Below are 53,636 nucleotides of genomic sequence, written 5' to 3' on the forward strand. Positions count from 1 at the left end.
GCAGCGTCGCCGCCCTCGTTGTGGCGCTATATAGGCCCCCAACTCTCAAACTGTCAACGCCTAGATCAATAAAAATCCAGTTTTCTTTTCCACAGCCAATATGGTGTCTTTTAACGTAAAATCAACCGACGAAACCTGTCGATTCGAACAGTTGCGACAAACATATGACAATCAAGCACATACCGTATCGCATTGCCGTTGACGGCGGTGGAACCGGATGCAGGGCAATCCTGACGGACGGAGCCGGGAACATTCTGGGCCGCGCCACCGGCGGGCCAGCCAATATCGGCGCTGATACGCCGACTGCACTCGCGCATATAATAGAAGCCGCAGAACGGGCCGCCGTGAATGCCGGGCTCGACATTGCAGTATTAAGTGAAGCGCGGGCAGTGCTGGGTCTCGCCGGAGCCAACTCGCTGGCCAACCGCGAAGCGCATTATAATGCACTACCTTTCGGGAAGGTCAGGATCGTGTCGGATGCGGTCACCGCGCTGCAAGGCGCGCTCGGCGATGGCGACGGCGTAATGATCATTGTCGGAACCGGCTCGGCCTTTATCAAGCGAACGGGCGAGACCATTGAGATTGTCGGCGGGCGCGGCTTTATGCTCAGCGACCATGCGGGCGGCGCGCGGTTGGGGCGCGAGCTATTGGAAGAGGCGCTGCTCGTTGCGGATGGCATGGCTGCGCGCAGTGAGCTGATCGACGCTGCACTGGCACAGTTTAATAGTGATGCACGTGAGATCACCGCCTTTTCACGCAACGCGACCGCCGCCGACTATGCCGCCTTTGCTCCGTTGGTGTTCGAATGGGCGATGGAAGGTGATCCTGTCGGCCTTTCGATCACAGAGCGGGCCTGCGATTCCATCCGTCGCGGACTGGACCGCTTAGGCGTCGAGGCGCTTGGACGCTTCAGCATGACTGGCGGGCTGGCGAATACCTATGCCGCGCTGCCCTGTTTGCCACACCGCGCACTTTATAAGCCGCCACTTGGCGATGCCTTGCAAGGCGCGTTGGCGCTAGCCTTGCGGGACGGCCAATAAGATGAGCCGGCTGGGCGAAAAGACTTGTCGCAGCTCGGTTTAGCCGCTACGCTTTTTATCTGAAAGTCTCGCAGGGGTGGCATGCTTACCAAGAAAGGCAAATACGGCCTGAAAGCCATGGTTCATCTGGCCGGAATAGCCGATGGACAACTGGCCTCAGCCAGTGAGATCGCCGAAAAGCATCATATTCCGCGAAAGTTCCTCGACAATATTTTCACCGAGCTACGCAATGCCGGTTTCGTCGTCAGCCGCAAAGGCAAGGGCGGCGGATTTTGTCTGGCGCGTCCGGCCAATGAAATTGCCATCGGCAATATCATTCGTGCGCTTGATGGCGCGCTGGCTCCCATCGCCTGCGCAAGCAAGACCGACTATCACCCTTGCGACGACTGCGACGAAGAAGAATGCGAAGTGCGCCTGATGATGCTGGATGTGCGTGAGGCCATTGCCAATGTGCTCGACCACCGCACGCTTGCCGACAGCAAGGCGCTCGCCTCGCTGTCGGAATAGCATTTTAATTCAAGCCGCGACCGACCAGTTCGGGAACGGATCGGTCAGGTCCGACCAGCGTTCCGGCGCAAATGTCTCATCTTCGATCAGACATGTATCCAGTTCGGCTGTCAGCGCTTCCTCGCACATCGGATCGACGCCGATGAAGACGATCTCCTGACGACGATCGCCCCAGACCTTGTGGAAGTACGGCTCCATCGCGCTCGTCCAGCCCGGCTCGGTTGGCCAATAGTTCTTCGGCACCGCCGACCACCAGCGCCCGCGCTTGTTTGTACGCACCAATGCGCCGGCCTGACTGATCTCGCCGACATAATCCGGCTGGGTCGCCAGCCAGAAGAAGCCCTTGGCCCGCACCACGCCCGGCCAGCTCTTATCGAGAAACGACTGGAACTTTGTTGGGTCAAAAGGCCGACGTGCACGGTAGACAAAGGAGCGAACACCATATTCCTCGCTTTCCGGCACATGATCGTTGAAGCCGTAAAGCTCCTTGTACCAAAGCGGATGTTCGTGTGCCTTGTTGAAGTCGAACAGGCGCGTATCCAATATGGCATCCAGCGGAACCTGCCCGAAATCAACCTCTTCGATACGCGCATCGGGGTTCAGCGAATGAATGACCTTGCGGGCCAGATCCCGTTCTTCGGGCGACGCGGTCGAAACCTTGTTCAGCACCACCACATCGGCAAACTCGATCTGCTCGACCAGAAGATCGACGAGGGTCCGCTCATCTTCATCGCCCAGCGACTCACCCCGGTCGCGCAGAAAATCGTTCGACGCATAGTCTTTCAGCAGATTGGCCGCATCCACGACCGTCACCATCGTGTCGAGCCGCGCCACATCGGCCAGGCTCTTGTCCTGCTCGTCGCGAAACTCGAAGGTCGCCGCCACAGGCAGCGGCTCCGAAATGCCGGTCGATTCGATCAGGAGATAATCGAAGCGCCCTTGCTCAGCCAGTTGCGAAACTTCCTTCAAAAGATCGTCGCGCAGCGTGCAGCAGATGCAGCCATTGGTCATTTCCACCAGCTGCTCTTCGGTGCGTGAGAGATTGGCACCCCCTTCGCGCACCAGCGAGGCATCGATATTGATCTCGCTCATATCGTTGACGATAACCGCTACACGGCGATTCTCACGATTGTTGAGCACGTGATTGAGAAGCGTCGTCTTGCCAGCGCCAAGGAAACCGGAGAGGACTGTGACTGGGAGCCGTTTTCTCATAACATCGTCCTTTTAATGTTATATCATTACATTTGAAGTGTAAAAAATTGGCGGCAGCGCCGCCATTGACGGATTATCTTGCGCCGGGCCACCCGAGGGATGGCCCGGCGCCGTTGCGGTTGCAAACGCTTTAGGAAGGGGCAGCAACCGCAGCTATTACGAGGACAGGCAAGTTTTCAGCGAATCCGCCAGATTGTGGATCAGCTGCGGATAAAGATCGGGGCCGTCCTTCAATTCTGCACCGAGCGGATCCAGAACGCCGGTCTTGGCATCCGTTCCATCGATAACCGTATTGACGAGCTTCGGTTCGAACTGCGGTTCGGAGAACACGCAGGCCACATTGAGCGACTTGATCTTGTCGTGGATCTCCTGAATGCGGGCAGCACCTGGAGCCTTTTCCGGGCTGACTGTGATGGAACCGGCAGCGTTCACACCGAAGCGATTTTCAAAATACTGATAGGCATCGTGGAACACGACAAATGGCTTGTCCTTCACCGGCTGCAATTCCGTCACGATGTCCTTGGTCAGCGCGTCCAGCTTTTCGGCATAGGTCTTCGCGTTCTGCTCATATTGTGCGGCATGGGCCGGATCACTCTCGCTCAGCACCTTGGCAATGTTGGTGACCAGCACCTTACCGTTTTCCGGATCGAGCCAGAAATGCAGATCATATTCGCCGTGGTGATGGTGGTGTTCGTGCGCGCCTTCGCCCGCTTCGGCAGCGTGATCGTGACCAGCTTCCGCCTCCTTCTTGTCGCCGTCATCATGCCCATGGGCATGGTCGTGGCCTTCATGGGAGTGGCCTTCGCCCGCTTCCGAATGACCTTCGCCCTCATGGCCATGATCATGCGCCTCGAACGGACCACCTTCGCGGAATTTCAGCCGGGTGAGCCCTTCTGATTCACCGAGCGCGACAACCTTGGCGCCTTCGCCCAACGTATCAATGGGCTTGTCGAGGAAGGTTTCCATCGACGGCCCAGCCCAGAAGATCACCTTGGCATGTTCGATGGCCTCGGCATCCGAAGGCTTGAGGCTATAAACATGTTCCGAACCCGCGCCCTGCACGATCAGCTTCGGCTCGCCGACGCCCTGCATGACAGCAGAAACAAGCGAATGGAGCGGCTTGATCGAAACGACGACGCCGTCTCGTTCTGCGGCAAAGGCGCTGCCGCCAAGACCGGTGAGAAATGCGGAGGCGAGCAGCAGGGAACGCAAATGTTTCATGTTATCTCTCTTGAATGAGCGGGGATGAGCATCATATTCGATGATATGTTATTTTATTACGTCAGTTGCGTTATGCTATAACGTCTGCCATAAGGTCAAGCAACCCTTTTTTGGAGAAATTCACCCCGGCTTTTTTTGGCGATATCGCATTCATCCTGAAATTGCTGTCCTGTGCGACAGCATGGGCGGGTGGATTTCATAATCGGGATATGGCGTGTCGCACCGCCCGAAAAAGACGCTGGGAAAAAGTCCGAACGGTGGACGATCCTTTGGAATGCGCTTTAAGCGAAATGAAGATGCAGGCAGCGAAAGCCCCGATTGCAATGGCCAGAAAGAATACAATCCCCGCCAGCCAGGCCTCCGGTCAGGCGCGGGAAACGCTCATTGAACTGAAAAACGCGGGTGTTTATCGCGACGGGCGCTGGCTTGTGCGCAATGTCGATCTAAAGGTCGAGCGCGGCGAGATCGTCACGCTCATTGGGCCGAATGGCGCGGGCAAAAGCACCGCGGCCAAGATGGCGCTGCGCATTCTCAAGCCCGACGAAGGCGAAATCATCCACAAGTCCGGCCTGCGCATCGGCTATGTCCCGCAGAAGATCAATATCGACCGCACCCTGCCGCTTTCGGTGGAACGTCTGCTGACGCTGACTGGCCCATTGAGCAAGCAGGAAATCGCTGCGGCGCTTGAGGTGGTCGGCATCCCGCATCTTCTGAAAGCGGAGACGGCCCATCTTTCCGGCGGGGAATTCCAGCGCGCCTTGATGGCGCGGGCACTGGCGCGAAAGCCGGATATCATGGTGCTAGACGAACCTGTGCAGGGCGTGGATTTTTCCGGCGAGGCCGCGCTTTATGAACTGATTGCGCGGCTCCGCGACGAGACCGGCTGCGGCGTGCTGCTGATTTCGCATGATCTGCATCTCGTCATGGCGGCGACCGACCGGGTCATCTGCCTCAACGGTCATGTCTGTTGCAGCGGAACCCCGCGCGACGTAACAGCAAGCCCGGAATATATGCGCCTGTTCGGCAGTCGCGCCGTTGGACCGCTCGCCGTTTATGAGCATCACCATGATCATACGCATCTGCCTGACGGGCGCGTGCTGCACAGCGACGGTTCGGTGACGGATCATTGCCATGCAGAGGATGGCCATCATCACGAGCACGAGCACGAGCACGAGCACGAGCACGAGCACGAGCATCACCAACATCATCATGGGGAAGGTGTACACCGTGCTTGACGATTTTTTCACCCGCGCCTTGATTGCCGGTATCGGCCTGGCGCTGACGACCGGGCCTCTCGGCTGCTTCATCGTCTGGCGGCGGATGGCTTATTTCGGTGACACCATGGCCCATTCCGCCTTGCTTGGTGTGGCGCTGGCGCTCATTTTCGATATCAATCTGATGATCGGCGTCTTCGCTGTGTCGGTTGCGATTTCCGCGATTCTGCTGCTTTTGCAGCGCCGCCACACATTGTCGGCGGATTCGCTGCTCGGCATCCTGTCCCATGCCACCCTGTCGCTCGGTCTGGTGATCGTTGCCTTCATGACATGGGTTCGCGTCGATCTGCTTTCCTTCCTGTTCGGCGATCTTCTGGCCGTTTCGCGCATGGATATCGTCTATATCTATGCCGGCGGCGCATTCGTGCTCGCTGTGCTGGCCTGGTTGTGGCGGCCCATGCTGGCCGCGACCGTTAGCGAAGATATCGCACGGGCCGAAGGCATGAACCCCGCCGTCTCGCGCGTCATTTTCATGCTGCTTCTGGCAATCGTCATTGCCATTGCGATGAAGATTGTCGGCATTCTGCTGATCACGTCGCTGCTGATCATACCGGCTGCGACATCCCGCCGTTTCGCGTCCACGCCTGAGCAAATGGCGGTGCTTTCATCGCTGATCGGCGCGGCAGGCGTTGTCGGCGGGCTTTATGGCTCCATCCATTTCGACACGCCGTCGGGCCCTTCCATCGTGGTCGCGGCGCTTGCCATTTTCATTTTCAGCCTTCTGCCCTTACATAAGAGAGCTGAGGCCACACCTGAACGGACTGCTGAACAATGAGCACGCATCACCATCATCACACGCAACAGGATCTGACCCGCAACCAGACCCTCGTTTTCGATGTTCTGTCCAAGGCGGAAGGGCCGCTCAGCGCCTATACTATACTCGACCAGCTGCGGGATGACGGCTTTCGCGCGCCGCTTCAGGTCTATCGTGCACTGGAAAAGCTGCTCGATTACGGGCTCATTCATCGGCTCGAAAGCCTGAACGCTTTCGTCGCCTGCGCGCATCCGCAATGCCATCAGCAGGGTCTCGTCGCCTTTGCGATCTGCGAGAAGTGCGGTCAGGTGACTGAGTTTTCCGATGCGGCGATTGAAAATCTCGTCAGCGCCTGGAGCCTGCAAAACGGTTTCAAGTCGCGCAAAACGACGCTCGAACTGCGCGGCCTGTGCCAGGCCTGCGGCGATCACTGAAGCTAAGGAACTCCTAGTTCAAGGATAATATCCCCCGAAATGCCCGATATTCAAGGAGAAACGCGAACAAGGAGGAGTATCCAGTGGCGTGATAACGCGAAGTTGCCTTTGGTTTGGGATTGCTGACTTTTCTGAATGATTCCAAGCGCTCGTCCGAACTGCGACGCAGCAGGGGTAAAGACGTTTCGTAGCGGTCATGTCGGCTTTCGAAGCCTTTCGGGTCACTCGCGGGAGATGTAGTCCCTCTAACCCGCCAGACGGGCCTCGTGACTGGGCGGCGGGTGTCGCGATGACGATCGCAATAAAGTCGCGCAATTGTAAATTCTGTCTAGTTTTCGAGGAACGAATGCCAGATGTCATTCAACTTGAAGAGGGCCGAAGCGCGTTTGGTTTGAATAGCCAAGGCTACGACAATGCACGGCCCGACTATCCGCCGCGGATATATGAGATTTTGCGTGAGCACTGTCCAGCCTTGCCATCTGCTAGAATTTTCGAGATTGGTGCGGGGACGGGACAGGCTACAGCACCCTTGCTTGCCTTGGGCTCCACAATGACGGCTATCGAACCTGACGCTCGACTAGCTGCCGTTCTGGGCGCACGGCTGAGGCACTACAACCAATCATTCACCATCCTACAAACTTCATTCGAAGAATGCTCGCTTCCTTCCGGCGGATTCGATCTCGGCGTCGCCGCCACGGCTTTTCACTGGTTCCGGCAGGATAGCGCACTCGCAAAGGTCTTCCGGCTTTTGCGAGCAGGGGGAATGTGGGCCATGTGGTGGACGGTCTTTGGTGACCCTGCCGATATGGACCCATTCCAGCGTCGAACCCAGACGCTTTTCCGAGGGTTAAGCCGCAGCCCTTCTCACGCGGTGGGTTCGAGTCGGCCATTTGCGCTCAATAGAGATGTGCGGATAGCCGAGTTGCAAGCGGCAGGTTTCAATAATGTCACGTATGAAGAAATCAGATGGAGCACCACGCTAACGACCCGACAGGTCGTTGACCTAACGGCGACTTTCTCGCCGGTTTCTCGGCTGCCTGAAGCGGAGCGCACGCGCTTCTTAAATGATATTCAACGCATCGCGGACGCGGAATTCAGTGGAATGGTGCCCCGCAACTTTGTGACGGCGATCTACCTAGGGCGCAAACCTGAAACATTGTCGGAAGTATCCTGACTTTTGCGCCAGTGCGGCGTTGATGCCTAAACGGATAGCCTTCCACCCTTTTCATCAAATTTCCACGTTGAGCCTTAGCCATAGGACGTATGGAATTCCGCCAGTGAAACTTTAAAAGTAACGCTTCGGAAATCGAAATCTGCTAAAAATACCTAGTTCAGGGGATTAGTGGGTAAGATTTTCATATGGCGCGCATGAAGTCGCCGCAGGAGCGGCGCAGGGAAGAAAGACAAAGGACGAGGTTACGTTCGGGGAAACTGATAGATCTGGACGGGCAGTTTATCGTTGAGTGCCAGTTCAGCGACTTGTCCCCCCATGGCGCCAAGCTGAGAACCATGGAAACCCCGACCTTGCCCGACAGATTCTGGCTGTTCGACGATTATTACAAGCGCGCCCTTCTGGCCCGCATCGCCTGGCGCAACGGCCGGGAAATCGGCGTCGAGCTGATCACCGATCCGACCGTCACACCGCTGGACAGCGAACGGCTGGCGCAGCTTGGCGGAAAATACTATTCGCTGTGAGCCGTCTGCCCATCATTGATATTGGCATTGGCCTGCTTTCCGGGCGTCTGATTGGCCGGGGCGGTTGATGTCGGCTCGCCGCGCATGTTCATTGCGCGGATTTCTTCAGCAGAAATATAGTTGAACTGCTCGACCAGCAGGTCCTTGATCACCGGCTCCGGGAAACGCGCATTCAGATCTGAGATGATCGAGGCGCGAACATCCTCAAACTGCACTTTCTCAACCTCTTTCGTATCCGAATAGCTGCCGTAGAACTTGCGGAAAATCTCGTCGCTGATGAACAGCTCCAGCGGCACGCTCAGCTTCTTGCGGATATTCGAATCGACCGTATAGACGAGTTGCGCCACGACATAGCCCGCGACACCGCCATTGGAGATGATCGGCACGCTCATCACGTCCGTCTTGACGTAATCCACGCCGCCGAAGCCGCCAACGGCGGCCTGCGCCTCACCGGACGATGCCGCGTTCTGACGGGTCGCCATGAACAGCGACCCGAAAGCGACAGCGCAAATCCACAAGCCAATGACGAAAATGCGGATCATCGCGCGTGACCGAGCCTCGCGCTCTGCATGGAATAGGTGCCGTCGGCTTCCTGTGTTTCCAATGCGCCGCGGATCACATCGGCAAGCTCGCCGACCGCGCGCAGATGCAGCTGCAACGCTTCGCAGTTCTTCTCAAGCTTCTGCTTCAGGCTGTCGAGCAGGGGCTGCAAGCCTTTCAGCGATGCAGGCTCGGCCAGACCGGCAGCCTTCTTGATAGCCTTGTTGAAATCATAGAGACCACGGCTTTTGCGCGAATTGATTTCAGCGAGATCGGGATTGCCGCCTTCCATGAGAAGGCGCGTTTCGGTCTCGATGACGTCCTCAAGACGCTGGATGGCGCGAACAACCGGCTTCAAAGTCGGGTTTTGCACCGGTTCCATCGCCAGTTCCTGGTGGGCCAGATCATGCACCTGTTCGCTCGCCTGGGCGAGAACCAGCGATTCTTCCGGCGGCAGGCTGGTTTCAGAGCTTGTCTCGGTCATTTCAAGGTTCCTCAATTTCGGGGGACGTCGCGTTGCGCTCTGCGGCATTTATCGTTCAGCCGCGCGCACTATCCGCGTCGTCGTTTTTCTCAAGCTGCTTTTGGATGAGCGTGCGTTCGAACCCGTGTATCAGATCGTTCGAAACCGCATTGTTGCTCATAGTCTCTCCCAGATTGTTGATCACATCTCCTAATGCTGCAGTGGTCGGCGCATCTGCCCGCCCTTTGCGCGCCGCCTGCTCCTCAAGCAGTCTGGCAATGCCGACACCGCCGACATCCGCCATCTTGTTCGCCATGGCTTCCGCCATCATCGACTTCCAGTAATCGCCCGCTATGCCCTTGCCGAAGGTCGCTGTCGTGTCACTGGTGAACATCGACTGCACAAAGGATTGCAGCATGAAGGCCTCGAATTTCCGATAGGCCGGATTGATCGTATTCTGTGCGTCGGGTCGCATGGTCACGCCCGCCGAAAGACTGTCGGAAAAGCTGGCGAAATTATCCCGTGTCAGTCCTGTCACGGAAGACGCCGTCGCCTGCATGGTGCCGGAGACCGACTTCAACCGTTCCGCCGCCATGCGATAGGCCTGCGGATCGGCCGCGCGGGCTACATCCATCACCAGATCTGACGGCGGGTTGATCGCCATGCAAAGTTTCCTTCTTCATCCTATGAGTGCACCATAATGGGTCAAACTTGACTGAAACTTGTGGGTGAGTTCAGCGTGGCCCGGACGGCGTTTTCGTGGTTTTCCGGCTAACAAATTCTTCGATCAGACTGGCCAATTCATGCCGATCCAGCTCGTTTTTGGCCTCTACCAGCCGGTCTTCCAGCAATTCAACCCGCCGTTGTTCCTTCAAAAGCGCGCTGCGTTCCGATTCGAGCTTTGATTCGAGCGCCATCGATTCGACTGCGTTTGCGCCAAGACGCCTGATGAGCAGCGACGGATCGATATCGAAGACGGCGCCGTCATAGCGCCGGTCCTGCATGGCGATGAGCGCCAGACGCTCTTCTTCCAGCGCGAGCTTGCGGGCATTGGAAACGGCAAGCGCCGATTCGAGCCGGGCGCTGCCCAGCTTCTGCAAATCGATCAGCTTTTTCAGATTGCGTGTGTTGGTCTGGGCCATGGCCACCTCAAAACAAAGCGCGCATTTGCGTGGCGGTTTCGTTCGTGAAGAAGCGCAGGAGTTCCGGTAGGATGAAATAGATCACCAGCAACCCGCCCCCCAGCACGAAAGGCATCGACACGAAGTAAATCGGGATCGACGGCGTCAGCTTGTTGACCAGACCGACCGCGAAATTGACCAGAATCGCAAAGACGATGAATGGCGCTGCGATTCGCAACGTCGCCATGAAGGCCGACGACAGCGCATCGGTAAAATCGATCATCGCCGCATCAGGCCGGAATCGCCCGTCCACCGGAATGGCCGTATAGGAATTGAGCAACGCGCGCAGAATTTCCAGATGCATGTCGGTGACGAAGAACAGCAGCAGCGCACTGAATGTCACGATGGTCGCAAGCGTTGCCTGCGGCTCCGATTCGGTAATCGCATCGGCGGGTGAGCCGCTAAAGCCAATGGCCATCGCCATGGTGTTGGCCATGAATTGCAGCGCCCAGAAATAGATATGCGCCAGAATGCCAATCACCGCGCCGACAAACATCTCGCTCGCCATCAGGCGAAACAGCGTCCACGGCGCGCCGCCATCAACGGCGGTGACAATGCGCGACAAAACCAGCGGCAGCACCGCGAAAGAGCACGCCAGCGCGATGAAGAGCCGGACCTGCAAGGGAATACGCGCGCTCGAAATCCCCGGCATCAGCATCAGGCATGCGCCGACCCGGCAGAACGCCAGAACGGCTGCCAGAATGATATCGTTGAGCGGCAGTTGCGCGATCGGCACTCAGGCCCCTTTCCGCGTATCAATCAATAACTATCCCCTCGTCCTTCAATCCTGTGATCCTTCGATCCTTCGAGACGGTTCCCTTCGCTGCGCTCAGGGCACCTCCTCAGGATGAGGGGGAAGTCTGGCTCCCCTCCCCCTCATCCTGAGGAGCCCCTCCGAGCTTGGCGAAGGAGGGGCATCTCGAAGGATCGAGGGGTCGAGGGAATCGAAAAACCTAACCTATGAGATCGCGCCGAGCGATTTCACTTCCACACCACGCGCGATTTCGACATGCGACAGCACCGGCAAGGTTGCGAACAGGCGCTCGATGATCATCCGGATATAGGGCCGCGCTTCCGGCGACGACACGAGGACGAATCGCTCGCCATTGTCGAAATGCTTGCGAATGACGGTCGATGCTTCCGTGCCAAACTGTTCCAGCAGGCGTGGGTCGATATCGAACTCGACGATTTCACCCTTGGCGTCACGCTTGAGGCTCTGGTGGAACACCAGATCCCAGCGATTGCCGAGACGCAGCACATTGAGCACACCATTATCGGAAAGATCGCCGCAGATTTGCTGCGCCATACGCATGCGTACATGTTCGACAATCATTTCCGGACGGCGCACCAACGGTGCGATTTCCGCAATGGCTTCGAGAATGAGATGCAGGTTGCGGATCGACACGCGCTCGGCCAGCAGAAGCTTCAGCACAGCCTGCAAACCGGAGTAGGAGATATGCGCCGGGCTGATATCCTCGACCAGCTTGCGATATTCCGGCCCCAGACGATCCAGCAGAATGCGCATATCCTTGTAGGACAGGAGCTGGGCCAGATTGTTGCGCACAATTTCGCTGAGATGGGTGAGCAGGACGGACAGATTATCAACCGTCATATAGCCGTCCCGGCGCAAATCCGAAGCGAAGGTTTCCGGCACCGAATAGGCGCGCATACCGAAGGCCGGCTCGCGCGTTTCCTCGCCGGGGATCGACGGTATCGGACGCTCGCCCAGCACCACCAGAATTTCACCAACGCGCAGTTCATGGCTGGCCACCGAGGTGCCATGAATCTTGATCCGGTAGCTTTTGGGCGGCAGGGCAAGATCGTCGGTGACCTTGATCTCGGGAATGACGAAGCCGTATTCCTGCGCGAATTTGCGGCGCATCTTGTTAACGCGATGCGCCAACTCCTGCTGCGAAGCCATCAGGCGTGCGGAAAGCTGCTTGCCGAGGCAAAGTTCAATCTGGCTGGTTTCCAGCGATGCCTTGACGGAATTGCGTTCCTGATCCTCGGCCTCGCGCTGCTTCTTGCCCGCTTCGGCGGCTTCCGCCTCGCGCTGGCGTGCCTGACGGCGGGGCACGGCAATGCCGACAAAAGCCATCGCGCCGCCCAGCATGAAGAATGGAAACGCCGGAAGGCCCGGCATGATGCCCAGAACGAACAGCAGCATCGACGCTACCAGAAGCGCCTTTGGATAAGCGCCAAGCTGGCCGAAAATCGCCTGATCGGCAGAGCCGCGCGTGCCGCCCTTCGACACCAGAAGACCGGCGGCGAGCGAAACGATAAGGGCAGGAATCTGCGTGACGAGACCGTCACCGACCGACAGCTTGGTGAAGACGTCAGCCGCGTGGGAAATGTTCATGTCATGGCGGGTAACGCCGATGATGATACCGCCGAAAATATTGACGGCAGTGATGATCAGACCGGCAATGGCATCGCCGCGCACGAATTTCGAGGCACCGTCCATCGAACCGAAGAACGAGCTTTCTTCTTCCAGTTCGCGGCGGCGGCGCTGCGCTTCCTTTTCATCGATCAGGCCCGACGAAAGATCGGCATCGATGGCCATCTGCTTGCCGGGAATGGCGTCGAGGGTGAAGCGTGCGCCCACTTCTGCGATACGCGTCGCACCCTTGGTGATGACGAGGAAGTTGACGATAATCAGGATACAGAAAACAACGAGACCAATGACGAAATCGCCGCCCATCACGAATTGCGAGAAGCCGTGAATCACATGGCCCGCGGCGAGATAGCCTTCGTTGCCGTGAGTGAGAATCACACGCGTCGTCGCAATATTGAGCGAGAGGCGCATCATGGTCGCGATCAGCAGGACGGTCGGAAAGGCCGAGAAATCGAGCGGCCGCTGAATCCACAGCGCCACCATCAGAATCAACACCGAAAAAGCGATGGAAAAGGCCAGACCGATATCCAGCACCATCGCTGGAACGGGCAGGAAAAGCACCGTCAGGATGATGATCATGCCTGCCGCCAGGCCCATATCGCTGCCGGTCAGAAATCCGCTTTTTATGAAGGGTTTAGCCGTTGCCTGCTGCACGTCCGTCTCCTGTTACGAAGCGGACCTTAGCTTGCGAAGCTTGCGCGAAACCTGAAAGGAGGAGAGTTAGAGCATTTCCAGCAAAAGTGCGTAGCGGTTTTGCGTAGGATAATGCGTAAAAACAAATAGATAGAGCGGTTCCCCGATTCCATTTTAACCGGAACCGCTCTAGAATCCCTTTTCGATGCGCGAATAGACGAGCAGCGTAAAGGAATTGATCTGCGCGCCGACAAAAGGCGCGGTTACCGCCAGCACGACGAAAATGACGACGATCTTCGGAACGAAGGTCAGGGTCATTTCCTGCACCTGCGTCAGAGCCTGAAAAAGCGCGATGCTGATACCGACAAGCATGGCGGCAAGAACCGCCGGGCCGCTGGCCATCAGCACGGTCCACACCGCCGAGTTGACGATATCCAGCGCATCAGCTTCGTTCACCAGGATCGTCCTTAGCTAACTTTGACGCCCTGGCCGATGGTGACGGTCTGCCCGTCTTCCAGCTCGGCGAGCATGCCCGACTGCTGGATCGTGACCGATTTCACCACGCCCGAGATTTTGCCATCGGCACTGGTCACCGTGCGACCGATCCAGCCTTCGGCCTGTGTCAGCGACGAGTTGGCGATCAGCGTTTCCAGCTTGGAATTCATCTGCACGGACTGCTCGACGCCGGAAAAGGTCGCGAGCTGCGAGACATATTGCGTCGCGTCCATCGGCTGGGTCGGGTCCTGATTCTTCATCTGGGCCACGAGCAGCTTGAGAAACGAGTTGTAATCGACGTCCGCCTTCGCAGCCGAGCTGGCGCTCGACGAATTATTGGTGTTGTTCGTCGTATTGGTGACCGGCGTTGTCGTGGTCATAGGCTTGTCTCCCTAGCCTGTGCTGCATTCTCAACTGGCGGCATGACGCTCTGTTCCGGCATCAGCTCCGCCTCGCGCGGATATTGCGCGCGGATCGTTTTCAATGCTTCGAAAACGCGCCCGTTATGCACCAGCTCATCAACGATCTTCAGCGCGTTCAGGATTTCCGGATCGGAGAACGCTTTGAACATGCCTTTCAGCATTTGCGCAAAAGTCTGGCGCGCCTGATCGCGCAGGGATGGCTCGATGAGCATCATCTGCGCCGCGAAATAAAGCTGGCGCAGCGGCGTCGTCGTCTGGTCCGGCTGGAGCACATGGTTTTCCAGAAGGAACGTCGCATCGTTGAGCAGTTCCAGCGATACCTTGCGGTCGGCTTTCAGCACAGCGCCGTTAATATAGATTTTCTCACCCGCCCGAAGCGACAGGCGGATTGCCGATTTGCCATTGACTGCCATCTCAGAGACCGTCCCGGATCGACCGCGTGATCTCGATCAGCGTATCGAAATCGTTGCTTTCACCCTGGCGGATGCGCTCGATTTCCTTGAGCACGAAAATGCCGACGGAGATGATTGCGGCCTTCAGCTCTTTCGGCAGCGCGTTTTCTTCCGATCCCAGATCATCGATGATCGTGGTCCAGAGACGCATTGTGAAATAACCGGCGTCGATGGCTTCGCGCGAACCGGCGCCATTGGCCTTGGCTGCTGCGAGCATGTCGATCGAACGGTCGAAAAGCATCCGTTCGCGTTCCTTGGCGCTCGCCATATCGTCATTCATGACATCTTCGTAGCGCAACTGATACATGTCGTCTCCGCTTTTGAGCATCATCTGCGCGGGTCGCCTCATGCTACCGCCGTTATGATGTTGCCCGCTTTATTTCAAATAGTTGAGCAGGCTCATGTTCTGGAGCTGAACCGTCAGCTGATACGAGGTTTCAATCTGCGTCTTCAGATTGTTGACGCGGGTTGCCGCCTCATAAGGGTCGACTTCCTCAAGATTGAGAACCGACTGGTTCAGGATCTTCTGCTGCGCTGTGATACGCGTCACCGCCTGCGAGGTGCGCGACTGTGCAAGGCCAAGCGACGTCTGCTCGGATGTGGTCTCGGCAATGGCCTGCGTCGTCGTCTGCATGGCGTGGCCGGTCAGCGCCTGAAAGGCCGAATTGTTGAGACCTATGGTCGAAAACTCGGCCATCATCGTCAGCGACATGATGGTCTTGCGGAAACCGTCGGCATTGGCGCTGATCGAGGTATCGGCGGTCTCGGTCGGCGAAATGCGGCTCTTGATCACCGTATCCGATGCGTCGGACCAGTTGGCAGCCCAATTGGCATCGTTGAACTGGTCGGCAAAATCGCCTTCCAGAAACGCGGACATCTGGTCGGCAGTGATATTGGCGACCTGTGGATCGTCGACGCCGAAACCGAAATGCGCCTGGAAGGCGTCGCGGATAGCGGTCTGCGCTGTGCCGCCATCAGTATAGTCGGCAATCGGCTTCACATCGGTATTGACGCCGGAATAGATATATTCGCCGTTATAGCTCGTATTGAGCAGGCCGGTGACGCTGTTGAGGATCGAACGCGCCGATGCGGCAATCGTCGCGCCGCTTTCGCTGGTGCTGGTTGCGCCGGTCAGGTTGGCGAGGAAGTCCTGCGTGTTCCCGATGATCGAGCTTGTTGCGGTCTGCGTCGTCGTCATCCGCTGCTGCACGAGATTGTTCATGTCCAGCAAAACGGTCAGCCGGTCATATTCCTTGCGCAAGGAAACGCTCTGGCCGGATTTCGTGCCAAGCGAAAGCCCGACATCGAAGACGGTTCCCGTCGTCGCTTCCTGCTGGGCCTTGACCAGATCAGCCTTGCCCTTGCTGACAAGCGCCCGAAGGGCGGAAGCTGCACCGTAGTTGGAAACTGATTGCGCTTTCATGAGCCTCACACCGCCGCGAGCAAATCGTCGAGCATCGAACTGACCGTCGTCAGCACGCGGCTCGATGCCTGATAGGAATGTTCCAGATCGAGGAGCAGCGCCATTTCGGTATCGATATTGACACCATTGGCGTTGGACATGGCCTGATCGGCCTGCGTCGCTACAGTCTGGTTGTAGGTATATTCGTTGTTGGCCGTCTTGCGCTTGCCTTCAAGCCAGCTGACCGAAGACGATCCGTAGTCGATCAGGCCCGTATTGGACTTGAGACCGGCCGCAGCGTCGAAGCTGAATGGCGTCGAAAACGCTTCATTGAGCGCGAGCAGACGGCCTGTGAAACCGGCGGCGTTTTCCGCATTATAGACGTAGTCGGCGCCATTTGCGCCGCCGTCGCGCAGATAATTCGGGCTGCCGCCCTGCGAGGTGACGAATGCGGACGATACCTTGATCGACCCTGCAATCCCCGACGTCAGGCTTGCGCCCGGTGCCGCTGGCGAACCGGACCAGCTGAAGAGGCCGGTCTTATCCGCGCCGCCATTACCGGACTGATCCGATTCGGAAAACATGGAGACGAGGCCGCGCGCAATCTCATCGAGCTGCATCTGATATTGCGACGCAACCTGATCACGCAATTGCAGAAGCCCGCTGAGACGGCCCGTGCCATAGGGCTGGTCGAACGTATCGTGGCTGAGTGGCACGCCATCCACCAGCACGGCATTGCCAGCCGTACCGGCAGTCAGGCTGCCTGACGGTGCGAAGGTCACCGTGCGCGCCGTGGTTTCAAACAGCGTCACGCCATTATCGGCGAAGATCACCATGTCGTTGTCGCCGCGCGTCATGGTGGTGATGCCGAGTTCGCCCGAGATCTGCTTCAGGAGCGCATCGCGCTGATCCAGTGCGTCCGACACGTCGCGCCCGGCGCGCGTGCCGCTGATGACATCCTTGTTGACCTGTTCGAACTTGGATAGAAGATCGTTGATATTGGCGACCGACACCGCGATTTCGCTATCAGCATCCTCACGCAGTGACTGCACCTGCTTGGTGCCGTCGTTCAGCGCATTGGCGAGAGCCTGCGCCGTGGACACAACGCTGTCGCCGAGCGACGAATTGGACGGCGAGGCCGAATAGGTCTGGAGAGCATCGCGCAGATCGCCCATCAGAGCCGATGGCGAGCCCGAATAATTGTCTGCCGAATAAATCGACGAAAGGCGGTCGAGACCGCTTGCGAGAGCCGACGAAGAGGCCGCCGTGCTGTTGGACTGGATGAAGCGATTGAACAGCGCCTCGTCCGCCGAGCGGGTGACATTCACATAAAGAGAGCCGTAAGGCCCTGAAACGAGGGAAGCGGTGCGCCGCGAATAGTCGGGATCGTTCACGCCTGCAATATTGCGCGAAACGACCGAGGTCTGCTTGGACGTCGCCGCAAGCGAGCTTTTGGCCGTCGATAGAGCAGAACTGAGTGACATCCTTTTCCCCTCATAAACAAAACAGAGCGTTTGCGGGAAGGTTGGGCTTCCCGCAAACGCTTAACTTATCTCTTCAGATTGACCAGAACATCCATCAGTTCTGAGCCGGTCTGGAAGACTTTCGAATTGGCCGTATAGCTGCGCTGGGCTTCGATCATATCGGTCAGCTCCTGCGCGATATCGGCGTTTGATTCCTCAAGCGAACCGGACATGATCTTGCCCATGCCATCGCTCTGCGGATAACCGGTCGTGACCGCACCCGATGCGGCGCTTGGCGAAAACACGTTACCGCTCACCACCGTCATGCGGTCGGGGCTTGCCACGGTTGCCAGCGGCAAACGATAGAGCACCTGCTGCGAGCCGTTTTCGTAAATCGCGACGACCGAACCGTCCGCGCCCACGTCGACGCTTTGCAGCGAAGACGGTGCCTGACCGTTGATGGTGGCCTGCGAGATCGTGTAGCTGCCTGTACGTGCCGTCGATGCGCCGAGATTGAGGTCCAGCGTACCGCCATTGTAGCCGGTCAGATCGACCGAAACGTTGCCGCCGGAAACCACTGCACCCGTTACTGGATCAAAGGTCAGCGTGCCGGTGCCGATTTCGACATTGTCGGCAGCGTTCTTGACCGAGACCGACCAGGTGTCATCCGCATTCTTGGTGAAATAGACGTCGAGCTTAACCGCCTCACCGGCATTGTTGTAGGAGATCAGCGAGGTCTTGTGGTTATAGTCGCCAGCCGTTGCAGGCGGCGTATCAGTCGTCGGCAGGTTGACCGTGAACGTACCGTCCGTGCTGCCGATTGCCGTCAGATCGGGCGCATTGACATTGACGATCGAAAGGCCGTTGAGGTCCGGCGCGACATTGCCGTCAGCCGAACCGAGCAGGTAATAACCAGCCGTATTGACCAGATTGCCATCCTTGTCGGGCACGAACGATCCCGCGCGCGTCAGATAGGTCGCGCCGTCCGCGCCCTGCACGAGGAAGTAGCCGTTGCCGTCAATGGCAAGGTCGGTCGTCGACGATGTGGAACGGATGCCGCCCTGATCCGAAATACCATAACGCACCGAGGTCAGCACGCTGCCGGAATTGTACTGGCCGCCACTGCTCGGCAGAACAAGCGACGAAAACTGCGTTTCAGCGCGCTTGTACCCGATCGTGCTCGCATTCGCGATATTGTCCGCGACAGCCGAGAGACGGTTTGCCTGAGCATTCATGCCCGAAACACCCGTCCGCATCATACCGTAGAGACTCATTGCCAGCTCCTGACATTTCTAGCCGAGAATTTTAGAACTTGTTACGATTCTAACGTGCCATGCTTGCGTGAAGCTGTAGCGTCGCGAGATTTTTGTTTTTTACTGGGACGCTGCCCAGCTTTTGAGAGACCGGAATCTGGCTCTAAACTGCGGCTCGGACACTGACCGGGAACGGGGAACTCAAAACCTGGAACAAGCAAACCATTCAAAGAACGAATGGGGCACTACTCGATGCTGATGCAGTAGCCGAGGAAGCGCTTGGAATCGATCGGATCGAAGCCAAGCTGCTCGCGCAACTTCTTGCGCAGCTTGCTGATGTGGCTTTCCACGACGTTTTCTTCGACTTCACTGTCGAAGATGCCGTAGATCGCGCCGAAAATCTGCGCCTTGTTGATGCGGCGACCGCGATTGGCAATCAGATATTCCAGAATGCGGCGCTCGCGGCGTGGCAGCGGAAAATCGACGCCGTTGATCTGCGGATCACGTCCATCGGAGAAAACACGGATGGGGCCAAGATCAGTGCCGGTTTCCGCAACGCTCTGCGCGCCAGCCGCGCGGCGGCGGATCGCATTGATGCGGGCAAGAATTTCGCGCACATGGATCGGCTTGCGCACAACATCGTCAACCCCGGATTGAAAAAGCTCCAGCGTATGCTCGAGCGAGGGACGATCGTTGAGGGCGATGACGGGGGCCTTGCAGCGTTCACGAATTCGGGCGGGAAGACGATGCTGGGTTGCGCATTCGCCAATGAGGAACGCTTCGACGGCCATAATATCCTGCCGCGGAACGGTCTCTACCCATTCGTCGAAATCCGCCGGTGTGAAGCCCGTCGTCGTGATGCCTTCACGGCCAAACCATGAGGCATAGCCTTCAGTGACAATATCTCTGTCATCCACGACGACAATCATCGGCCCGCCTTCCGAATCAATATGTTAGCCCAAGCAAGACAGAGGTAACTGGCGGAGTGACTCGGCGACAATGGCAAGAAATTGCCCGCAATAAATTGGGAGGCATTTTAGCATTATCTAATTTATGAAGAATCGTGCAGATTGCATTGCACCTGGGGAGGATAGCGAGCCGACCCTTAACGACGCGTTAACGGCTCACGATCTTTTACGATTCATTACAAGGGCTTAATTATTACTAACCTAAATTAGTCCCCAATCTGAAAGACAATCCCTGATTGTACAGTTGTAAACGGCGTGTATGCACCGTCGCTTTACAACCGTTAAAAATTTAATGATTCAGTAATGGTTCGGGGACGACGCCGATCACGCTCCGCAAAATATTTTTGCGTCTGGCGTCCAGTTTCCGAAGCCTGTCGCGACCATATTTGCCATGACCCGGCAGACATATCGCTTCTGTGCCGGGTTGTTGTTCGGGCCTGCGTGGTAGCGTGCGACAGCCATCGTCCAGTTGCCTTCACGGGTATGAAGCTGCTTCAAAAACCGGGCCGCATAATCGACATTCAGGCTCGGTATCAGCATGGACGCGACCGATGGAAATTCCTGCCCGTGATAGTAGTAGTTGATCTGCATGCAACCGAGATCAATCAGCTTTGCGCCCCCGGCGCGCACCTCGGTAAAGCGCTTCAGGGCAGCACTTTGCGACGGGAGAAACTCCGCCCGGCCCTCGATATTCATCGCATAGGGTTGCAATGAATTCTTGCGCCCGGTCTCTGTCAGGCCGACAGCGTAGAGGATGCCGAGCGGCACATCATAACGCGCCGAAGCGCGGTGCATTTCGCGTTCGCAGACATTCTCGGCCGCGGCGATGCTCGTGCTACACAACCAGACCGCGACTGCGGCCACCAGTGCCTGCAACAGTGTCGCGCGCCGCAGTTTCGGAACCTGTCTGCTTGCCGGACCGGTCATGTCCCGTTTGGCTGGAATCGCCATTCTGCCTGCCCTCGCCGCTTGCAAACTGTGCCTGTGCCTGAGATTGCGCGCCATTGCGGCCATCGAAACCGCCTTGCATGTTGAAGGCCTGCTGCTGACCGGATGATTGCTGTTGTGCGCCCGCCTGTTGCTGGCCAGCATTCTGGCTTGCTGCGGCGTGCTGCACCGCGCTTGGCGCGCTGCGGTCAGCAACTGTCACGGTGATACGCGCATCGTCACCGATACCTGCACTTTTCAGCGCTTTTTCAATCACCGAGCGGTCAGCGGAAAGCGCTTCGGCAGCCTGCGCCTTATCCGCCACAAGGTGCACTTCCACCCCATCCGGCACAACGCGGATACGCGCCGTCACTTGCCCCAGATCGACCGGGTCAAGCCGGATTTGCAAAGTCTTCACCGAACCAAAGCTGCGCTCTGAAACCACCTGCACATCCGCCACCCGCACAGCCTGCTGGCTAGCGGCGGTTGACTTGCCTTCTGCCGGACCAGCAGACTTGCTGGCAGCCTGCTGCGGCTGGAGGACACTTCGATCGGCAGCATCGGAATTAGCCGGCTGACTACCGGCTGGCTTATCGCCTTTCAGAATATCAGCGAGATCGGCTTCAGGTTTCTCCGCAGCTGTGTCCTGTTGCGTGGCAGTTGCCTCGCTTGACGCGGCCTGAGCGGATTTGGAAGACGGCTTTGTGTTTGCAGCAGGCGCGAGATTTTGGGTTGCTTCACCCTTGCGCTTCACGTCGTTCGCGGTGTCTGCCCCGACCTGCGCTTCCTTGCCTTCGACAGTGTCCGCATCCACGCCCTCAGCTTGCGAAAGCGCAGCCTTTTCAGCCTTTTTCGCCAGATTTTCTGTGGCAGAATTGTGGCTTTCGCCGTTCAAATTAGGCATATTTGCGGCCAAAGAAAGGACATTCTGCGACACCGCCCAGGATGAAGCCTGCGTTGAGGCATCCGATTTCTGCTCGTCCTGCTCTTCGGTCTGCGCTGTGTCGGCATCTTCGCCCTTGGCGACGGGCTTGTCATGCGGCTTCTCCAGAAGCGCACCAAACAGCTGCGACGGGTCGGAATTTTCCTGCCCGTCCACGGCCGCCTTGCCTTGTCCGTTGGCCTGCTGGGGCGCCAGACTGCGGGTCGGCGAAGCCATCCGTCCAGCCTGACCGAGCAAAATATCCACGCTCATCGAATGGTCTCCCCTAGCAAAGCGTCGATCTCGGCAAGCTTGCGCCGGGCATCGTCCATGGTCTTCTGCAAATCGTCTGTCGGCTGCGCCGGTGTCGGCTTCCAACCCGCAACCGGCGACGAAACCGGTGCCGCCACAGGCGTCGCAACCGGCGTTGTGACAGGTGCTGCGACGGGCGCATCCGCTACCGCCATGGGCGGTACCTGGCGGTCATCCACAGCGGGTTCTGGCGCTGCTTTGGCTGGCGGCAGGGCGTCCGGCGCGCGGGTCACGACCGAGCCCACCGTCTCGGCGGCCTTCAACAGCTTGCGGTCCGGTTCCTGTAGGCGATCAGGCGAAATCTGCGACAGTTCACGCAAGGCGCTTCCCGCCGAATCGGAAGCGACACCGCTCGCCGCTGCATAAAGATTGGCGCGAGTCGGATCGGCTTTGAGATGGTCGGCGAGTTTGCGCGCCTCGGCAGACATGAAACGCGCCCGCTCGGTCTGGCCGTCCACCAGAGCGCCGCGCGCGATCTGGAGATAGAGCGAATATTGCATCACCGGATCAGCGGCTGCGATCAGCTTCACCAGTTCGGCATTGCCAATACGGTCATTGAGCTTGAGCGCTGCGCTGACGAATTGTCCCATAAAATCGCGCATATAGGGCGAGCGGGGGAAACGCTGCAGATAGTTGCGCGCCAGCATTCTTATCTTTTCGGCATCGCCCAGCTTGGCGGCAATCGGCATCGAACGGCGGATCGCCGCTTCCTCGAACAGCGTGCCCGGTGCTTCGAGCCGCACCTGATCGAGCCGCAGCAGCGCCGTAGCCGGATCAAAGGCTGTCATCTGGCTGGCAGTCACGAGCACGATGGAAGCTTTCAGTTCCGAAGGCACATCGGGCGACAGCGGAACGGAGAACAGCTTTACCACTTCGATCATCTGCCCGGAGGCATAAGCCAACGCGCCCTTGACCAGCTCCTGAGGCACGACATCCGAATTAAGATCGACCAGAACCTTGCGCACCGCGTCGGGATTACCGCCATTGAAGAGGTAGATAATCGCCGCATAGATGTTTTCGGGATTGTCCCAGGCTTCCTTCGGCGCGCGCGCCATATCGGCGCTGATGAAAGCCAGAAGCTTGTTCAGCATGACCACGGCTTCCGGCTTTCCGGCCACCACCTGATCCTGCAACATGCGCAGCGAACGCACGAGCTTGTAAGGTTCCAGCACCGGCAGGGTAGCGCCCGTGCTGCCGCCCTGCTGCGCCTGCGCAAAGACATGCATGGGCGTTCCCGCCAGAGGCAGGCTCACGGTCAGAGCAATCATCAGGGAGCGCTGAACGAGCCGCTTCATGGGGCGGACTTGAGGAAGATATCGATGCGGCGATTCTCTGCCGCATTCGGATCATTGGCGATTTTCGGCTGGCGGTCAGCATAGCCTTCGACGCGCAGCACCCGCTTTTCATCCAGCCCGCCGCGTACCAGCATGTAATAGGCCATCTGCGCACGCGCCGAAGACAGACGCCAGTTGTCATAGCTCGCGCTCTTGAACGGGCGCGAATCGGTGTGACCACTGATGATGACCTCGCCCGGCTGGCGGGAAATCACATGCGCTATCCGTTCGAGCATCTGGACCACGCGTGCATCGGGTTTGGCAGAGCCGATAGTGAACATGCCATAATCGATCTTGTCGGTGAGCTGGATCATCACACCGCCATCAACCGGCACAACCGTCACATCCGGCATCGGTTCAGCCTTGCTGCCCTGCTTGGCCGCAGTGGAATTTTCGCCTTCCGCAGCCTTTTTCAGTTCCGCGATGAGCTGATCCTGATCTTTTGCAGGCGCCTCGGCTGGCTTTGCAGCCTCTTCCGGCTTCGCCTCTGCCGTTTCCGGCTTGGGCGGTGTGGATGGAGCGGCATTTGGCGGCGTCAGCTCGTCAGCAGCCTTGCTCGACCAGTAATCCGGGCTGAACGGATCGCGATAGGCATCGCCGCCATCGGCACCGGTGGCAGGGCCGGATTGCGACGTGCCGCCATCACCCTTGGCGGACTGGTTCTGCAACACGCCGGTTTCATGCGCCAGTTCCGACAAAACCGCGTAAGGCTCGCGGAAAAGCTGACGCTCCTCCTGCTCGCTTGGCGGTGCGGTCATGGTGTCGTTGATAACCTTGGTGCTGTTTTCGACCTTCTGGTCGCTTTCATAGCGAACCTTGCCGTCTTTCTCGTCTATGTCCTGCACGCCCTTCGGGCTGGAATGCCGGTCCATCAGCTTGACGGGATTGAAATAGCTGGCGACAGCCGCCTTGGTTTCCTCATTGGCGGCATTGATTAGCCACATGACGAGAAAGAACGCCATCATGGCGGTCATGAAGTCGGCATAGGCGATTTTCCACACGCCGCCATGGTGGCCGTCATGGTCGTCATGCCCGCCACGGCGAACGATGATGATTTCGCGCTTGGTTTCGGGATCGATGCTCATTGGACCGCAGCCTTTAATTCTTCAATAAGCGGCGCGATGCGCGTTTCCAGCACCCGTTCGCCAAAGGAAAAGGACAATTCATCCGACGCGTTTTCGGTAAACCGGCAGCCGGATGGCAGCAAAGCCGCATGATCGCGCAGCGGAGCCAGCAGCCTTGCCGGGCCGGCGATTTCCGGCGCTTCACCTTCCAGCGCCAGTGCTGCAATACGATGGGCAAATTCCACAACCGCGTCGTGTTCAAGCTTCCCGACGAGAAGCGGCGCCAATATCTCGGCAATCTGGGCGGAACAGTTCTGTTCCAGCGCGGTCAGCGCTTCCGTCAGGCTGCGCGCCAGCAACAGCGCCTGCTCACGCGAAAAGGCGGCGCGAAGATTTTCGATTTCCGTCTCATGCTCACGCAAAAGCCGGGCTTTCTCGGCTTCGTAAAGCGCCTCGGCCTCTTTATGACCTTCCTCGCGGCCAAGCGTATGGCCCTGCGCGTGACCGGTCTCGAAGGCCGTGCGCTTTTCTTCCTCGAGCGCGATTATCGCCGCCACTTCCGCCTGTTCAGCAGCGTCCAGCTTGTCGGCGAAATGGGGAGCCTTGGTCTCCTTGGCCCGTTCAGCTGAACGCGCACGCTGGACCGGCTCCTGCTTTAACGGCTGTGGCTGCACCGGGGCGGCGATGATCTCTACCGCCTCATCGGCAATGCGATGGGTCGAGAAATCAGGAAGATAACGGCTGAGAGGGAGCGCGCTCATTATCAGGCAGCCTCAAGCTCCGGTGCGTTGACCCGTTCGGCATGGACAGGTTGCTTCGCGGCGTTTCCGCCGATCCACTGCTTGAGAACCGCGGCGACGCGTTCTTCATCCATCTCGATCATCTGCTCCAGACGAAGCTTGGCAGGCATACGCATACGCTGGCGCAGATCGCTGAGGCTCGTCTTCATCTGATCGGCATAGGCTTCCGGCCCACCGATAACGGCCTGATGGCCTTCCGTGCCTGCCTGCGTGCCGACGAAATTCGGCGCAGCGATTTCACCGGCTTCGCGCACGGCGACTTCCGTGCCCGCTGGCTTGGCCGTCTGGTCACGCAGCAGCGGACGCAGGCCAAACCAGATCAGGAGACCGACGGCGGCGAGGATGGCCAGCGCATTGACGTAGCTTCCGCTCTGGCGCAGCAGCGTATCGGTCCATGGTGCCGAAACCGGCTCCATATCGGCGCCTGCCGGATCGAGGAAGTTGACGGCCGTTACGTTGATGACATCGCCGCGGTCTGCATTGAGTCCAGCGGCAGTCGCAACGAGATCGCGGATTTTGGTGATCTGCTGATCGACGAAATTGGCAGGTGGCGGCGTGGTTCCGGCGGTTTGCAGCAGGCGGGCCTGGTCGATGACAACGGCAATCGACAGGCGCTTGACGGAATAGCCGTCGCTGACGGTCGCAATCGTCTTGCTGTTCATTTCGTAATTGGTCAGTTCCTCACGGCGATCGGTCTTTTCGGACGAGGTCTCGCCATTGCGGTTCTGAATTTCTTCCTGAGGAATATTCTGTTCCACACCGGTCGCGTTGTTATCGCGATTGTTGCGGGAATCGCCGCTTTCGCGCACCACGCGGACCGAACGTTCGACTCGCGATTCGGGATCGAAGGTCGTTTCGTTGATCTGGCGGCGATCAGTATCGAGCGTTGCCTGCACGCTGGTCTGGAAATGGCCGAGACCGAGATAGGGCGACAGCGCCTTGCGGATGCTGTCATCGACATTACCGGCAACCTGCTGTTCCAGCGAAGCGGTCAGAAGGGCAGCGCCATTGGCGGCCTCGCCTGCGGAGGCCAGCAGACGGCCATTGGTATCAAGAACGGTGACAGACGATGCATCGAGCGATGGCACGGCGGCGGCCACGAGCTGGCGGATTGACTGCGCCGATTCGGCTGCAAAGCCGCCTTCCGCGCGGATGACCACCGAAGCGGACGGCTTCTGGTCGCCACGGCGGAACGAGCCTTTTTCGGCCAGAACGATATGCACACGGGCAGCCTTCACGCCGCGAATCGCCTGAATGGTACGGGCGATTTCGCCTTCCAGCGCGCGAACACGGGTGATTTCCTGCATGAATGAGGTGAGGCCCAGCGAGCCCATATTGTCGAACAGCTCATAACCGGCATTGTTCGAGGTCGGCAGACCCTTTTCAGCCAGATACATGCGCGCGGTTTCGGCCTTGCCGATCGGCACCAGAATGGACGACCCGTCCGACTTCACATCGAAGGGAATACCGGCTTCGCCGAGCGCCAGGCCCATGCGGTTCACGTCATCGCGCGACAGACCGACGTAAAGCGTCTCATAGGATGGGCGGCTGAGATAGAAGCTCGTGTAGAGGATCGCGCCCATCAGGGCGGCACCCACAAGCCCGAGCGCAACCAGTTTGCGCACGCCAAGCTTGCCAAGCGTTCGCTTAAGTTGTTCGATCAATTGCTGGAAATTCTGCTGCATCGACACCACCGCCATCATGATGGATACAAACTAGACCGCGAAGCTTGCGCGAAAGTGGCGGCTGATAAGACAAGTGCCTTTCGGTGTGAGAAGGCCCAACAACGAAGCGGGGCGCGGAATAAATCCCGCGCCCCTTTTCCGCCCAAAGGCATCCGGTCCGATCAGGTCGGTCCGGATGCGAACCCCTGATTTGCCTGAGAACTCGTGAGCGCCGGTGACCCGGCGCCCCGTATTATTTACTCAGTTATCGATTAGCCGCGGAACAGCGACAGGATGTTCTGGTTCGACGAGTTGGCGATCGACAGAGCCTGTACGCCGAGCTGCTGCTGAACCTGGAGAGCCGACAGACGTGCCGATTCCTTGTTCATGTCAGCGTCGACGAGCGTGCCAACGCCCTTTTCGATGGAGTCCTGAAGACCCGACAGGAAGCTCTTCTGGCTGTCGATCTGCGACTTCGCTGCACCGAGCGTTGCTGCGCCGGTTGCGAGGCTTGCGAGAGCCGTTTCAACCGTGCCCAGAGCCGTCGTGATTGCAGTGTCGTCCGAACCGGACGTGAAGAAGGCTGCGCCAACGATCGTGGCAACCATGGTCTTCGCATCGGTGTCAGCAGAAGCAACAGTGATCTTGTCGACCGTAACGGTGGTGCCGGAACGGTTGTACGAAGCAACAACTTCGAGATCGTCCGTCGGGCCGTTCAGCAGGTTGGAACCAGCGTAGTTGGCGTTGCTGAGAGCCGAGTTGATGTTGGCAACCAGCGACTTCACTTCGGTTTCGATTTTGCCCTTGTCTTCGGTGCTTGCACCGAGAGCCGAAACGAGCTTGGTCTTGATGTCGTCAACAGCTTCACGGATCTTGTTGATCGCGGAGTAAGCGGTGTCGACCTTGCCAGCGCCGAGGCCGAGAGCGTCCTGAACAGCCGAGTTGGCCTTGTTGTCGGACTTCATCGACGTTGCGATGGACCAGTACGAAGCGTTGTCGGAAGCTTCACCGATACGCAGACCGGTCGAAATACGGTTCTGCGTGGTTTCCAGCGACTTGTTGGTCGAGGAAAGGGTCTGAAGAGCGGTCAGAGCTGCCGAATTTGTAAGAATGCTAGCCATTATTTTGCCCCTTGGGAAAAATCAAACTGAGGGACAGGCCGGACTTACCGGCATAGTGGAGCGGCATCATGCCTGTCTCCGCTTGAACGCGGAAACCCACCATGTGCCGACGTTTAAAACCCAAATATTAAAGAAACGCTAATTTATTCGGTCGAATTTTAACGAACACGCGGATTCTGACGCCGAATTTTACCGGACGCTTTCGCAGCTGTACCAAATCGGGTCAGGAGAACGAGCGAATCAGGCTTCCGACCAGAATATTCCAGCCGTCGATCAGCACGAAGAACAGAATCTTGAACGGCAGAGAGATCACTGTTGGCGGCAACATCATCATGCCCATGGACATGGTGAGCGTCGCCACGACCAGATCGATCACCAGAAACGGCAGCACGATCAGGAAGCCGATTTCAAAGCCGCGGCGCAATTCCGAAATCATGAAGGCCGGAACCAGCACGCGGAAATCCACGATTCCGTCCTCGCCGGTGCGGAAAGACGGATCGGCAAGGTCTTCGAACAGGCGCAGATCCTTGTCGCGCACCTGGCCCATCATGAATTCGCGAAATGGCTGCGAAATCTCGGTCAAGGCGGCCTGTTGCGTTATCTCGTTACGCATCAGGGGCTGCACACCATTGTTCCACGCGCGATCAAAGGCGGGCGCCATGACATAGAAAGTCATGAACAACGCAAGCGAGATCATCACCATGCTGGCAGGCGCGGTCTGGAGACCGAGCCCCGAACGCAGAAGCGAGAAGGCGATGGCGAAACGCGTGAAGCTCGTCACCATGATCAAAATGCCCGGCGCGATGGACAGCACCGTCAGAAGGCCGAAAAGCTGGACGATCTGCCCGCTGGCGGCACCACTACCGGCAGGCAGCAGATTTTCCAGCGTCAGCGCAGGCTGGGCCTGCTGCGCGTGAGCAGCAACAGTGAATGCAAGCGTCAAGAGAACGCCAAGACCAAGGAGTTTTTTCATTCTACGACCAGTGCCGAAATAAAGACCCGGTCCACCGCGCCTTCCGAGCGCAGGCGGGCGCGTTCTTCGAGATCGGCGCGCAGATAGGCAAGTCCTGCCGCGCCTTGCAATTGCATGAGATTGACGCTGCGCAGGAAGCTCAGGAAATCATCGCCGACATTGGCTGCCATGGCCGCCGGGATTTCATGACCGGGCTTGGCGACCAACGAGGCCTCCAGCCGTACCCAGGTGTTCTGCGGAATGCCGAGATTGGTGACAATTGGCTTCAACGGCACGACCGCGCCGATGGAACGCGATTCGAAATCGCCCGGCTTCGGCTTGTCTTCCTTACCCGTAGTCTTGGCGGTTGCCTGCTGGTCGGCGGAAATCATCCCGCCCAGATACCAGCCGCCACCGGCGGCGATAGCTGTAAGAGCAACGACAGCCGCCAGCAGCCCCATCATGGAGCCCTTCGCCTTGCCGTCATTCTTGTCCAGTGCCGTGTCGCTCATCGATGCTCAACTTTGAAGCACATCCCGAAAATTGGGATATGCATGGAAACAAAAGGTCAGAAAGGCGAAACCTGATCGAGGATCTGCTGGCCGTAAGGCGGCTGCTGCACCTCGCTCAACCGTCCGCGACCGCCATAGGAAATGCGGGCCTCGGCGATCTTGTCGTAGGAAATGGTGTTGGAGCCGGAAATGTCGCGCGGACGCACAACACCCGTGACATTCAGCACACGCAGCTCGTTGTTGACGCGCACTTCCTGCGAACCGCGAATGATCATGTTGCCATTGGGCAAGGTGTCGGTGACGATAGCCGCAACCTGAAGACTGATATCCTCACTGCGCTTGATTGTGCCCTTGCCCTTGGCCGAGGTGTCCGAATGGGTGTTGATGGAGCCGTCCATGTCGCCGCCAGCACCGGCGCCGGTGCTGCTGCTGGTCGCGAACGAACCGCCAGCACCATAAATGCCCTTCGACACACGCTCGCGGTCGGTCTTGTTGTCGAGATTGGCGCGATCATTGATGGAGATGATGACGGTCAGGACATCGCCGGGCTCGGCAGCGCGAGGATCTTTGAAGAAATTGGTCGAGCGCTGGTTCCACAGCGAATAATCCGGCTTGGCCGGACGCGATGGATAACCGTTATATTGCGGATTGTTCTGCATGCCGAGATTGGCGGCGACCGGCGACAGGTCCGGCGCACGACCGATTTCTTCCGGCTTCATGGCGCAACCGGCCAGAAGCGCCAGAACGGTGGCGGCGAAAATGGTCTTGTTCATGCTTCCTGTCATTGCACCGTATTCCCGGTTTGCGCCTGGGCGCGCTGGTCCTTCGCCGCTGGCGGCGGGGTCGTTGTGCGCTGCGAGCCGACGATAATGCGCGCAAGCTTCGCCGCCTTGTCTGGCGGCATTTCATTGAGGATGATGCTCGAAACGCGCGGATTGAGCTTGAGGATCAAGGCAGCTGCGGCCTCATCGCCGATCATCGCCATCTGGGCTGCCGCCGCGTCGGGCTTCATCTTGGAGATGATGTCGACCAGCGAATCCTGCGCCTTGCTGACGAAGTCGTCGCGGCGCTTCAGCCACATCTCGTATTCCTTGCGCTTTTCTTCCAGCGCCTGCATCCGCTCGTCGACCTCGGCCTTGAGGTCGGTGAGCTGCTTGGCCTGCAACGAATAGCGGGCATCGGCCGCCTGATTGTCGATATTGCCGCAATATTTGCGGATTTCATCCAGATTGCCGAGATTTGCAGGCGGCATGGAGGTTGGCGTCGCAGAAGGCTGCGCATTTGCCTGCACGGCTGGCTGCGCGGCAGTTTGTGCCGCTTCCTGGGCCAACGCCGGCAAGGCGCTCGCAAAAAGGAGCGCCAGAGCCGAACCGCAGCGGATTGCCTGTTTCACCATCATGCCCGCTCTCATCCCCGGCTTCATCATTGCACCACCAGTTCCGCGTGAAGCGCGCCGGACGACTTGATCGCCTGAAGGATGGCGATGATGCCCGTCGGCTTCACGCCCATCTGGTTGAGACCCTTGACCAGATTTTCCAGATTGGCGCCGGTCAGAATCCCGATCTTGGCATTCGGCTGGTTGACGGCGATATCGGTGTTCGGCTCCATCGCCGTCACGCCGTCGCTGAACGGTTCAGGCTGCACAACCATCGGCGTTTCCGTCACGCGCACCGTCAGGCTGCCATGGCTGATCGCCACTTTGGAAATGCGCACCTTCGAACCGATGACGACGGTGCCGGTCCGTTCGTCAACGACCACACGCGCCACTTCATCCGTGGTGATCGGCAGGCCTTCCAGCTCCGCGAGGAAGCGCGCGGCTGGCACATTTTTCGGACGCGACAGGCGGATCGTCTTGGCATCGCGCGCCAGCGCCACGCCGCGACCATAGCGACGCTTGGCAAAAATATTGATCGTGTCGGCAGTGCGCACGGCAGTCGTGAAATCGGGATCGCGCAGCTCGACGATCATCTCACTGTCCTTGCCGAAGTTTCCGGCAACCTCGCGCTCGACGAGCGCGCCGTTTGGAATGCGGCCCGATGTCGGTACGCCCTGCGTGACGGAAGCTGCATCACCTTCGGCGGTAAAGCCGGAGACAATCATATTGCCCTGCGCGACAGCGTAGATCTGATTGTCCGCGCCCATCAGCTGCGTCATGACCAGCGTGCCGCCCTGCAATGAGGTGGAATCGCCAATGGACGAAACCGTCACATCAATACGTGAGCCGGAACCGGCAAAGGCGGGCAGATTGGCGGTAACGATGACGGCAGCGGTATTCTTCGAACGCGTGGAGTTACGCGGCGCATTGATGCCGAGATTATCGAGCATGGCGCGCATGGACTGTTCGGTGAAAGGCGAATTGCGCAGGCTGTCGCCCGTACCCTTGAGACCGATCACCAGACCGTAACCGACAAGCTGGTTTTCACGCACGCCCTGAATGGTCGCGATATCCTTGAGGCGCGCCACAGCGCTGCCACGGCCAAGCTCCGCATAGGCCATCTTGGACGGATCGCCGCCAGCACCCAGCCAATCGGCATCCGCTTCCACGGCACTGCCGAAATCCTTCACGTTCTTGGCCGACTCATCCGCCAAAACCGCAACGGGTTGAAGCGCGAGAGCCAGAATGGCGATCAGCGTAGCCCAGGTTTTTCTCACCGCATCCCCACTTGAATACGGCCATCAGCCTGCACCGTGCCGGGCACGATGACGCCGCTGTCGCTGTTGCGTACCTTGATGAAATCGCCTGCCGCGCCGGATTCGAGCGGAATGCCGACGGCGGTAATTGTCATGACACCGGAATCGAACACCATCGTCACCGGCACGCCGCGCTTGACCAGCGACGGCTCTGAAAGGGCGGCAACGAGGATCGGCTTGCCGGCGATCAGCGTCTTGCGCGCGACCTTGCCGTCTGCCTGATCGACCGAAAGCACATATTGCTGCGCGGCAGGGGCGCTGATGTAGAACTTCTTCTCGACCAGCGCGACATTACTGACGACTTGCCCGGGATAAACGGTCGCCGAAGGCACGACGAAAGCGATGCGGTCAGTGGCGGAAGCCCCTGAAATCGCAGCAGCTGCAAGACCGGCCGCTCCGGCAACCGCCAGTGCGGCGCGTCTGAACCGGGGCCGGGCTTTGATGTCATTTTCCTTGGCGCGTTTCATGGCGATCACCGTTAGCGCATGTTCTTCGATACGGTCGCCGCCATTTCGTCGGCGGCCTGAATGACCTTGGAATTCATTTCATAGGCGCGCTGCGCCGTAATCAGATCGGTGATTTCCTTCACCGGATCGACATTCGATGCTTCCAGATAGCCCTGTTTGATCGAACCGAAACCCGGATCGCCCGGATCGCCGACCAACGGCCCGCCCGATGCTTCCGTTTCGCGATAGAGATTGTCACCCAGCGGTTCGAGACCGGCTTCATTGGTGAAATTCGCAAGCTGAAGCTGGCCGATCTGGTTGATCTGGATACCGTTCTGCTCCTGCACCTTCGCGAAGACCTGTCCGGTGTCGCTGACGGTCACTTCGAGCGCATTTTCCGGAACCACGATGCCCGGCTGCACGATATTGCCGTCGAGCGTCACCATCTGGCCGTCGGCATTCTTGTTGAATGCGCCAGCGCGGGTATAGAGCGTTTCGCCCGTCGGGCTCTGGATCTGGAACCAGCCCTGCCCGGTCAACGCCAGATCGAACGGATTTCCGGTCTGGTTGAAGCTGCCCTGAATATGCAGGTTGCGCACGGCTGCCGTCTGGACGCCGAGGCCAACCAGCGCGCCTTCGGGCACAATGCTCTCATTGGCCTGGTTGGGGATGCCTGCCGTGCGCTCGGACTGGTAGAGCAGATCCGAAAATTCGGCACGCGCGCGCTTGAAGCCCGTTGTATTGATATTGGCGATATTGTTGGCGATCACTTCCAGATTGAGCTGCTGGGCGTTCATGCCGGTTGCGGCAATCGTCAGGGCTTTCATGGCGCGTCCTTGATCTGCTGAGCGTATGCGGGATGAAGCGGTTCAGTTGAAACGGTATCGTCGAAGCCGTTCTAACCATTTGTTTTTACGCATTATCCGACGCAAAACCGCTTCGCACTTTTGCTGGAAATGCTTTAAATCGACATACGGCTGATCTCGAGGTATGCCTGCACGATCTTGTCGCGGATCGCGATTGCCGTCTGAAGCGACTGCTCTGCTTCCATGACCGAGCTGACCACCTCGTTCACCGGCGCATTGCCCTTGATGCCCTGAATGGAGGTGGCTTCCGCCGCCTGCAATTTCTGGCCGACCGAATCCGTCATCTGCGACAGCACATCGCCGAAGGACGCGCCAGGCGCTGTCGGAACAGCCTGTGGCGCAGTCGTGGAAGCGGCAGAACCGACGCCATTCTCGGCGACGGTTTCGGAAAGGCGCGACAGGGCATTGCGCGCCGAAATGCTCATGATCGAGTCGTACATTATGTGCTCCTCAGGAGATCGATGGTCATCGAGATCAGCTCACGCGCCTGCTTGACGACCTGCAAATTGGCTTCATAAGAACGGTTGGCTTCACGCATGTCCGCCATTTCGACGACCATGTTGACGTTCGGGTAACGGACATAGCCGCGCTCGTCGGCGGCGGGATGGCTCGGATCGTATTGTTCGACGAAGGGCGAGGTGTCCTTGCCCACTTCGGCCACGCGCACTTCTGCAGCGCCCGTGCCGTGTTCCAGCTCGGTGCGGAAAGAAACCGTCTTGCGGCGATAGGGATCGTCGGTCGCCGTCTTGCCCGTCGACTGGGCATTGGCGATGTTTTCCGAAACGATGCGCAGACGTGTCGACTGGGCCGAAAGGCCCGAGGCTGCGATCTTCAGTGAATTCTGCAGGGCGTCGGAAGACATGGATTATCCCTTCGCGACCGACAGCATCATGCGATGGAACGCTTTGACGATGCTGGTGTTGAGCGAATATTCGCGGGAAATCTCGCCTGCCTTCATCATTTCCTGCTCGACATCGACGGTATTGCCCGAATGGGTTTCCTCGGTGATGTCGTCGGGGCGCAGGCGTGCGCCCGCGATGCCGTTTGCTTCGGCTTCAAGATGCTGCGGACTGGTCGCAGCCATGGTGAGCTGCGTCTTGTCCAGCACATCGGCGAAGGGCTGAACGTCGCGCGCCTTGAAATCCGGCGTGTTCGCATTGGCGACATTGCCAGCGACAGTCGCCTGCCGAACCGACAGCCACTGCACTTGCCTTGCGGCCAGATCGAAAAGATGAATGGAGCTCATGGAGTTTCCCGCCTTTACCGTTCGTTAATTTACGGGGCGGAACTTGCGTCAAGCTTGCGGGGGTTAAGGGAGTAGGGGAATAGGGGAGTGAGGGAATATGTTTTTTGGGAATGGTATATCGTTGCGTCAGAAAGAATGCTGATAGCGCAAGGCCAACATACTCCCCTATTCCCTTACTGCCCTACTGCCTTACCTCCGCATTTCAATCACGTCGCCCGACGACGTGGTCAATTGCCAGGTTCCAGAGCCCTGACCGATGGAAACAAGACGACTGCCATCCGGCAGCAGCGATCCCTTTTCCACGAACCAGTAGCCAGACGTATCCTCGATCATCGCCATGCCGCCAACGACTTCGCGCAGCGCAAAGACCGGCTTCGGGAAAGCCTGTCCGTCACCGCCGCCCTCGCCGCCAGTGCCAGCGCCGGTGCCCGGCAGGCCCTTGCCGTTGGACATGACCGAGCCGGTCATGGTGTTGTCGATATCCGCACTGGGGGCAACACGATCCGAGGGGCGAAAGGACGGAAAGCGGCGCACCGTCTTCTGTTCCGAACGGTCCAGCGGATCGATGATCTTGCGTTCCGCCTTCTCGGCTGGCGCAAGCTCGATACGCTGGAGATAGGTGATGAAAGGCAGCATGGCGCAACCGGCAGCCAGCGTAACCGCCGCAATCTTCAGATAGCGGTCGACCTTGCTATGCGGTCGCTTGCCCCCCTCTTGCGCGGCGACAGATTCCACTTCCGCTTCCAGATCGGCCAGAATCTTTTCTTCGGCGTTTTTGCGTCGGTTCTTGTTGCCCGTCATCATGGATTGGATGCCTGTTTTTCCCCGCGCAACGCGGCGGCGAGTTTCTGATAGGGATCGTCTGAACGCGGTGTCTCGGGGGATTGCTGCAAGGCATCATAGATGCGCGGAACGAGATCAACCGCCTGATCGAGAATTCCGTCATGTCCCTTTTGATACGCGCCAATGGCGCGCAGATCGCGCGTTTCCTCGAAGCGGGCCACCATGCTGCGAAGCTGGCTGACGAGCTTGCGCTGTTCGGCCGTCCAGTTGTGCTTGGCGAGACGCGAAACCGAACCCGGCACATCAACCGCCGGAAAGCGCCCCAGCGCTGCAATCGTACGGTCGAGCACGATATGGCCGTCCAGCGTGCCGCGTATGGTGTCGGATACCGGATCATTATGATCGTCACCATCGACGAGCACCGAATAGATGCCGGTAATACTGCCGCCTGAATCGGCGCTGCCCGGCCCTGCACGCTCCAGAAGTCGCGGCAGCTGGCTGAACACGCTCGGCGGATAACCGCGCGAAACTGGTGGTTCTTCCGCTGCAATCGCCACCTCGCGCGCCGCATGGGCAAAGCGTGTGACGGAATCGACAATCAGCAGGACATTCTGGCCGATATCGCGGAAATATTCCGCAATGGCCGTCGCCGTGTTGGGTGCGAGACGGCGCATCATCGGGCTTTCATCGCCGGTTGCCACGACGGTGACGGTCTTGTCGAGATGGCCGGCCATGGTTTCTTCCAGCATCTCGCGCACTTCGCGTCCGCGCTCGCCGGTCAGCGCCAGCACCACCGTGTCGAAATCGGCAGCACGCGTCATCATGGCCAGCAGCGTGGATTTGCCGACGCCGGAACCGGCAAAAATGCCGATGCGCTGGCCGAAGCAAAGCGGCGTGAAAATGTCGATCACGTCAACGCCGGTGCGAAGGCCGCGATCCACACGGCCCCGGCGCAGCGCGGCCGGCGCCAGATTTTCAGACGCCATCGGACGCGGACCGGGCAGAAGCGCGCCCCTGCCGTCAATCGCCTGCCCCAGCGCATTGAGCACCCGCCCGCGCCATTCGAGCGCTGGACGGATGCTGAGCTGACCTTCCTCGAACACCGCGGCCCCCAATGAGGGAATGATCCGGTCATCGAAGGGTTTTACGAGAACCTGCCTGTCCGCAACGCGGATGATTTCCGCCAGACTGGTGCCGTTCGCGGCCCTGATCGCTACCGCATCGCCAAGCCGCGCATCGCGCGACAGCCCCCGCACGGCGATAGCCGAGCGTGACACATCGCTGACCGTGCCGCCGATGCCGGATAAGGGCTTCGGCTCCACGGCCTGTTGACGGGCAAAGGCGGCAAGCCGCGCGAGCGGTAGATCTGGCGTCATCCGTTTTTGGAGCCCAGCGTCTTGATGGCGTCAGACACGGTCGCTTCCTGCTGGGTCAAAAGATTATTGACCTGCTCAAAGGCGCGGCTGACGCTGATGAGACGCGTCATCTCCGTCATGGCGTCGACATTCGAGCCTTCGATCATGCCCTGCACGACGCCGACACTATTATCGTCGAATACCGGCGTTGCAGCCTTGTTGGGAATCACGCCGGAATTGCCCGCATATTTCAGCTCGGCATCGGCGGGAATGGAATAAAGGCCAAGAGAACCGATCTGCGCGCCATTCTGGTAAACCGCGCCATCGGCGGAAATCTTGGGCGCACCGCCATCCGGATTGAGCATCATCGGCGCACCGCCAACATCGAGCACCGAATAGCCCATCATCGAAACCAGCTCGCCGGTCGCAAGCATCTTCATACGCCCGTCGCGGGTGTAAATCTGGCCCTGCGGTGTGTTGAGCGACAGCCACGCATCACCCTTGACGGCAATGTCGAGCGGGTTGTCCGTCTTGACCAACGGGCCGGGCTCCGTGCGGATATAGCTCTTGCCCGCGCTGGCAAAGCTCACATCGTCGCTTGCCTTTTTCGAGACAATCGAATCGAACTTGGTGCCCTCACCCCGGAAACCGACGGTGGAAACATTGGCGACATTCTGGGCAATCGAATCCATTCGCCGTTCAAGCGTAATGAGCGAGGAAAGCCCGACATAGATCGAATTATTCTGCATGGATCAGCGACCGCCCGGCTTGAAGCTCTGCAAGGTGGTAAGAATATCGGTCGATATGCCAACCGATGACGCGCTGCCGAGCAGCAACGAGGCGATTGACGCCGGGCTGCTCGCAGTCGGATTGTTCATTTCATACATGGCTGTGAAGCGCGAAATGAGTTTCGACACGTAATCGGGATCAGACATTTTGGAAAAGTCGATCTTGGCCTCAAGCATCTTCGCCTGCTTGTCGACATCAGCATTCGACATGGTCGCAGGCCAGCCGAAAATCGTCTGCACGGTGGTCAGCAAAGCCTTGTCGCCGAGGATTTCATAGGCATTGGTGATGTTCGAAGCCTTGCGCTCGAAATAGAGCGCCAGACGCACGCCTTCGTTCTGCCCGCCCGCTTCGGTCTCAAGTGTCTGGCGCAGATATTTGTCCACGACACCTTGCTGCACATCGGTGCTTTGGGTCGCCTCGGCGCCCTTGCCCGCAAAGTCGAAAACGGTCGCGAATTCCTTGTACCGCTTGTCGGTCAGCTTGTTGGCCATGGCGTCATCGCTGGTGACGCCTTCTGTCAGAATCTTGCGCACGAAGGCCTTGGCATAGGCCATGTCTTCCAGACCGAACGCCTTCATCGCATAATTGAAAAGACGGGTATCCGACATGAAATCGTCGATCGATTTCACATTGCCGATGTTTTCCTGGAAATACGCTGTTTCCCGAGACACTACCGGTTCTTTCGAAACGCGCTGCAAAGACCGCGTCATATCCGACGCGATCAGGCGATAGCTCGTCATCGTATCGACCATGTGCATAACCCCCTGCTGATAGTTCCATCCTTTATGCGAGACCAAGCTTGTCCGAAGCTGATGAAGCTCGGTGACCGTCGGGCGATCATCGGCAAGTTTCGCGCAAGCCGCGCTGCCTATGTTTGATTCAACGAACTATTCTGCGGGAGTCTCGGGCTTTGGGCATTATCATTGGTCTCGCCATCACACTGGGCTGTATGCTGGGTGGCTTTATCGCCATGGGCGGACATGTCAGCGTGCTCATCCAGCCTTGGGAATTCGTCATCATTCTGGGCGCGGCGCTCGGCACGTTCTTCGTTGCCAATCCGTTTTCGCTGGTGAAGGATACCGGCCGCGCCTGCATGGAAGCGTTCAGCAACGCCGTGCCCAAGCAGCGCGATTATCTCGACCTTCTGGGCCTGCTCTACAGCCTGATGCGAGAATTGCGCGCCAAGTCGCGCAATGAAGTCGAAGTCCATATCGACAATCCCAAGGAATCGCCGATCTTTCAGGCCTATCCGAGTGTTCTGAAAAACGAAGATCTCACCCACTTCATTTGCGATTATTGCCGCCTCATCATTGTCGGCAATGTGCGCTCGCACGAAATCGAAGCGCTGATGGACGAGGAAATCCACACCATCGCCCGCGACAAGCTGAAGCCCTATCAGGCCATGGTCACGATCTCGGAAGCCCTGCCAGCGCTTGGCATCGTTGCCGCTGTTCTCGGCGTTATCAAGGCCATGGGCGCGCTGGACCAGTCGCCGGAAGTGCTCGGTCACCTGATCGGTGCGGCCCTTGTCGGCACCTTCGCCGGTATCTTCTTTTCCTACGGTGTTGTCGGCCCCATCGCGACGAAGATCAAATCGACCCGCGAGAAGAAGAACCGTCTTTATGTCGTCGTGAAGCAGACGCTGCTTGCCTATATGAACGGCTCGCTGCCACAGATCGCCGTGGAATACGGACGCAAGACCATCTCCGCTTACGACCGCCCGACCATCGATGTGGTCGAGCAGGAGACCATGGCGAGCGCGCCGACACAGCAGGCCGCATAAGATGACAACGTCCGAAACGGCCCCCGAATCGACCCTTGAAGCGACCACGTCGGAACAACACCGCAAGAATGACGTGCTGGCCGACAATCTGCTGCGCGCAGCCGGATTGTCCGGCGACGATCTGAAGTCGCTTGCCCATGTGTTCAAGGATGCCTCCACGCATTTCTGCGAGCGCTTGAAGCATGGTTGCGCAGCGGCTTTTGAAGTTGAGACCGGTGCGGTGGAAAGCGCGGACGACGCGGCTTTCTCCGCCATTCTCGACAGCGCAGCCATCATTGCGCCGCTCAAGGTGGAACGCTGGGGCTCGACACTTTATCTGACTGTGGATGCGCCGCTGGTCTTCTCGATCATCGAAGCCATGTATGGCGCACAGGGTAATCTCGGCAATGTTGACGTCGAGCGCCCGTTCGGCATGGTCGAACACAAGATTTCCGCCCTTCTCGCCGGTCATCTCGCCGGTGCGCTGGATCAGGTGTTCAATACGGGCGCCCTGTCGGGCTGGGTGGGTAGCGCGCAGTCGATGTTCGCCGCCGGCGAATGCGTCGACATCGCTGAATTCGACCGCACCAATTTCGAACGCTCGCGTCTTTTCGCCTGCCGGATCGATGTGACGGCTGCAGGCAAGACCGGACAGGTGCATCTTCTGCTGCCACGCAGCACCCACAAGCCGATGCAGGACGCCGTCGCCGCTTTTCTGCGCCGCCCCATGAATCAGGCCGATCCGACCTGGGCCAAGAAACTGCGCAATGAAGTCAGCCGCGCCCGCATCGAGCTTGAAGCCTTTATTCAGCAAGGTTCGATGACGCTGGACGCGCTGTCCAAACTGGAAATCGGACAGGTGTTGAAGCTGCCTGCCGACGCCATGGAGCAGGTGCGTCTGCGCGCTGGCAACCAGCAGCTTTTCAAATGCTCGCTCGGCAAGTCGGGCATTCATTTCACAGTCAAGGTCGGCGACCCGGTCAATCAGGAAGAGGATTTCATCGATGAGCTTGTTGCTGGCTAATATTCTTTCCACGCTGATGGCTCTTGCTTCGCTGGGCGCGCTGATCGTGGTCGGTCGCAAGGCCAATGAAACGATCAAGCTCGGCAAGGTGCTGGCGCTGCGCGTCGCGGCTGCCTCCAATGGTCTGGAACGCGCCGTGAAGGCGATCCAGAGCGAGCGCACCGATCTTGTCGACGAGAATGTGAAGCTGGAAGCCCGCCTTGGCGAAACGCAGCGCGTGCGTCGCGAGATGGAAGAAGCCATCGAAGAGCTGAACCGCTTGCGCAAGGCGCTGACCCGCGACATGCGCGAAGCGCGCACCGTCGCCGACAGTGCCGTTCGCAACCGCGAACCAGTCGTCGAGCAAAAAGAAAAGAATGCGCTGCCGGTGTTCGTGCATCGCGCGGTCCGCAAGGCAACCGTTGAAATTGCGGGGCAGGCATGAGCGCTGACAACAAGGACAAGAACATGCAGCAGGAACTGGACGAAGCCATCGAGGAACTGCGCGAAGATAAGCCGCGTAGCGCACAGAAAGGTGCTTCCAAGCCCAATCTCGAACTCATCATGGGTATTCCCGTTGATGTGCAGGTGGTTCTCGGCGGCACGACCATGCCGGTGGCCAATCTGATGAAGCTCGGTCGCGGCGCGGTGATCACCCTCGACAAGCAGATCGGTGATCCGGTCGATATCGTCGTGAACGGACGCGTGATCGCACGCGGTGAAGTCATCGTGCTCGAAGACGATTCTTCGCGTTTCGGCGTCAGCCTCACCGAAATCATCGGCAAGTAACGGAACGGCCCGGACATCTCCATGACCGACAAAGAGCAGCAAAACCTCGCTGAAGAAAGCGCCAGCGGCATCATCGATACGCTGAGCGGCGCGCAAAAGGCAGCAGCCATTCTTGTGGCCATCGGCCGCCCGGCTGCGTCACGCCTTCTCAAGCATTTCAGCGCCGAGGATCTGCGCAAGCTTGCCGGTCATGCCCGCACGCTGGACCCGATCTCGCCGCTGGATTTCGAACAGCTCGTGAAGGAGTTCGAGGACTCGTTCGCCGAGGGCGCGCCGGTTTCGGAAGCCGGGCAACGCTTCGAAGGCTTGCTGCGCGATACGCTGCCACAGGAAGAAGTGGATGCCGTGTTCGAAGAACGCGTGCAGCCGCAGCTGGTGCAGGAATCGGTCTGGGTGCAGCTGGGTCGCCTGCCGGTCGACAGCCTGCAAGCCTATCTGGCCGACCAGCATCCGCAGATCATCGCCTTTATCGTCTCCAAATTGCCGTCAGACCTTGCCGCGCGCCTGTTTGTCGCCTTGCCGCCGCAACTGCGCAATGCCGTGGTCCAGCGTTCGCTGCATATCGGCAATGTCGCGCCCGCCGCAGCCGAGCTGCTGGAAGATGTGCTGCGCCGCGATCTTCTGGGCCGCAGCGATTCCGGTCCGGTCAAAGCCCATCACGGCCAGATTGCCAATATCTTCAATCAGCTCGACAAGAGCGAGATGGAAGAACTGATGGCAAGCCTTGAGGATCTCAACCGCGACGATCTCAATCGCATCAAGGCCAAGCTCTTCACCTTCGAAGATATCGAGCGCCTGTCGCAACGCGCGCGCCTGCTGCTCTTCGATGAAGTGCAGACCGAACAGATCGCAACGGCGCTGCGTGGCGCAGACGCGAAGCTTCAGGAACTCGTTCTGTCCTCGCTCTCCACCCGTGGCCGCCGCATGGTCGAAACGGAGCTTGGCGCCGAGCAGGGCAATATCACTGCCCAGAATATCGCCGACGCACGCCGCACGATTTCGCGCATTGCCATTGATCTTTCCGAGCGCGGCATCATCACCCTCGACGCGAACGAAGCTTCTGCCTGAGGCCGGTGTGACGCATGGCGGACGATACCGATAAGGAAAGCAAAACAGAAGAAGCGACCGAGCAGAAGATCCGCGACGCTTTGGACAAGGGCAACATGCCCTTCTCCCGCGAAACGCCGATCCTCGCTGGCGTCGCCTCGTTTCTGGTCATCGCCGTCTTTGTCGCCGCTCCCGCCACGACAAAGCTTGCCATGTTCCTGCGCGAACTGATCGACCGTCCCGAGGACTGGGTTCTCAACAGCGCGGAAGACGCAAGCCGCCTGTTCAGCGTACTGGCGCTGGCTGTTGGCGCAGCACTCGTCCCCGTCTTCATCATCATTCCGCTGGCAGGCATCGCCTCATCGGTCTTCCAGAACGCGCCACGCATTGTCGGCGAGCGCATTCGCCCGCAGGCTTCGCGCATTTCGCCGCTCAAGGGATGGCAGCGCATTTTCGGGCGCAGCGGTCAGGTGGAATTTCTGAAATCGGTGGCAAAGTTTCTCGCCGCCAGCCTCATCGTGTTCATCGTCTTCTTTCAGGGCAACAGCCTGTTCACGGATGCAGTTGCGACCGAACCGAGCGCCCTGCCGGAATTCCTGCGTGAAAACATGGTGCGCCTTCTGGTCGCCAATGTGCTGGCCATTACAGCCATCGCGGCCTTCGACCTTGCCTGGTCGCGCATCCACTGGCGGCAGGAACTGCGCATGACGCGGCAGGAAGTCAAAGACGAGCTGAAACAGTCGGAAGGCGATCCACTTGTCAAATCGCGCCTGCGCTCACTGGGACGTGATCGCGCCCGCCGCCGTATGATCAGCGCCGTGCCGACCGCCACGTTGATTGTCGCAAATCCGACGCATTTCTCCGTAGCACTGCGCTACAAGCCGAACGAAGACGCCGCACCGGTCGTCGTTGCAAAGGGGCAGGATCTGATCGCGCTCAAGATAAGAGAAGTGGCCGCCCAGCACTCGATACCAGTCTTCGAGGACGTGCCTCTGGCGCGCGCACTTTATAAACAGGTGAATGTCGACCAGATGATCGCACCGGAATTCTATAAAGCCGTTGCCGAACTCATCCGCATCATCAATACGCGGCATACAGTACACTAATGGTATAGCTATGACTTTGCCCTATTCCCAAATATTATTGGCCTGTTCTCAACGATCGATGGTGACACGATGAAGAGTCTGCAATTTTCCAACGAACGTGAAGCGATCATCGCCGAGAACCTGCATGAAGTGGTGACGGAGCTGCGTCTCGTCGATCCAGCTGATTACATTGCCTTCATCCGCTGCGAGCTTTTTGCCAATATTGCAGATGTTGTCAGCTCTGCGACAGAGCTTTATTTCTTTCCCGGTACGCTGGAACTAGGCCATGGCGGCGACTATCGCTGCGACTGGCAATCACCACCTTCTGTCGTGCTGGATATGGAATTCCGCAATCAGGGCGTCTATGCCTATTTCCGCCTGATCCTGACGGACAAAACGGCTGGCGTGGAGTTGAACCACATCACCTTTGAAGACGCAGATCAGGACCCCGCAAACAACACGGCGCGCCTGCGAAACGCTTTCCGCGAAGCCAGACTGCCCCTGAAGAAGCGGGCTTAAAGCATTTCCAGCAAAAGTGCGAAGCGGTTTTGCGCGGGACAATGCGGGCTTGAAAAATGACACCGGACGCGAGCAAACGCATCCGGTGTCATCAAGCAGTTTAAGCGGCTAGTTTATTTCCAGCGGGGCTGGGCGCCCCGCGTTTGAAAATGCAATTAGTAAAACAAAGTAAATCAAAATAGTCAGCGCTTCCGGTCTATCCGGACGCATCTTGACCGGCCCGTCACCGAGCCGGCAATTGCTGAATTACATAAGATGCTCAGTGCCCGGCATTTCAATAATGCCAAGCGACAGAGCGGTCGCCACAGCCGACGTGCGGTTGGAGCAATTCAGCTTGATTTTCGCGTTTTGCAGATAGGTCACCACCGTCCAGCGGGCGATGCTGAGAATATCAGCGATCTCGCCGTCGGTCTTGCCATTGGCCGCCCAGCGCAGGCAATCCACCTCGCGCGGTGTGAGCAGGCTTGCCACCGAGCTGGCGTCCTTATGGCCGCACAACGCATTGTGGATCACGCCAGACACGCTGAGCAGACGCGGACGCAGCTTGGTCACAAATTGCTCACGATCCTCGTCCTTGTCGATCTCGAACGAGAACAGCGTGCAGCCGGAAGCGCCTTTGGGATTGCGCGCGGAAACAGCAATGAAAATATTGCCGAGCCCGTGCTTTTCAGCGTCCTGCAGCAGTTCCGCAACCGATGGGCAGATATTGGCGTCTTCCTGCAGATCATGCACGATACCGCTGCCGTCGTTGGAGAAATAGGGCGCATCTTCCTGGAAGATCGGATCAATGGCGAAATAGTTCTTCGTCGAATAGCGCGCCGACCAGGCGGTCGGAACGGTCATCACCAGCGTCAGATCGTTGGAATTGAGCTTGGCACACTCATTCATGCGGCCACGATAGGCGTGCATGATGTGCCGGCAGCCGACTTCATCGCGGATGCGGGTCAAAAGTGTGAGCGTATCGCTCTGAAATGCTGCTCCGAAAAAAGTCTTCTTGAAATTTGGAAAATGAATCAGGTCAAGAGTCATGCGAAATATCCTTAAGAATCAAGCCGCTTAAGCTTTCGGTCCGTCGCCTTATGTCCTGCTGGCGACTATGTTTCGAATCGCGCCCGACAAACTGCTTAATTGTTTATAAGTGACAAAAAAAATACGCCTCATGGCAACTCGCAATTATTGTGCCGCAAGTTGTTACACACAAGAACAGAGTGAAAATAAGGCACAGTTTCAAAAAGCTTGTTCCCAATTGGAACAAATACGCCCTTAACTAGTCTTGCCGTAAGCCCTGAAGAAGAAATCCACCGCCGTTTCCACATTTTTGCGGATGGCTTCGTCTGATGGCTCGTCGGCAATCACACCGAAGAGACGCGGGCGATAAAGCCCGGCCAGAAACAAATCGGAGAGCTGGTAGGCGACCCGATCGACGTCGAACGGCTCCAGAACGCCATCCTCGATCATCTTCTCCAGATAGACGGCCATGGCGACCAGACTGCGCTTCGGACCCCGGTCATAGAAACGGGCGGAAAGCTCCGGCTTGCGCTCGCTGACGCCCAGAACGATGCGCTGCGCGCGAATGGCGGTCGAAGACGTAATCAACGTCACCAGCGCAATACCGAACTCCGTCAGTTCCTCGCGATTGGAGAAACCATTGTCCAGCTTGCCGATCAGGGTGCTGAACATGGTGTGGCGGTAGTGTTCGCACAAAGCGACGAACAGGTCTTCCTTGCTGTTAAAATAGACGTAGATCGTGCCCTTCGACACGCCCGCTTCACGGGTAATATCGTTCATGCTGGCAGCGTCGAAGCCCATGCGCAGGAATACGCTTTGCGCGCCTTCCAGTATCTGGCTGCGCTTTGCGGGGTCCTGACCGGCGCCAAGCCGCGTGCGTCCGCATTCGGTTTCAGGCGCACATGCGAGCGTACTGGCTTTGAACTTTTCGGACTTTGCCAGCTTTTCGGATTTTGAGCCCGTCTTGACGAAATTGGCCGCAACTTCACCCGCATCATGCCGATCCAGATCAGGCGTGGTGAGCGTATCGGGGCTTCCTTCGGTATGCCGTTCGGGCTTCATATCACTAAACTCTTATACTTTTTTCGAACCGAGCGGTTCGATATCACTTGATATGCGCATCTTATTGGATTATGTCAACATCGAACCGAGCGGTTCAATCCACTGGATGTGCAGAAAGTTTCTCCTATGACTGCCAAGAAGTCTGTAGATCAGGCCGATATTCGCCAGTTTCCGACGGCCAAAGCCTTCACGCCGGACGAAGCTCCGGCGACAAACGATGCACCGCAGAACGAGAGAACGCAGCCCCACGCTGTACCCAATGCGCGTCCACAGGAGACGCCGCATAAGGAAACCGTGAAAGGTGGCGAGAAAAAGGGCTTCGGCAAGCGCGTTGTGCTGCCGGGTGTTTTGATCGTCGCTGTGGCCGCGGGCCTTTGGTATGGCTATAATTATTGGACCGTAGGCCGTTTCATGGTTTCGACCGACGACGCCTATGTACAGGGCGATATCGCGTCCATTGCACCGAAAGTTACGGGCTATATCGACAATATTCCGGTCGTCGCCAACCAGCATGTCAAGGCTGGCGATGTGATCTTCCAGCTTGATTCCGGCGATTATCAGATCGCACTCGATGAGACGGAAGCCAAGCTTTCCACGCAAAAGGAAACGCTGGCCCGCATCGTCGCGCAGACGACCGCAGCCCAGGCTACCGAGCAGCAGGCTGAAGCCCAGAAGCAGGCGGCAAGCGCCGTCCTGACCAATGCGCAGTCCACCTTGACGCGCGTGCAGAAACTGCACGACACGCGTTTTGTCGCTCAGGCCGATCTCGACACGGCCCAGTCGTCGCTCGACCAGGCACGCGCCAATGTCGCAAGCGCCGATGCGCAGATCGCTTCTGCCAAGGCGAATATCGCCGTTCTCAATGCGCAGTATAAAGAAACCGACAGCGGCACGAAATCGCTAGAACTTGCTCGTGACAAAGCGGCCCGTGATTTGGCCTTCACTACATTACGCGCACCGTTTGACGGCGTGGTCGGCAATCTCTCCGGCAAGAAGGGCGACCTCGTATCCGCCGGTCAGAAGATCGCAGCACTTGTGCCGGTCGGTCAGCTCTATATCGACGCCAATTACAAGGAAACGCAGCTCGCCCATATCAAGACCGGCGAGACGGCGCATATCTATGTCGACGCCATCGACGGTACCAAGTTTGACGGCAAGGTCGTTTCGGTTGCCCCGGCATCCGGCGCGGTGTTCTCGCTTCTGCCGCCGGAAAACGCGACCGGCAACTTCACCAAGGTGGTGCAGCGCGTGCCGGTCCGTATCGCCATTCCGCAGGATGCGCTGGACTCCGGCAAAATCCGTGCAGGTCTGAGCGTTGTGGTGGACATCGATACGCGTACCGCCCCTGAAGACAAGCCGAACTAACAGTTCGACGATACGACTGTCGCAAGGATAAGCAGCGGCGCGGCTTTTTTGTTCCGCGCCGCCTTCTCTTCCAGAGCGGTTCCTGTTTTACGGAATCGTCAGAACCGCTCTCGTTATTTTTACGCATTATCCAACGCAAAACCGCTTCGCACTTTTGCTGGAAATGCTTCATTCCGGAGTGCGCCGTCATGGCCGCAGACACGACAATGGGGCCTATGGCCCCGGCGGATGACCGCATCGACCCCAAAAAGGCTGTCGCCTTTCTGGCCATGGTCTTCGGCATGTTCATGGCGATTCTCGACATCCAGATCGTCTCGGCATCCCTTTCCGAAATTCAGGCAGGACTGAGCGCCAGCTCCGACGAAATCTCGTGGGTGCAGACGTCCTATCTGATCGCGGAAGTCATCATGATCCCGCTGTCCGGCTTCCTCGGGCGGCTCTTGTCGACGCGCGTGCTGTTTACGCTTTCGGCGGCGGGCTTCACACTGGCCAGCATGCTCTGCGCCACCGCGACGAACATCGATCAGATGATCGTCTATCGCGCCATTCAGGGCTTCATCGGCGGCGGCATGATCCCCAGCGTGTTCGCGGCAGCTTTCACCATCTTCCCGCCGTCCAAGCGTTCCATCGTCTCGCCGATGATCGGCCTTGTGGCCACGCTTGCACCGACCATCGGCCCGACAGTCGGCGGCTATCTCAGCCACGCCTTTTCCTGGCACTGGCTTTTTCTGGTCAATGTCGGCCCCGGCATTCTGGTCACCATCGCCGCCTGGAACCTGATCGACTTCGACGAAGGCGACAGCTCGCTTCTGAGCAAGTTCGACTGGTGGGGCCTTGTCGGCATGGCTGCTTTCCTCGGCTCCATGGAATATGTGCTGGAAGAAGGCCCGCGCAACGACTGGCTTCAGGATCAGGCCATCTTCATCCTGACCATCGTCATGACGGTCGGCGGCATCGTGTTCTTCTATCGAGCCTTCACATCCGAAGAACCCATCGTGGATCTGCGTGCCTTCAAGAACGTCAATTTCGCGTTCGGCTCGCTGTTTTCCTTCGTCATGGGCGTCGGGCTTTACGGCCTCACCTATCTCTATCCGCTCTATCTCGCCAGCGTGCGCGGCTATGATGCGTTGCAGATCGGCGAAGCGCTGTTCGTCAGCGGTCTTGCCATGTTCATGACCGCGCCGGTTGCGGGCTTCCTGTCCAATCGCATGGACCCGCGCCTGATGATGATGATCGGCTTCCTCGGCTTTGCCGCAGGTACGTGGATGGTCACCGGCCTGACCGCCGACTGGGATTTCCACGAATTGCTGCTCCCGCAGATCCTGCGCGGCTGTTCGCTGATGCTGTGCATGGTGCCGATCAACAATCTGGCGCTGGGCACACTGCCGCCTGCCCTGCTGAAGAACGCCTCCGGCCTCTTCAACCTGACGCGTAACCTCGGCGGCGCTGTCGGCCTTGCCGTCATCAACACCATCCTGACGCGCCGCGGCGACATGCATTATGACCGGCTTGCCGAACATGTGCGCTGGGGCAATGCGGAAGCCGAGCAGATGGTCGCCAATCTGACGGCGAAATACAATGCCGCCGGTCTCGACGGCCCCACCATCGCAATCGCCAAATTGTCGGGCATGGTCCGGCAACAGGCGACGCTCCTGTCCTTCATCGACGTGTTCTTCATCCTGACGATGATGTTCTGCTCGCTGGCCGTCTGCGCCATCCTGTTGCGCAAGCCCAAGCAAGCGGGCGGTGGCGGCGGCGGTGGGCACTAACCCATCCGGCGGATCGGAAAAGACACCCTGAAAGCATCCTCCTAAGCTTTCATACGAAACCCGAAAGGTTCATAAGCCTTTCGGGTTTTTTCGTTTGAAGGGATGGAAAACACAACCACGCCGCGAGCAGGCAAATCCTTGTCGTAGCGGGAACAGCTTCCGTTCAAAATGTGACAACCGCGAAACTTCTGTCACATTTCTTGTCATAAAAATGCCCCTTCCCCACAGGGATGAATTGCTAAGCTACTGAAAACGTGTTTCACTTTCTGCTGTTGGCAATTTGTGACAAGCAGCAAACTGTCATCCAACCGTCATGTCGGGCGGGTAACGGGTAGGCGGGCTCCGGAATTGGCCGGGGGCTTTCGTCGACCTATATTAGGGGAGTCAAACAATGCTTAGCTATACAGCGCGTCTGCTGTCGCTTTCGACCGCTATCGCCGTTGCCGGAGTTTCCATCGCCGCTGCCGCGCCGTCCGCCGAACTGATCGCTGCAGCCAAGGCAGAAGGCGAACTGACCACCATCGCACTCCCGCACGACTGGTGCGGCTATGGCGAAATCATTCAGAGCTTCAAGGACAAGTATGGCCTCAAGGTCAACGAACTGAACCCGGATGCCGGTTCGGGCGATGAAATTGAAGCCATCAAGGCTAACAAGGACAATAAGGGCCCGCAGGCTCCGGACGTCATCGACGTCGGCTTTGCTTTCGGCACCTCGGCCAAGAAAGACGGCCTGATCCAGCCTTACAAGGTTTCGACCTGGGACGAAATTCCGGATAGCGCCAAGGATGCCGAAGGCTACTGGTACGGCGACTATTACGGCGTTCTGGCCTTCGAAGTGAACAAGGACATCATCAAGGACGCTCCGCAGGATTGGGCTGACCTCCTTAAGAGCGACTATGCCAATTCCGTTTCGCTCGCTGGCGATCCGCGCGTTTCGGCACAAGCGATCCTCGGCGTTCACGCTGCCGGTATTGCTGCTGGCGCAGAACCAGGCGAAGCCGCTGGCAAGAAAGGCCTCGAATTCTTCAAGGACCTGAATGCAAAGGGCAACTTCGTTCCGGTTATCGGCAAGGCCGCATCGCTGGCACAGGGCTCGACGCCAATCGTCATCCGTTGGGATTACAACGCGCTCGCCGACCGCGACACGCTGAAGGGCAACCCGGAAGTCGACACCATCATCCCGAAGACGGGCGTGATTGCCGGCGTCTATGTGCAGGCCATCAGCGCCTACGCACCGCATCCGAACGCGGCCAAGCTCTGGATGGAACACATCTATTCGGATGAAGGCCAGATCGGCTATCTGAAGGGCTACTGCCACCCGATCCGCTTCAACGCGATGAGCAAGGCTGGCAAGATCCCGAAGGATCTGCTCGACAAGCTGCCGGACGCTACTGCCTATGAAAAGGCAATCTTCCCGACCCTGGAACAGATTGACGCCGCACAGGCAACGATCACCAAGGAATGGGACAGCGTCGTCGGCGCCAACGTCAAGTAAGCGACTTCGTTCGTTTCTGACGATGGACCTGTGAAAAAGGTGTTGGACCAGCCGGGCATCTCCCGGTTGGTCCAATTCCGATTTTCCCGTTTTTTGGCCTCTACTCGACGGATCTGTCGTGTATCTTGCCTGTTTCCGCATGCAGCGCGTGCGAAACGAACAGCCGAAGAAAGAGCGCATGAGTTCAGTAGCCGATACAGCAGCCCCAGCCAGTCCGGTCGGAAGCGTTCGCAAACGCCGACTACCGTTGACATGGCTTGGCGTGGCGCCGTTTTTCCTCTTCGCCATTCTCTTCCTGATCTGGCCGACGATGTATCTCATCATCGGTGCGTTTCAGGACCCGGCGGGCAATTTCACGCTCCAGAACATCAACGACCTGTTCCAGCCGCAGATCATGAGCGCCTACTGGATTTCGATCAAGGTCAGCCTTGCATCGGCCATCGGTGGCGCAATCATCGGCTTCTTTCTGGCCTGGGCTGTGGTGTTGGGCAATCTGCCGTCATGGCTGCGCCCGACCGTTCTGACCTTCTCCGGTGTGGCGTCCAACTTTGCGGGCGTACCGCTCGCCTTCGCCTTTCTGGCGACACTCGGGCGTACCGGCTTCGTGACGATCCTGCTGCGAGAGTGGTTCGGCTTCAATCTCTATTCGACCGGCTTTAACCTCCTCAGCTTCTTCGGCCTGACGCTGACCTATCTCTTCTTCCAGATCCCGCTGATGGTGCTGATCCTGACGCCAGCGCTGGACGGTCTGAAGAAGGAATGGCGCGAGGCTTCCTCGATCCTCGGCGCAACCAATGCGCAATACTGGCGCATGGTGGCCTTCCCGATCCTGTGGCCAAGCCTGCTCGGCACGACGCTGTTGCTTTTCGCCAATGCCTTCGGCGCTATTGCAACCGCCTATGCGCTGACCGGCTCGTCGCTCAACATCGTGCCGATCCTGCTCTATGCGCAGATCCGCGGTGACGTTCTGCATAACCAGAATCTCGGCTATGCGCTGGCGCTCGGCATGATCGTCATCACCGGAATATCCAACCTGATCTATATCTGGCTGCGTATGCGCGCCGAAAGGTGGCAGCGATGAAAGGCTCGACAGCTCAGAAAATTGGAGCGTGGATCGCCTTCTTCATTGGCGCGGTCTACTTCCTCGTGCCGCTCATCGGCACGTTCGAATTCTCGCTGCGCATGCGGCGCGGCGAATATTCCTTCGACGCCTATCGCGTCGTCTTCACGGACCCGAATTTTCAGGCAACCTTCGGCTATTCGATCCTGCTGGGCATTCTGACCATCATTTTCGGTGTCCTGCTGGTTGTGCCGACCGCCTATTGGGTACGCCTGCGCCTGCCGCAATTGCGCCCGGTGATGGAATTCATCACCCTGATGCCGCTGGTCATTCCGGCCATCGTCATCGTGTTCGGCTATCTGCGCATCTACAACTCGTCTTCGTGGCTGCCGTTCACCGCGTCCACACGCGCAACCGACGTGCTGTTGATGTTTGGCTATATGACCTTGTCGCTGCCCTACATGTATCGCGCGGTTGACACAGCCATGCGCACCATCGACGTGAATACGCTGACGGAAGCCGCCCAGAGCCTTGGTGCAAGCTGGCCCACCATCATGTTCAAGGTCATCTTCCCGAATGTGATTTCGGGCGTGATGAGCGGCGCCTTCATCACCTTCGCCATCGTTATCGGTGAATTCACGCTGGCTTCGCTTCTGAACCGCCCGGCCTTCGGACCCTATCTCCAGCTGGTCGGCGCCAACCGCGCTTACGAACCGTCTGCGCTGGCGATCATTTCGTTTGGCATTACGTGGCTGGCGATCATCATGTTGCAGCTCGTTTCGCGCCTCAATAAATTCAAGACAACCGCCGGGTAACGTTCATGGCTTTTCTCAATATCAAGAACCTGAAAAAGAGCTTCGGCGCCAATACCGTCGTCCACGATTTCAACCTCGCCGTGGAAAAGGGCGAATTCGTCTCCTTCCTCGGGCCATCGGGTTGCGGCAAGACTACCGTGCTGCGAATGATCGCCGGTTTCGAAGATCCGGATAACGGCTCCATCGAGATCAACGGCACCGACGTGGTCGACCTCAAGCCGAACCAGCGCAATATCGGCATGGTGTTTCAGGCCTATGCACTGTTTCCCAACATGACGGTCGCGCAGAACGTTTCGTTCGGCCTGCGCGTTGCCGGCAAGCCGAAGGCGGAAATCGACGCCACGGTGAAGGAAATGCTCGGCCTCATCCGCCTCGACCATCTGGCGGACCGCTATCCCTATCAGATGTCCGGCGGCCAGCAGCAGCGTGTGGCGCTTGCCCGCGCGCTTGCCACCAAGCCGCAGGTGCTGCTGCTCGATGAACCGCTCTCCGCGCTTGATGCCAAGATCCGCATCAGCCTGCGCGAGGAAATCCGCACCATCCAGCAAAAGCTCGGCATCACGACGGTTTTCGTAACGCATGATCAGGAAGAAGCCCTGTCGATCTCGGATCGCATTGTGGTCATGCATGAAGGCCGCGCCGACCAGATCGGCTCGCCTTTCGACATTTACAACCGTCCGGCCTCACGTTTTGTGGCGTCCTTCGTGGGCACGCTCAACATGCTGGAAGCTTCGGTCAGTGAACCGGAGAAGAACGGCATCGACCTCGACGGCCGCATGATCACCGTGCGCGACACGCTTGGCCATCATCCGAAGGGCAAGCCGGTGACACTGGCGCTGCGCCCTGAAGCCATCAGCCTTGAAGCGCGCAAGAGCCACGACACATCGCTGGATGCGACCATCGAAGATGTGCATTTCCTCGGCTCGGTTATCCGCACGCGCGTTGCGCTCGGCAAAAACCGCCTGTCCTTCGACACGTTCAACGATCCGACCCACCCGCCGCCGCAACGCGGCGACAAGGTGACCGTGCATTTCGCGGCACATGATCTGCTGGTGCTGGCAGACTAAGCAACAAAAACCCCGCGCAAGCGGGGTTTTTTATTTTGTCGCTCCGTCGGAAAGATCAGACTACCTTTTCCATTTCCGGCAGCACGGTGAAGAGATCACCGACGAGACCATAATCGGCAACCTGGAAGATCGGTGCTTCTTCGTCCTTATTGATGGCGACGATGACGCGTGAGTCTTTCATGCCTGCCAGATGCTGGATCGC

General features: G+C 58.4%; 59 protein-coding genes and 1 pseudogene. 20 read left to right on the plus strand and 40 right to left on the minus strand.

Features of this window, described 5'->3' with window-relative positions; all coding sequences use genetic code 11:
* Positions 1-164: 164 nt before the first annotated feature.
* Both FHW03_RS24520 and FHW03_RS24525 read left to right on the plus strand, forming a co-directional pair.
* Positions 165-1,040 (plus strand): BadF/BadG/BcrA/BcrD ATPase family protein, encoded by an 876-nt coding sequence (locus FHW03_RS24520; RefSeq protein WP_182523046.1) that lies wholly within the window; start codon positions 165-167, stop codon positions 1,038-1,040.
* An 81-nt stretch (positions 1,041-1,121) separates the two neighbouring features.
* On the plus strand, positions 1,122-1,547 hold the full coding sequence (locus FHW03_RS24525; protein ID WP_138787317.1) for an Rrf2 family transcriptional regulator: 426 nt from the start codon (positions 1,122-1,124) through the stop codon (positions 1,545-1,547).
* 9 nt (positions 1,548-1,556) lie between these two features.
* On the opposite strand, the gene zigA is transcribed toward FHW03_RS24525, so the two are convergent.
* Complete coding sequence (gene zigA / locus FHW03_RS24530; RefSeq protein WP_182523047.1) at positions 1,557-2,759, minus strand: zinc metallochaperone GTPase ZigA; 1,203 nt, start codon at positions 2,757-2,759, stop codon at positions 1,557-1,559.
* A gap of 156 nt (positions 2,760-2,915) precedes the next feature.
* Positions 2,916-3,980, minus strand: coding sequence for a zinc ABC transporter substrate-binding protein ZnuA (gene znuA, locus FHW03_RS24535; protein WP_182523048.1), 1,065 nt, complete (start codon positions 3,978-3,980; stop codon positions 2,916-2,918).
* Positions 3,981-4,303: 323 nt separating this feature from the next.
* Here znuA and FHW03_RS24540 point away from each other — a divergent pair, with 323 nt between their 5' ends.
* The 5 genes from FHW03_RS24540 to FHW03_RS24560 all read left to right on the plus strand — a co-directional run bounded on the left by FHW03_RS24540 (position 4,304) and on the right by FHW03_RS24560 (position 8,137).
* A complete protein-coding gene (locus FHW03_RS24540; RefSeq protein ID WP_182523090.1) occupies positions 4,304-5,215 on the plus strand; it encodes a metal ABC transporter ATP-binding protein in 912 nt (303 codons plus the stop codon).
* A complete protein-coding gene (gene znuB / locus FHW03_RS24545; protein WP_182523049.1) occupies positions 5,190-6,029 on the plus strand; it encodes a zinc ABC transporter permease subunit ZnuB in 840 nt (279 codons plus the stop codon). Before FHW03_RS24540 ends, znuB begins: the two co-directional genes overlap by 26 nt.
* Complete coding sequence (locus FHW03_RS24550) at positions 6,026-6,442, plus strand: Fur family transcriptional regulator (RefSeq protein ID WP_182523050.1); 417 nt, start codon at positions 6,026-6,028, stop codon at positions 6,440-6,442. Before znuB ends, FHW03_RS24550 begins: the two co-directional genes overlap by 4 nt.
* Positions 6,443-6,731: 289 nt before the next feature.
* Positions 6,732-7,616: a class I SAM-dependent methyltransferase gene (locus FHW03_RS24555; RefSeq protein ID WP_182523051.1), complete on the plus strand. Its 885-nt coding sequence runs from the start codon at positions 6,732-6,734 to the stop codon at positions 7,614-7,616.
* Positions 7,617-7,801: 185 nt separating this feature from the next.
* Positions 7,802-8,137 carry a PilZ domain-containing protein gene (locus FHW03_RS24560; RefSeq protein ID WP_078340886.1) on the plus strand — a complete coding sequence of 112 codons (336 nt, stop codon included), beginning with the start codon at positions 7,802-7,804 and terminating at the stop codon, positions 8,135-8,137.
* Here FHW03_RS24560 and FHW03_RS24565 read toward each other — a convergent pair.
* The 35 genes from FHW03_RS24565 to FHW03_RS24735 all read right to left on the minus strand — a co-directional run bounded on the left by FHW03_RS24565 (position 8,125) and on the right by FHW03_RS24735 (position 38,340).
* Positions 8,125-8,679 (minus strand): hypothetical protein, encoded by a 555-nt coding sequence (locus FHW03_RS24565; protein ID WP_182523052.1) that lies wholly within the window; start codon positions 8,677-8,679, stop codon positions 8,125-8,127. The genes FHW03_RS24560 and FHW03_RS24565 overlap by 13 nt on opposite strands.
* Positions 8,676-9,161 carry a flagellar protein FlgN gene (locus FHW03_RS24570; protein ID WP_182523053.1) on the minus strand — a complete coding sequence of 162 codons (486 nt, stop codon included), beginning with the start codon at positions 9,159-9,161 and terminating at the stop codon, positions 8,676-8,678. Before FHW03_RS24570 ends, FHW03_RS24565 begins: the two co-directional genes overlap by 4 nt.
* Before the next feature lie 55 nt (positions 9,162-9,216).
* Positions 9,217-9,804: a rod-binding protein gene (locus FHW03_RS24575; protein WP_182523054.1), complete on the minus strand. Its 588-nt coding sequence runs from the start codon at positions 9,802-9,804 to the stop codon at positions 9,217-9,219.
* A 70-nt stretch (positions 9,805-9,874) separates the two neighbouring features.
* On the minus strand, positions 9,875-10,282 hold the full coding sequence (locus FHW03_RS24580) for a hypothetical protein (protein WP_182523055.1): 408 nt from the start codon (positions 10,280-10,282) through the stop codon (positions 9,875-9,877).
* A gap of 7 nt (positions 10,283-10,289) precedes the next feature.
* A complete protein-coding gene (gene fliR, locus FHW03_RS24585) occupies positions 10,290-11,057 on the minus strand; it encodes a flagellar biosynthetic protein FliR (RefSeq protein WP_182523056.1) in 768 nt (255 codons plus the stop codon).
* Between the two features lie 222 nt (positions 11,058-11,279).
* Positions 11,280-13,370: a flagellar biosynthesis protein FlhA gene (gene flhA, locus FHW03_RS24590; RefSeq protein ID WP_182523057.1), complete on the minus strand. Its 2,091-nt coding sequence runs from the start codon at positions 13,368-13,370 to the stop codon at positions 11,280-11,282.
* A 168-nt stretch (positions 13,371-13,538) separates the two neighbouring features.
* The gene (gene fliQ, locus FHW03_RS24595; protein ID WP_182523058.1) at positions 13,539-13,805 is read right to left on the minus strand and encodes a flagellar biosynthesis protein FliQ; all 267 of its coding nucleotides are present in this window, start codon (positions 13,803-13,805) and stop codon (positions 13,539-13,541) included.
* Positions 13,806-13,816: 11 nt separating this feature from the next.
* Positions 13,817-14,224 (minus strand): flagellar hook assembly protein FlgD, encoded by a 408-nt coding sequence (gene flgD / locus FHW03_RS24600; protein ID WP_182523059.1) that lies wholly within the window; start codon positions 14,222-14,224, stop codon positions 13,817-13,819.
* Positions 14,221-14,679 carry a flagellar biosynthesis repressor FlbT gene (flbT, locus tag FHW03_RS24605; RefSeq protein ID WP_182523060.1) on the minus strand — a complete coding sequence of 153 codons (459 nt, stop codon included), beginning with the start codon at positions 14,677-14,679 and terminating at the stop codon, positions 14,221-14,223. The genes flgD and flbT overlap by 4 nt, the downstream gene beginning before the upstream one ends.
* A gap of 1 nt (position 14,680) precedes the next feature.
* Positions 14,681-15,025, minus strand: coding sequence for a flagellar biosynthesis regulator FlaF (gene flaF, locus FHW03_RS24610; RefSeq protein WP_182523091.1), 345 nt, complete (start codon positions 15,023-15,025; stop codon positions 14,681-14,683).
* Positions 15,026-15,094: 69 nt separating this feature from the next.
* On the minus strand, positions 15,095-16,141 hold the full coding sequence (locus FHW03_RS24615; protein WP_182523061.1) for a flagellar hook-associated family protein: 1,047 nt from the start codon (positions 16,139-16,141) through the stop codon (positions 15,095-15,097).
* 5 nt (positions 16,142-16,146) lie between these two features.
* Entirely contained in the window at positions 16,147-17,604 is a 1,458-nt protein-coding gene (flgK, locus tag FHW03_RS24620) for a flagellar hook-associated protein FlgK (RefSeq protein WP_182523062.1), read from the minus strand.
* Positions 17,605-17,669: 65 nt separating this feature from the next.
* On the minus strand, positions 17,670-18,857 hold the full coding sequence (locus FHW03_RS24625; RefSeq protein WP_182523063.1) for a flagellar hook protein FlgE: 1,188 nt from the start codon (positions 18,855-18,857) through the stop codon (positions 17,670-17,672).
* 224 nt (positions 18,858-19,081) lie between these two features.
* Positions 19,082-19,765 (minus strand): flagellar transcriptional regulator FtcR, encoded by a 684-nt coding sequence (gene ftcR / locus FHW03_RS24630; protein WP_182523064.1) that lies wholly within the window; start codon positions 19,763-19,765, stop codon positions 19,082-19,084.
* Between the two features lie 363 nt (positions 19,766-20,128).
* The gene (locus FHW03_RS24635) at positions 20,129-20,731 is read right to left on the minus strand and encodes a transglycosylase SLT domain-containing protein (RefSeq protein WP_182523065.1); all 603 of its coding nucleotides are present in this window, start codon (positions 20,729-20,731) and stop codon (positions 20,129-20,131) included.
* A complete protein-coding gene (locus FHW03_RS26180) occupies positions 20,640-21,926 on the minus strand; it encodes a flagellar hook-length control protein FliK (protein ID WP_377515690.1) in 1,287 nt (428 codons plus the stop codon). The genes FHW03_RS24635 and FHW03_RS26180 overlap by 92 nt, the downstream gene beginning before the upstream one ends.
* Positions 21,923-23,260 carry a chemotaxis protein gene (locus FHW03_RS24645; protein WP_182523066.1) on the minus strand — a complete coding sequence of 446 codons (1,338 nt, stop codon included), beginning with the start codon at positions 23,258-23,260 and terminating at the stop codon, positions 21,923-21,925. Before FHW03_RS24645 ends, FHW03_RS26180 begins: the two co-directional genes overlap by 4 nt.
* Positions 23,257-24,384: a MotB family protein gene (locus FHW03_RS24650; protein ID WP_182523067.1), complete on the minus strand. Its 1,128-nt coding sequence runs from the start codon at positions 24,382-24,384 to the stop codon at positions 23,257-23,259. The genes FHW03_RS24645 and FHW03_RS24650 overlap by 4 nt, the downstream gene beginning before the upstream one ends.
* The gene (locus FHW03_RS24655) at positions 24,381-25,124 is read right to left on the minus strand and encodes a hypothetical protein (RefSeq protein WP_182523068.1); all 744 of its coding nucleotides are present in this window, start codon (positions 25,122-25,124) and stop codon (positions 24,381-24,383) included. The genes FHW03_RS24650 and FHW03_RS24655 overlap by 4 nt, the downstream gene beginning before the upstream one ends.
* Before the next feature lie 2 nt (positions 25,125-25,126).
* Positions 25,127-26,863: a flagellar basal-body MS-ring/collar protein FliF gene (gene fliF / locus FHW03_RS24660; protein WP_182523092.1), complete on the minus strand. Its 1,737-nt coding sequence runs from the start codon at positions 26,861-26,863 to the stop codon at positions 25,127-25,129.
* A 236-nt stretch (positions 26,864-27,099) separates the two neighbouring features.
* On the minus strand, positions 27,100-27,948 hold the full coding sequence (locus tag FHW03_RS24665; protein WP_182523069.1) for a flagellin: 849 nt from the start codon (positions 27,946-27,948) through the stop codon (positions 27,100-27,102).
* 223 nt (positions 27,949-28,171) lie between these two features.
* Entirely contained in the window at positions 28,172-28,921 is a 750-nt protein-coding gene (gene fliP, locus FHW03_RS24670) for a flagellar type III secretion system pore protein FliP (RefSeq protein WP_078340866.1), read from the minus strand.
* Entirely contained in the window at positions 28,918-29,412 is a 495-nt protein-coding gene (fliL, locus tag FHW03_RS24675; RefSeq protein ID WP_078340865.1) for a flagellar basal body-associated protein FliL, read from the minus strand. Before fliL ends, fliP begins: the two co-directional genes overlap by 4 nt.
* Positions 29,413-29,468: 56 nt before the next feature.
* Positions 29,469-30,197, minus strand: coding sequence for a flagellar basal body L-ring protein FlgH (gene flgH / locus FHW03_RS24680; protein ID WP_182523070.1), 729 nt, complete (start codon positions 30,195-30,197; stop codon positions 29,469-29,471).
* The gene (locus FHW03_RS24685; protein ID WP_182523071.1) at positions 30,194-30,811 is read right to left on the minus strand and encodes a MotE family protein; all 618 of its coding nucleotides are present in this window, start codon (positions 30,809-30,811) and stop codon (positions 30,194-30,196) included. The genes flgH and FHW03_RS24685 overlap by 4 nt, the downstream gene beginning before the upstream one ends.
* A gap of 23 nt (positions 30,812-30,834) precedes the next feature.
* Complete coding sequence (locus FHW03_RS24690) at positions 30,835-32,064, minus strand: flagellar basal body P-ring protein FlgI (RefSeq protein ID WP_182523072.1); 1,230 nt, start codon at positions 32,062-32,064, stop codon at positions 30,835-30,837.
* Positions 32,061-32,570 (minus strand): flagellar basal body P-ring formation chaperone FlgA, encoded by a 510-nt coding sequence (flgA, locus tag FHW03_RS24695; protein WP_182523073.1) that lies wholly within the window; start codon positions 32,568-32,570, stop codon positions 32,061-32,063. The genes FHW03_RS24690 and flgA overlap by 4 nt, the downstream gene beginning before the upstream one ends.
* Before the next feature lie 11 nt (positions 32,571-32,581).
* Positions 32,582-33,376: a flagellar basal-body rod protein FlgG gene (gene flgG / locus FHW03_RS24700; protein ID WP_182523074.1), complete on the minus strand. Its 795-nt coding sequence runs from the start codon at positions 33,374-33,376 to the stop codon at positions 32,582-32,584.
* A 134-nt stretch (positions 33,377-33,510) separates the two neighbouring features.
* Positions 33,511-33,855 carry a flagellar hook-basal body complex protein FliE gene (locus tag FHW03_RS24705; protein WP_078340861.1) on the minus strand — a complete coding sequence of 115 codons (345 nt, stop codon included), beginning with the start codon at positions 33,853-33,855 and terminating at the stop codon, positions 33,511-33,513.
* Positions 33,855-34,277 carry a flagellar basal body rod protein FlgC gene (gene flgC, locus FHW03_RS24710; protein ID WP_078340860.1) on the minus strand — a complete coding sequence of 141 codons (423 nt, stop codon included), beginning with the start codon at positions 34,275-34,277 and terminating at the stop codon, positions 33,855-33,857. The genes FHW03_RS24705 and flgC overlap by 1 nt, the downstream gene beginning before the upstream one ends.
* Before the next feature lie 3 nt (positions 34,278-34,280).
* Positions 34,281-34,661, minus strand: coding sequence for a flagellar basal body rod protein FlgB (gene flgB, locus FHW03_RS24715; protein WP_078340859.1), 381 nt, complete (start codon positions 34,659-34,661; stop codon positions 34,281-34,283).
* A gap of 189 nt (positions 34,662-34,850) precedes the next feature.
* Positions 34,851-35,465, minus strand: coding sequence for a hypothetical protein (locus tag FHW03_RS24720; RefSeq protein WP_182523075.1), 615 nt, complete (start codon positions 35,463-35,465; stop codon positions 34,851-34,853).
* Positions 35,462-36,820, minus strand: a complete 1,359-nt coding sequence (gene fliI / locus FHW03_RS24725) for a flagellar protein export ATPase FliI (protein ID WP_182523076.1) — start codon at positions 36,818-36,820, stop codon at positions 35,462-35,464. Before fliI ends, FHW03_RS24720 begins: the two co-directional genes overlap by 4 nt.
* On the minus strand, positions 36,817-37,548 hold the full coding sequence (gene flgF, locus FHW03_RS24730) for a flagellar basal-body rod protein FlgF (protein ID WP_182523077.1): 732 nt from the start codon (positions 37,546-37,548) through the stop codon (positions 36,817-36,819). Before flgF ends, fliI begins: the two co-directional genes overlap by 4 nt.
* 3 nt (positions 37,549-37,551) lie before the next feature.
* A complete protein-coding gene (locus tag FHW03_RS24735; protein WP_182523078.1) occupies positions 37,552-38,340 on the minus strand; it encodes a DUF1217 domain-containing protein in 789 nt (262 codons plus the stop codon).
* 158 nt (positions 38,341-38,498) lie between these two features.
* On the opposite strand from FHW03_RS24735, the gene motA reads away from it, so the two are divergent.
* The 7 genes from motA (at position 38,499) to FHW03_RS24770 (ending at position 43,793) form a co-directional block, all read left to right on the plus strand.
* Positions 38,499-39,371, plus strand: coding sequence for a flagellar motor stator protein MotA (gene motA / locus FHW03_RS24740; RefSeq protein WP_109367899.1), 873 nt, complete (start codon positions 38,499-38,501; stop codon positions 39,369-39,371).
* 1 nt (position 39,372) lies between these two features.
* Complete coding sequence (locus FHW03_RS24745; protein ID WP_182523079.1) at positions 39,373-40,374, plus strand: FliM/FliN family flagellar motor switch protein; 1,002 nt, start codon at positions 39,373-39,375, stop codon at positions 40,372-40,374.
* Positions 40,355-40,798, plus strand: a complete 444-nt coding sequence (locus tag FHW03_RS24750) for a BAB2_0123 family type IV secretion system effector (RefSeq protein ID WP_182523080.1) — start codon at positions 40,355-40,357, stop codon at positions 40,796-40,798. The genes FHW03_RS24745 and FHW03_RS24750 overlap by 20 nt, the downstream gene beginning before the upstream one ends.
* A complete protein-coding gene (fliN, locus tag FHW03_RS24755) occupies positions 40,795-41,142 on the plus strand; it encodes a flagellar motor switch protein FliN (protein ID WP_078340853.1) in 348 nt (115 codons plus the stop codon). The genes FHW03_RS24750 and fliN overlap by 4 nt, the downstream gene beginning before the upstream one ends.
* 21 nt (positions 41,143-41,163) lie before the next feature.
* Entirely contained in the window at positions 41,164-42,210 is a 1,047-nt protein-coding gene (locus FHW03_RS24760; protein ID WP_182523081.1) for a flagellar motor switch protein FliG, read from the plus strand.
* A gap of 14 nt (positions 42,211-42,224) precedes the next feature.
* Positions 42,225-43,295 carry a flagellar biosynthesis protein FlhB gene (flhB, locus tag FHW03_RS24765; RefSeq protein WP_182523082.1) on the plus strand — a complete coding sequence of 357 codons (1,071 nt, stop codon included), beginning with the start codon at positions 42,225-42,227 and terminating at the stop codon, positions 43,293-43,295.
* Positions 43,296-43,364: 69 nt separating this feature from the next.
* Positions 43,365-43,793: a hypothetical protein gene (locus FHW03_RS24770; RefSeq protein WP_182523083.1), complete on the plus strand. Its 429-nt coding sequence runs from the start codon at positions 43,365-43,367 to the stop codon at positions 43,791-43,793.
* 246 nt (positions 43,794-44,039) lie between these two features.
* On the opposite strand, the gene FHW03_RS24775 is transcribed toward FHW03_RS24770, so the two are convergent.
* Together FHW03_RS24775 and FHW03_RS24780 are read right to left on the minus strand one after the other, a co-directional pair.
* A complete protein-coding gene (locus FHW03_RS24775) occupies positions 44,040-44,822 on the minus strand; it encodes a LuxR family transcriptional regulator (RefSeq protein ID WP_182523084.1) in 783 nt (260 codons plus the stop codon).
* Between the two features lie 234 nt (positions 44,823-45,056).
* A complete protein-coding gene (locus tag FHW03_RS24780) occupies positions 45,057-45,863 on the minus strand; it encodes a TetR/AcrR family transcriptional regulator (RefSeq protein WP_182523085.1) in 807 nt (268 codons plus the stop codon).
* Between the two features lie 126 nt (positions 45,864-45,989).
* Between FHW03_RS24780 and FHW03_RS24785 the strand changes: the two genes are divergently transcribed.
* From FHW03_RS24785 to FHW03_RS24810, 6 genes are all read left to right on the plus strand, one after another.
* Positions 45,990-47,228, plus strand: a complete 1,239-nt coding sequence (locus tag FHW03_RS24785) for an HlyD family secretion protein (protein WP_182523086.1) — start codon at positions 45,990-45,992, stop codon at positions 47,226-47,228.
* Between the two features lie 188 nt (positions 47,229-47,416).
* A complete protein-coding gene (locus FHW03_RS24790; RefSeq protein ID WP_182523087.1) occupies positions 47,417-48,997 on the plus strand; it encodes a DHA2 family efflux MFS transporter permease subunit in 1,581 nt (526 codons plus the stop codon).
* Positions 48,998-49,388: 391 nt separating this feature from the next.
* Positions 49,389-50,492: an ABC transporter substrate-binding protein gene (locus FHW03_RS24795; protein ID WP_182523088.1), complete on the plus strand. Its 1,104-nt coding sequence runs from the start codon at positions 49,389-49,391 to the stop codon at positions 50,490-50,492.
* A gap of 178 nt (positions 50,493-50,670) precedes the next feature.
* The gene (locus tag FHW03_RS24800) at positions 50,671-51,573 is read left to right on the plus strand and encodes an ABC transporter permease subunit (protein WP_138787279.1); all 903 of its coding nucleotides are present in this window, start codon (positions 50,671-50,673) and stop codon (positions 51,571-51,573) included.
* Positions 51,570-52,367, plus strand: coding sequence for an ABC transporter permease (locus FHW03_RS24805; RefSeq protein WP_078340844.1), 798 nt, complete (start codon positions 51,570-51,572; stop codon positions 52,365-52,367). The genes FHW03_RS24800 and FHW03_RS24805 overlap by 4 nt, the downstream gene beginning before the upstream one ends.
* 5 nt (positions 52,368-52,372) lie before the next feature.
* Entirely contained in the window at positions 52,373-53,434 is a 1,062-nt protein-coding gene (locus FHW03_RS24810; protein ID WP_182523089.1) for an ABC transporter ATP-binding protein, read from the plus strand.
* Positions 53,435-53,489: 55 nt separating this feature from the next.
* On the opposite strand, the pseudogene FHW03_RS24815 reads toward FHW03_RS24810, so the two are convergent.
* Positions 53,490-53,636 (minus strand): annotated as a pseudogene (locus tag FHW03_RS24815) (electron transfer flavoprotein subunit alpha/FixB family protein); the annotation flags it as partial.

The sequence above is a fragment of the Ochrobactrum sp. RH2CCR150 genome (genome assembly GCA_014138095.1).
Classification (GTDB): domain Bacteria; phylum Pseudomonadota; class Alphaproteobacteria; order Rhizobiales; family Rhizobiaceae; genus Brucella; species Brucella gambitense.

What these genes read in the sequence shown, in the direction of transcription:
- FHW03_RS24520 (WP_182523046.1), top strand. Translation starts at nt 165, where the DNA reads ATGACAATCAAGCACATACCGTATCGCATTGCCGTTGACGGCGGTGGA.
- FHW03_RS24525 (WP_138787317.1), top strand. Translation starts at nt 1,122, where the DNA reads ATGCTTACCAAGAAAGGCAAATACGGCCTGAAAGCCATGGTTCATCTG.
- zigA (WP_182523047.1), bottom strand. Translation starts at nt 2,759, where the DNA reads ATGAGAAAACGGCTCCCAGTCACAGTCCTCTCCGGTTTCCTTGGCGCT.
- znuA (WP_182523048.1), bottom strand. Translation starts at nt 3,980, where the DNA reads ATGAAACATTTGCGTTCCCTGCTGCTCGCCTCCGCATTTCTCACCGGT.
- FHW03_RS24540 (WP_182523090.1), top strand. Translation starts at nt 4,304, where the DNA reads ATGGCCAGAAAGAATACAATCCCCGCCAGCCAGGCCTCCGGTCAGGCG.
- znuB (WP_182523049.1), top strand. Translation starts at nt 5,190, where the DNA reads ATGGGGAAGGTGTACACCGTGCTTGACGATTTTTTCACCCGCGCCTTG.
- FHW03_RS24550 (WP_182523050.1), top strand. Translation starts at nt 6,026, where the DNA reads ATGAGCACGCATCACCATCATCACACGCAACAGGATCTGACCCGCAAC.
- FHW03_RS24555 (WP_182523051.1), top strand. Translation starts at nt 6,732, where the DNA reads ATGACGATCGCAATAAAGTCGCGCAATTGTAAATTCTGTCTAGTTTTC.
- FHW03_RS24560 (WP_078340886.1), top strand. Translation starts at nt 7,802, where the DNA reads ATGGCGCGCATGAAGTCGCCGCAGGAGCGGCGCAGGGAAGAAAGACAA.
- FHW03_RS24565 (WP_182523052.1), bottom strand. Translation starts at nt 8,679, where the DNA reads ATGATCCGCATTTTCGTCATTGGCTTGTGGATTTGCGCTGTCGCTTTC.
- FHW03_RS24570 (WP_182523053.1), bottom strand. Translation starts at nt 9,161, where the DNA reads ATGACCGAGACAAGCTCTGAAACCAGCCTGCCGCCGGAAGAATCGCTG.
- FHW03_RS24575 (WP_182523054.1), bottom strand. Translation starts at nt 9,804, where the DNA reads ATGGCGATCAACCCGCCGTCAGATCTGGTGATGGATGTAGCCCGCGCG.
- FHW03_RS24580 (WP_182523055.1), bottom strand. Translation starts at nt 10,282, where the DNA reads ATGGCCCAGACCAACACACGCAATCTGAAAAAGCTGATCGATTTGCAG.
- flgD (WP_182523059.1), bottom strand. Translation starts at nt 14,224, where the DNA reads ATGACCACGACAACGCCGGTCACCAATACGACGAACAACACCAATAAT.
- flbT (WP_182523060.1), bottom strand. Translation starts at nt 14,679, where the DNA reads ATGGCAGTCAATGGCAAATCGGCAATCCGCCTGTCGCTTCGGGCGGGT.
- flaF (WP_182523091.1), bottom strand. Translation starts at nt 15,025, where the DNA reads ATGTATCAGTTGCGCTACGAAGATGTCATGAATGACGATATGGCGAGC.
- FHW03_RS24615 (WP_182523061.1), bottom strand. Translation starts at nt 16,141, where the DNA reads ATGAAAGCGCAATCAGTTTCCAACTACGGTGCAGCTTCCGCCCTTCGG.
- flgK (WP_182523062.1), bottom strand. Translation starts at nt 17,604, where the DNA reads ATGTCACTCAGTTCTGCTCTATCGACGGCCAAAAGCTCGCTTGCGGCG.
- FHW03_RS24625 (WP_182523063.1), bottom strand. Translation starts at nt 18,857, where the DNA reads ATGAGTCTCTACGGTATGATGCGGACGGGTGTTTCGGGCATGAATGCT.
- ftcR (WP_182523064.1), bottom strand. Translation starts at nt 19,765, where the DNA reads ATGATTGTCGTCGTGGATGACAGAGATATTGTCACTGAAGGCTATGCC.
- FHW03_RS24635 (WP_182523065.1), bottom strand. Translation starts at nt 20,731, where the DNA reads ATGACCGGTCCGGCAAGCAGACAGGTTCCGAAACTGCGGCGCGCGACA.
- FHW03_RS26180 (WP_377515690.1), bottom strand. Translation starts at nt 21,926, where the DNA reads ATGAGCGTGGATATTTTGCTCGGTCAGGCTGGACGGATGGCTTCGCCG.
- FHW03_RS24645 (WP_182523066.1), bottom strand. Translation starts at nt 23,260, where the DNA reads ATGAAGCGGCTCGTTCAGCGCTCCCTGATGATTGCTCTGACCGTGAGC.
- FHW03_RS24650 (WP_182523067.1), bottom strand. Translation starts at nt 24,384, where the DNA reads ATGAGCATCGATCCCGAAACCAAGCGCGAAATCATCATCGTTCGCCGT.
- FHW03_RS24655 (WP_182523068.1), bottom strand. Translation starts at nt 25,124, where the DNA reads ATGAGCGCGCTCCCTCTCAGCCGTTATCTTCCTGATTTCTCGACCCAT.
- fliF (WP_182523092.1), bottom strand. Translation starts at nt 26,863, where the DNA reads ATGGCGGTGGTGTCGATGCAGCAGAATTTCCAGCAATTGATCGAACAA.
- FHW03_RS24665 (WP_182523069.1), bottom strand. Translation starts at nt 27,948, where the DNA reads ATGGCTAGCATTCTTACAAATTCGGCAGCTCTGACCGCTCTTCAGACC.
- fliP (WP_078340866.1), bottom strand. Translation starts at nt 28,921, where the DNA reads ATGAAAAAACTCCTTGGTCTTGGCGTTCTCTTGACGCTTGCATTCACT.
- fliL (WP_078340865.1), bottom strand. Translation starts at nt 29,412, where the DNA reads ATGAGCGACACGGCACTGGACAAGAATGACGGCAAGGCGAAGGGCTCC.
- flgH (WP_182523070.1), bottom strand. Translation starts at nt 30,197, where the DNA reads ATGACAGGAAGCATGAACAAGACCATTTTCGCCGCCACCGTTCTGGCG.
- FHW03_RS24685 (WP_182523071.1), bottom strand. Translation starts at nt 30,811, where the DNA reads ATGATGGTGAAACAGGCAATCCGCTGCGGTTCGGCTCTGGCGCTCCTT.
- flgA (WP_182523073.1), bottom strand. Translation starts at nt 32,570, where the DNA reads ATGAAACGCGCCAAGGAAAATGACATCAAAGCCCGGCCCCGGTTCAGA.
- flgG (WP_182523074.1), bottom strand. Translation starts at nt 33,376, where the DNA reads ATGAAAGCCCTGACGATTGCCGCAACCGGCATGAACGCCCAGCAGCTC.
- FHW03_RS24705 (WP_078340861.1), bottom strand. Translation starts at nt 33,855, where the DNA reads ATGTACGACTCGATCATGAGCATTTCGGCGCGCAATGCCCTGTCGCGC.
- flgC (WP_078340860.1), bottom strand. Translation starts at nt 34,277, where the DNA reads ATGTCTTCCGACGCCCTGCAGAATTCACTGAAGATCGCAGCCTCGGGC.
- flgB (WP_078340859.1), bottom strand. Translation starts at nt 34,661, where the DNA reads ATGAGCTCCATTCATCTTTTCGATCTGGCCGCAAGGCAAGTGCAGTGG.
- FHW03_RS24720 (WP_182523075.1), bottom strand. Translation starts at nt 35,465, where the DNA reads ATGATGACGGGCAACAAGAACCGACGCAAAAACGCCGAAGAAAAGATT.
- fliI (WP_182523076.1), bottom strand. Translation starts at nt 36,820, where the DNA reads ATGACGCCAGATCTACCGCTCGCGCGGCTTGCCGCCTTTGCCCGTCAA.
- flgF (WP_182523077.1), bottom strand. Translation starts at nt 37,548, where the DNA reads ATGCAGAATAATTCGATCTATGTCGGGCTTTCCTCGCTCATTACGCTT.
- FHW03_RS24735 (WP_182523078.1), bottom strand. Translation starts at nt 38,340, where the DNA reads ATGGTCGATACGATGACGAGCTATCGCCTGATCGCGTCGGATATGACG.
- FHW03_RS24745 (WP_182523079.1), top strand. Translation starts at nt 39,373, where the DNA reads ATGACAACGTCCGAAACGGCCCCCGAATCGACCCTTGAAGCGACCACG.
- FHW03_RS24750 (WP_182523080.1), top strand. Translation starts at nt 40,355, where the DNA reads ATGAGCTTGTTGCTGGCTAATATTCTTTCCACGCTGATGGCTCTTGCT.
- fliN (WP_078340853.1), top strand. Translation starts at nt 40,795, where the DNA reads ATGAGCGCTGACAACAAGGACAAGAACATGCAGCAGGAACTGGACGAA.
- FHW03_RS24760 (WP_182523081.1), top strand. Translation starts at nt 41,164, where the DNA reads ATGACCGACAAAGAGCAGCAAAACCTCGCTGAAGAAAGCGCCAGCGGC.
- flhB (WP_182523082.1), top strand. Translation starts at nt 42,225, where the DNA reads ATGGCGGACGATACCGATAAGGAAAGCAAAACAGAAGAAGCGACCGAG.
- FHW03_RS24770 (WP_182523083.1), top strand. Translation starts at nt 43,365, where the DNA reads ATGAAGAGTCTGCAATTTTCCAACGAACGTGAAGCGATCATCGCCGAG.
- FHW03_RS24775 (WP_182523084.1), bottom strand. Translation starts at nt 44,822, where the DNA reads ATGACTCTTGACCTGATTCATTTTCCAAATTTCAAGAAGACTTTTTTC.
- FHW03_RS24780 (WP_182523085.1), bottom strand. Translation starts at nt 45,863, where the DNA reads ATGAAGCCCGAACGGCATACCGAAGGAAGCCCCGATACGCTCACCACG.
- FHW03_RS24785 (WP_182523086.1), top strand. Translation starts at nt 45,990, where the DNA reads ATGACTGCCAAGAAGTCTGTAGATCAGGCCGATATTCGCCAGTTTCCG.
- FHW03_RS24790 (WP_182523087.1), top strand. Translation starts at nt 47,417, where the DNA reads ATGGCCGCAGACACGACAATGGGGCCTATGGCCCCGGCGGATGACCGC.
- FHW03_RS24795 (WP_182523088.1), top strand. Translation starts at nt 49,389, where the DNA reads ATGCTTAGCTATACAGCGCGTCTGCTGTCGCTTTCGACCGCTATCGCC.
- FHW03_RS24800 (WP_138787279.1), top strand. Translation starts at nt 50,671, where the DNA reads ATGAGTTCAGTAGCCGATACAGCAGCCCCAGCCAGTCCGGTCGGAAGC.
- FHW03_RS24805 (WP_078340844.1), top strand. Translation starts at nt 51,570, where the DNA reads ATGAAAGGCTCGACAGCTCAGAAAATTGGAGCGTGGATCGCCTTCTTC.
- FHW03_RS24810 (WP_182523089.1), top strand. Translation starts at nt 52,373, where the DNA reads ATGGCTTTTCTCAATATCAAGAACCTGAAAAAGAGCTTCGGCGCCAAT.